General features: G+C 72.7%; 42 protein-coding genes and 1 pseudogene. 20 read left to right on the top strand and 23 right to left on the bottom strand.

The window, feature by feature from the left end; translation table 11 throughout:
• From E1284_RS41355 to E1284_RS10580, 4 genes and pseudogenes are all read left to right on the top strand, one after another.
• Positions 1-295, top strand: a pseudogene (locus E1284_RS41355) (hypothetical protein); the annotation flags it as partial.
• Positions 292-1,431, top strand: a complete 1,140-nt coding sequence (locus tag E1284_RS10590; RefSeq protein WP_243714390.1) for a sigma-E factor regulatory protein RseB domain-containing protein — start codon at positions 292-294, stop codon at positions 1,429-1,431. The pseudogene E1284_RS41355 and the gene E1284_RS10590, both read left to right, overlap by 4 nt.
• A gap of 103 nt (positions 1,432-1,534) precedes the next feature.
• Positions 1,535-3,322, top strand: coding sequence for a S1C family serine protease (locus E1284_RS10585; RefSeq protein WP_131938849.1), 1,788 nt, complete (start codon positions 1,535-1,537; stop codon positions 3,320-3,322).
• A gap of 98 nt (positions 3,323-3,420) precedes the next feature.
• Complete coding sequence (locus tag E1284_RS10580; RefSeq protein WP_131938848.1) at positions 3,421-3,783, top strand: sec-independent translocase; 363 nt, start codon at positions 3,421-3,423, stop codon at positions 3,781-3,783.
• A gap of 206 nt (positions 3,784-3,989) precedes the next feature.
• On the opposite strand, the gene E1284_RS10575 is transcribed toward E1284_RS10580, so the two are convergent.
• Positions 3,990-5,129, bottom strand: coding sequence for an Mrp/NBP35 family ATP-binding protein (locus E1284_RS10575; RefSeq protein ID WP_131938847.1), 1,140 nt, complete (start codon positions 5,127-5,129; stop codon positions 3,990-3,992).
• Positions 5,130-5,239: 110 nt separating this feature from the next.
• On the opposite strand from E1284_RS10575, the gene E1284_RS10570 reads away from it, so the two are divergent.
• On the top strand, positions 5,240-5,695 hold the full coding sequence (locus E1284_RS10570; RefSeq protein WP_131938846.1) for a MarR family winged helix-turn-helix transcriptional regulator: 456 nt from the start codon (positions 5,240-5,242) through the stop codon (positions 5,693-5,695).
• 11 nt (positions 5,696-5,706) lie between these two features.
• Here E1284_RS10570 and E1284_RS10565 read toward each other — a convergent pair whose 3' ends face one another.
• Positions 5,707-6,186, bottom strand: a complete 480-nt coding sequence (locus tag E1284_RS10565) for a DUF1003 domain-containing protein (protein ID WP_207923677.1) — start codon at positions 6,184-6,186, stop codon at positions 5,707-5,709.
• A gap of 14 nt (positions 6,187-6,200) precedes the next feature.
• Entirely contained in the window at positions 6,201-7,499 is a 1,299-nt protein-coding gene (locus tag E1284_RS10560) for a magnesium transporter MgtE N-terminal domain-containing protein (protein ID WP_131938844.1), read from the bottom strand.
• Positions 7,500-7,600: 101 nt separating this feature from the next.
• Here E1284_RS10560 and E1284_RS10555 point away from each other — a divergent pair, with 101 nt between their 5' ends.
• On the top strand, positions 7,601-8,506 hold the full coding sequence (locus E1284_RS10555) for an RNA polymerase sigma-70 factor (protein ID WP_207923676.1): 906 nt from the start codon (positions 7,601-7,603) through the stop codon (positions 8,504-8,506).
• Between the two features lie 37 nt (positions 8,507-8,543).
• On the opposite strand, the gene E1284_RS10550 is transcribed toward E1284_RS10555, so the two are convergent.
• Positions 8,544-9,044 (bottom strand): hypothetical protein, encoded by a 501-nt coding sequence (locus E1284_RS10550; RefSeq protein WP_131938843.1) that lies wholly within the window; start codon positions 9,042-9,044, stop codon positions 8,544-8,546.
• A 39-nt stretch (positions 9,045-9,083) separates the two neighbouring features.
• Between E1284_RS10550 and E1284_RS10545 the strand changes: the two genes are divergently transcribed.
• Entirely contained in the window at positions 9,084-10,022 is a 939-nt protein-coding gene (locus E1284_RS10545) for an HpcH/HpaI aldolase/citrate lyase family protein (protein ID WP_131938842.1), read from the top strand.
• Positions 10,023-10,073: 51 nt separating this feature from the next.
• Positions 10,074-11,453, top strand: a complete 1,380-nt coding sequence (locus E1284_RS10540; RefSeq protein WP_131938841.1) for a CPBP family intramembrane glutamic endopeptidase — start codon at positions 10,074-10,076, stop codon at positions 11,451-11,453.
• Here the strand turns inward: E1284_RS10540 and E1284_RS10535 are convergent.
• Positions 11,431-11,820 (bottom strand): NUDIX hydrolase, encoded by a 390-nt coding sequence (locus E1284_RS10535; protein ID WP_131938840.1) that lies wholly within the window; start codon positions 11,818-11,820, stop codon positions 11,431-11,433. The two genes, E1284_RS10540 and E1284_RS10535, sit on opposite strands and share 23 nt — an antisense overlap.
• Positions 11,821-11,917: 97 nt before the next feature.
• Between E1284_RS10535 and E1284_RS10530 the strand changes: the two genes are divergently transcribed.
• Genes E1284_RS10530 through E1284_RS10515 form a run of 4 tightly spaced genes read left to right on the top strand, consistent with a single transcriptional unit; the run spans position 11,918 to position 15,022 of the window.
• A complete protein-coding gene (locus E1284_RS10530; protein ID WP_131938839.1) occupies positions 11,918-12,565 on the top strand; it encodes a DUF6758 family protein in 648 nt (215 codons plus the stop codon).
• Positions 12,566-12,578: 13 nt separating this feature from the next.
• The gene (locus E1284_RS10525; RefSeq protein ID WP_207923675.1) at positions 12,579-13,457 is read left to right on the top strand and encodes a PHP domain-containing protein; all 879 of its coding nucleotides are present in this window, start codon (positions 12,579-12,581) and stop codon (positions 13,455-13,457) included.
• A 10-nt stretch (positions 13,458-13,467) separates the two neighbouring features.
• Positions 13,468-14,175: an MBL fold metallo-hydrolase gene (locus E1284_RS10520; protein WP_131938838.1), complete on the top strand. Its 708-nt coding sequence runs from the start codon at positions 13,468-13,470 to the stop codon at positions 14,173-14,175.
• 10 nt (positions 14,176-14,185) lie between these two features.
• Positions 14,186-15,022 carry a RecB family exonuclease gene (locus tag E1284_RS10515; RefSeq protein WP_131938837.1) on the top strand — a complete coding sequence of 279 codons (837 nt, stop codon included), beginning with the start codon at positions 14,186-14,188 and terminating at the stop codon, positions 15,020-15,022.
• Positions 15,023-15,054: 32 nt separating this feature from the next.
• Here E1284_RS10515 and E1284_RS10510 read toward each other — a convergent pair whose 3' ends face one another.
• From E1284_RS10510 to E1284_RS10500, 3 genes are all read right to left on the bottom strand, one after another.
• The gene (locus E1284_RS10510; protein WP_131938836.1) at positions 15,055-15,963 is read right to left on the bottom strand and encodes an oxygenase MpaB family protein; all 909 of its coding nucleotides are present in this window, start codon (positions 15,961-15,963) and stop codon (positions 15,055-15,057) included.
• Positions 15,964-16,107: 144 nt separating this feature from the next.
• Entirely contained in the window at positions 16,108-16,404 is a 297-nt protein-coding gene (locus E1284_RS10505; RefSeq protein ID WP_131938835.1) for a hypothetical protein, read from the bottom strand.
• Positions 16,405-16,409: 5 nt separating this feature from the next.
• Complete coding sequence (locus E1284_RS10500; protein WP_131938834.1) at positions 16,410-16,604, bottom strand: DUF1059 domain-containing protein; 195 nt, start codon at positions 16,602-16,604, stop codon at positions 16,410-16,412.
• 110 nt (positions 16,605-16,714) lie between these two features.
• On the opposite strand from E1284_RS10500, the gene E1284_RS10495 reads away from it, so the two are divergent.
• Positions 16,715-18,295, top strand: coding sequence for an FAD-binding oxidoreductase (locus E1284_RS10495; protein ID WP_131938833.1), 1,581 nt, complete (start codon positions 16,715-16,717; stop codon positions 18,293-18,295).
• A 373-nt stretch (positions 18,296-18,668) separates the two neighbouring features.
• Complete coding sequence (locus E1284_RS10490) at positions 18,669-19,994, top strand: metal-dependent hydrolase family protein (RefSeq protein WP_243714389.1); 1,326 nt, start codon at positions 18,669-18,671, stop codon at positions 19,992-19,994.
• Positions 19,995-20,002: 8 nt separating this feature from the next.
• Here E1284_RS10490 and E1284_RS10485 read toward each other — a convergent pair whose 3' ends face one another.
• Positions 20,003-21,211 (bottom strand): alpha/beta hydrolase family protein, encoded by a 1,209-nt coding sequence (locus tag E1284_RS10485; protein ID WP_207923674.1) that lies wholly within the window; start codon positions 21,209-21,211, stop codon positions 20,003-20,005.
• An 11-nt stretch (positions 21,212-21,222) separates the two neighbouring features.
• Here E1284_RS10485 and E1284_RS10480 point away from each other — a divergent pair, with 11 nt between their 5' ends.
• The gene (locus E1284_RS10480; RefSeq protein ID WP_207923673.1) at positions 21,223-21,840 is read left to right on the top strand and encodes a TetR/AcrR family transcriptional regulator; all 618 of its coding nucleotides are present in this window, start codon (positions 21,223-21,225) and stop codon (positions 21,838-21,840) included.
• Between the two features lie 122 nt (positions 21,841-21,962).
• Here the strand turns inward: E1284_RS10480 and E1284_RS10475 are convergent, their stop codons facing one another.
• Together E1284_RS10475 and E1284_RS10470 are read right to left on the bottom strand one after the other, a co-directional pair.
• Positions 21,963-22,790, bottom strand: coding sequence for a helix-turn-helix domain-containing protein (locus tag E1284_RS10475; protein WP_131938831.1), 828 nt, complete (start codon positions 22,788-22,790; stop codon positions 21,963-21,965).
• 55 nt (positions 22,791-22,845) lie between these two features.
• Positions 22,846-23,721, bottom strand: coding sequence for an alpha/beta fold hydrolase (locus E1284_RS10470; RefSeq protein ID WP_131938830.1), 876 nt, complete (start codon positions 23,719-23,721; stop codon positions 22,846-22,848).
• A 59-nt stretch (positions 23,722-23,780) separates the two neighbouring features.
• Between E1284_RS10470 and E1284_RS10465 the strand changes: the two genes are divergently transcribed.
• The gene (locus tag E1284_RS10465) at positions 23,781-24,512 is read left to right on the top strand and encodes a glycerophosphodiester phosphodiesterase (protein ID WP_131938829.1); all 732 of its coding nucleotides are present in this window, start codon (positions 23,781-23,783) and stop codon (positions 24,510-24,512) included.
• Between the two features lie 142 nt (positions 24,513-24,654).
• Here the strand turns inward: E1284_RS10465 and E1284_RS10460 are convergent, their stop codons facing one another.
• The 7 genes from E1284_RS10460 to ligD (E1284_RS10430) all read right to left on the bottom strand — a co-directional run bounded on the left by E1284_RS10460 (position 24,655) and on the right by ligD (E1284_RS10430) (position 30,970).
• On the bottom strand, positions 24,655-26,109 hold the full coding sequence (locus E1284_RS10460) for a DEAD/DEAH box helicase (protein WP_243714388.1): 1,455 nt from the start codon (positions 26,107-26,109) through the stop codon (positions 24,655-24,657).
• 561 nt (positions 26,110-26,670) lie between these two features.
• Complete coding sequence (locus E1284_RS10455) at positions 26,671-26,970, bottom strand: GlsB/YeaQ/YmgE family stress response membrane protein (protein WP_243714387.1); 300 nt, start codon at positions 26,968-26,970, stop codon at positions 26,671-26,673.
• A gap of 113 nt (positions 26,971-27,083) precedes the next feature.
• The gene (locus E1284_RS10450; protein WP_243714391.1) at positions 27,084-27,311 is read right to left on the bottom strand and encodes a DUF3107 domain-containing protein; all 228 of its coding nucleotides are present in this window, start codon (positions 27,309-27,311) and stop codon (positions 27,084-27,086) included.
• A gap of 159 nt (positions 27,312-27,470) precedes the next feature.
• Positions 27,471-28,100: a TetR/AcrR family transcriptional regulator gene (locus E1284_RS10445; protein WP_131938826.1), complete on the bottom strand. Its 630-nt coding sequence runs from the start codon at positions 28,098-28,100 to the stop codon at positions 27,471-27,473.
• A gap of 222 nt (positions 28,101-28,322) precedes the next feature.
• A complete protein-coding gene (locus tag E1284_RS10440; RefSeq protein WP_131938825.1) occupies positions 28,323-28,601 on the bottom strand; it encodes a hypothetical protein in 279 nt (92 codons plus the stop codon).
• Positions 28,598-29,953, bottom strand: a complete 1,356-nt coding sequence (locus E1284_RS10435; RefSeq protein WP_243714386.1) for a dihydrolipoyl dehydrogenase family protein — start codon at positions 29,951-29,953, stop codon at positions 28,598-28,600. Before E1284_RS10435 ends, E1284_RS10440 begins: the two co-directional genes overlap by 4 nt.
• 108 nt (positions 29,954-30,061) lie before the next feature.
• Positions 30,062-30,970, bottom strand: a complete 909-nt coding sequence (gene ligD, locus E1284_RS10430; RefSeq protein WP_165965208.1) for a non-homologous end-joining DNA ligase — start codon at positions 30,968-30,970, stop codon at positions 30,062-30,064.
• 125 nt (positions 30,971-31,095) lie between these two features.
• Between ligD (E1284_RS10430) and E1284_RS10425 the strand changes: the two genes are divergently transcribed.
• Positions 31,096-32,211, top strand: coding sequence for an RNA-guided endonuclease InsQ/TnpB family protein (locus E1284_RS10425; RefSeq protein ID WP_131938823.1), 1,116 nt, complete (start codon positions 31,096-31,098; stop codon positions 32,209-32,211).
• Positions 32,212-32,398: 187 nt separating this feature from the next.
• Here E1284_RS10425 and ligD (E1284_RS10420) read toward each other — a convergent pair whose 3' ends face one another.
• The gene (ligD, locus tag E1284_RS10420; protein WP_131938822.1) at positions 32,399-33,373 is read right to left on the bottom strand and encodes a non-homologous end-joining DNA ligase; all 975 of its coding nucleotides are present in this window, start codon (positions 33,371-33,373) and stop codon (positions 32,399-32,401) included.
• Between the two features lie 113 nt (positions 33,374-33,486).
• Between ligD (E1284_RS10420) and ku the strand changes: the two genes are divergently transcribed.
• The gene (gene ku / locus E1284_RS10415) at positions 33,487-34,374 is read left to right on the top strand and encodes a non-homologous end joining protein Ku (protein WP_131938821.1); all 888 of its coding nucleotides are present in this window, start codon (positions 33,487-33,489) and stop codon (positions 34,372-34,374) included.
• Between the two features lie 21 nt (positions 34,375-34,395).
• On the opposite strand, the gene E1284_RS10410 is transcribed toward ku, so the two are convergent.
• From E1284_RS10410 to E1284_RS10400, 3 genes are all read right to left on the bottom strand, one after another.
• A complete protein-coding gene (locus E1284_RS10410; protein ID WP_131938820.1) occupies positions 34,396-34,698 on the bottom strand; it encodes a hypothetical protein in 303 nt (100 codons plus the stop codon).
• A complete protein-coding gene (locus tag E1284_RS10405; RefSeq protein WP_131938819.1) occupies positions 34,683-36,965 on the bottom strand; it encodes an MMPL family transporter in 2,283 nt (760 codons plus the stop codon). Before E1284_RS10405 ends, E1284_RS10410 begins: the two co-directional genes overlap by 16 nt.
• A gap of 140 nt (positions 36,966-37,105) precedes the next feature.
• Complete coding sequence (locus tag E1284_RS10400) at positions 37,106-39,262, bottom strand: MMPL family transporter (protein ID WP_131938818.1); 2,157 nt, start codon at positions 39,260-39,262, stop codon at positions 37,106-37,108.
• Between the two features lie 166 nt (positions 39,263-39,428).
• Between E1284_RS10400 and E1284_RS10395 the strand changes: the two genes are divergently transcribed.
• Entirely contained in the window at positions 39,429-40,148 is a 720-nt protein-coding gene (locus E1284_RS10395; protein ID WP_131938817.1) for a TetR/AcrR family transcriptional regulator, read from the top strand.
• Between the two features lie 124 nt (positions 40,149-40,272).
• On the opposite strand, the gene moeZ is transcribed toward E1284_RS10395, so the two are convergent.
• Positions 40,273-41,454 carry an adenylyltransferase/sulfurtransferase MoeZ gene (moeZ, locus tag E1284_RS10390; RefSeq protein WP_131938816.1) on the bottom strand — a complete coding sequence of 394 codons (1,182 nt, stop codon included), beginning with the start codon at positions 41,452-41,454 and terminating at the stop codon, positions 40,273-40,275.
• A 161-nt stretch (positions 41,455-41,615) separates the two neighbouring features.
• Here moeZ and E1284_RS10385 point away from each other — a divergent pair, with 161 nt between their 5' ends.
• The gene (locus tag E1284_RS10385; RefSeq protein WP_131938815.1) at positions 41,616-41,816 is read left to right on the top strand and encodes a CsbD family protein; all 201 of its coding nucleotides are present in this window, start codon (positions 41,616-41,618) and stop codon (positions 41,814-41,816) included.
• The last annotated feature ends 122 nt before the right edge of the window (positions 41,817-41,938 follow it).

The following is a 41,938-nucleotide window of genomic DNA, read 5'->3' as shown; positions in this document are numbered from 1 at the left end:
GGCCCGCCCGGTGCGGACGGCTCCCGCCGCGCGCCCGCGCGACAACCGCCCGGCCGGGCACGCCGCCGCCGTCCAGGTCGGCCCCCGGCGCCGCGTGCTGGCCGTCGGCGCCGCCACGCTCGTCCTCGGCCTGGGCACCGCCTCCTACATCGCCGGCGGGCGCCAGGACGCGCCGACCGTCACGCCGGCCTTCGACCGGTTCGCCGTCGAGCACGCGCTGACCTCCGGGGACGCGCCGATGACCGACCCGCTCACCGACCCGGTCTACCAGGTCCAGGTCTCCCCGGGCCCGTGAGCGTGCCCGCGCCGGCCCGGACCGGCGTGCTCGGGAGGTGGCGGAACCGGCGGGGCGCCCTGCTGGTCGGCGGCATCGCGGGCGCGCTCGCCATCGCCGGGCTGCTGGCCGGAGATCCGGCCGCGGCGCGCCGCGTGAGCAGCGACCCGGGCGCCGTGGGGCTGCTGCGCGCCGCCGCCGACGCCGCCCAGCGCGTCCCGTACCAGGGCCGGCGGTTCCTCACCACGTGGAACCGGAGCCGGTCCGCCACGTCCCGGGTGACCGTGTCCCACCGGCCCGGCGAGGGCATCCGCTACCGGTCGGGGACCGGCGGGACCGGGTACCGGGCCGAGTCCGCCGCCGGCGACACCACCGGCTTCACCTCCGAGACCCTCGCGCTGCTGACCCGCAACTACTCGGTGGTCCGCGCGGCGGACGCGGCGGTCTGCGGCCGCCCGGCCCGCGTCGTCGAGGCCCGCCGCCCGGACGGCAGCCCCGCCGGGCGCTTCTGGATCGACCGCGAGACGGGGCTGATGCTGCACCGCGAGCTGATCGACGCCACCGGCCGGCCCGTGGTCGTCACCGGGTTCAGCGAGATCAGCTTCACCGCGCCGCCGGCGGAGCCGGTCGTGCTCGGCCAGCCCCGGGGCGGGCTGCTGCGCTTCCCCGGGTCCAGCGCGGGCGGAGCCGTCGACGGGGCCGCCCCCGGGTCCGCTTCGGGCGCGTGGGGCGAGCGGCTGGACGGTGCCGGGATCGCCGGGCTGCGCGACCGCGGCTGGCCCGTCCCGGCGGACCTGCCCGGCCGCCTCACGCTCTACGACGTGCGCCGCGAGGGGGACGGCGGTGCCGTCCACCTCAGCTACTCCGACGGCCTCGCCGCCGTCTCGGTGTTCGTGCAGCGCGGCGGCCTCGACGAGCGCGGGCTGGCCGGCTGGCAGAAGACCGTCCGCCGGGGCCGGACGGTGTACCGCCGGGAGGCGCTGCGGCGCTGGGCCGTCTCCGCCGGGCGGGGCTACGTCTACACGGTCCTGACGGACGCCCCGCAGAGCACGGCGGACGCGGTCGCCGTGAACATGCCGCGCGGCTCCGACACGTTCTGGAGCAGGCTGGCGCGGGGCGCCCGCCGCCTGGCCTCGGCGGCGAACCCGTCCGACTGACCGAAGGTGAGCGCGCGGTGCGGGAGGTCTTATGCTCGCCACATGCCTTGAGGGGCAGCATGAGCACGGATGACGAGGACCATGCTCGGTAGGAGAGATGGGGATGACGGAAGACAACCGCGGGCCGGTGGGGGCACCGGCGGAGGACGACGAGGTCGCCTCCGGCCGGGAGCCTGAACGGCAGGAGGCGGCTCCTCCCGAGACGGTGACCGACCGGGAGATCCCGGCGGCGCAGCCCGCGGACGACCCCGAGCCGGGGGCGGCGCCGGAGGCCGGCGACGACCCGCGCCCGGCGGACGGCCCGCGGGACGCCCGGGAGCCGAACGAGGGCGACCGCCTGGTGGCCGGCGGGTTCGCCCCGCCGGACTCGCTCGGCAGCCCGCCCGACACCAGTGAGGACGTGCCGTTCCAGGGGGCCGCGGCCGGGATGGGGCCGCAGGAGGTGCCGCTGCAGGACGTCCCGCCGCGCGACATGCCGCAGCCCCCGCCGCCCGTCCCGCTCGACAAGCCCGCCGTGGACGACGACCGTCCGCGCCCCGGCTTCGTCCCGCACAACCAGGACCCGCGCCTCGCGCAGGGCGGACCGGCCGGCGGCTGGCCGCACCAGTCCCACCAGGGCCCGCCGCCGCCTCCGGGCGCCCGGCCGGCGATGGCGCCGCCGCCCGCGCCGCCGGGCCCGCCGCCCGGCGGCCCCGGCCCCCGCCCGATGGCCGGCTACGGCATGCCGCCCGGCGGCACCGGCCCGAACTGGGCGCCGGTGCCCGCGATGCCGCCGTCCTCGCGCGGCGGGCCCGGCCTCGGGCTGCTCGCCGTCGTCGCACTGATCGTCGCGCTGGTGGCGGGCGCGCTCGGCGCCGGGATCGGCGTCATCGCGACCAACAACGACGACAACGGCGGCTCGGTGAGCCTCGGCGGCAGCAACAGCAGCGACAGCAAGGTGCAGAGCCGCCCGCCGGACTCCGTCGCGGGCGTCGCGCAGCGCGTGCTGCCGAGCGTCGTGATGATCCGCGTGCAGTCCGCGCAGGGAGAGGTCGGCGGTACCGGCTTCATCGTCAACGGCGGCTACGTCATCACCAACAACCACGTCGTCGCGGGCGGCGGCGGGAACGGCCAGATACAGATCGTCTTCAACGACAAGAAGACGCTGCCCGCGACCGTCAAGGGCGCCGACCCGAGCTCGGACGTCGCCGTCCTCAAGCCGTCCGGCCAGCACTCGCTGCCGCCGCTGCCGATCGGCGACTCCAGCAAGATCGCCGTGGGCGACCCGGTGATCGCGATCGGCTCGCCGCTCGGCCTGCAGGGCTCGGTCACCACCGGCATCGTCAGCTCGCTGAACCGGGCCGTGCCGACGCAGGGCGAGGGCGGCGGCGACGCGTCCTACCTCAACGCGATCCAGACCGACGCGGCGATCAACCCCGGCAACTCCGGCGGCCCGCTGGTGGACGCGAAGGGCCGCGTCATCGGCATCAACACCGCCATCGCGACGCTCGGCGGCCAGTCGCTCGGCGGCGAGCAGCGCAGCGGCAGCATCGGCCTCGGCTTCGCGATCCCGATCAACCAGGGCAAGCGGGTCGCCGAGGAGATCATCCGCACCGGCAGCGTCCGGCAGGCCAAGCTCGGCGTCTTCCCGGACCCGCGCTACCAGGACGGCGGCGCCAAGATCATGACGCAGCAGGTCAACGGGCAGGACCCGGTGATCAAGGGCGGCCCGGCCGACAAGGCGGGGCTGAAGCCCGGCGACGTGATCACCAAGATCGACGACAAGCCGATCGAGGACGCCACCGACCTGATCGCGCAGATCCGCAGCCGCGCCCCGGGCGACCGCATCACGGTCACCTACGAGCGCGACGGCAGGGAGGGCACCGTCCAGCTGACGCTGGGCGCCGACTAGCACGCGGAGAGATCCGCAGGTCCGGTTCGTCCGGGCTCGGGATACGCTGAGGGGGCCGGTCCGCGCGGACCGGCCCCTGACGGCTTGTGGAGGACGGGTTGTTCGACGTCGGACTCGGTGAGATGGTGGTGCTCGTCGTCCTCGCCCTGGTCATCTTCGGGGACAAACTGCCGCAGGTCGCCGGGCAGGCGGGCCGCATGCTGCGGCAGTTCCGCCAGATGGCCGACAGCGCCAAGGCGGACCTCCAGGAGGGCCTCGGGCCGGAGTTCAAGGACTTCGACCTGAACGACCTCAACCCCAAGACGTTCGTCCGCAAGCACCTGTTGGAGGACGACGACACCCACCCGGCCGCCGCGAACACGAACGGCGCCGGCCTGTTCGACGACGAGCCCTCCTACGCCACCACGGCCGGCCGCCTCGAATCGGACGAGCCCCCGCCCTTCGACAGCGAAGCAACCTGACGAAGCGACCCAGCCCTGCTGGGGAGAACATCAGCCGGAACACGGGCAGGCACGCGGAGCGAGCTCTGCGAGCGCAGCGGGCATGCCCGGCGACGCAGGCGACCGCAGCGACGCCGCGCGTCCGTCGCGGGCGCGACAGACCGCAACGGCGGCGTGAGGATCGCCTGCGTCGTGACGGGGGTTCCAGGGGGTCGCCCCCCTGGGAGTCAGCGCCCCTTGGGGCTGATGCCGAGGGACATGCCGGCGAGGCCGCGGCTGCGGCCGCCGAGCTTGTCGGCGATGGTGCGCAGCTCCTTGGCGGCGCCCGCGTCGGGGTCGGACAGCACCAGCGGGACGCCGTTGTCGCCGCCCTCGCGCAGGCGCGGGTCGATCTGCACCTGGCCGAGCACGGGGACGCGGGTGCCGAGCGTCTTCGTCAGCGCGTCCGCGACCGTCTGGCCGCCGCCCTCGCCGAACAGGAACTGCTGCTCGCCGCAGTGCGGGCAGGACAGGTAGGACATGTTCTCGATCACGCCGACGACCTGCTGGTGCGTCTGCGCGGCGATCGCGCCGGCCCGCTCGGCCACCTCGGCGGCGGCCTGCTGCGGCGTGGTGACGACGAGGATCTCCGCGGACGGCAGCAGCTGCGCGACGGAGATCGCGATGTCGCCGGTGCCGGGCGGCAGGTCCATCAGCAGGATGTCGAGGTCGCCCCAGTACACGTCCGAGAGGAACTGCTGGAGCGCGCGGTGCAGCATCGGCCCGCGCCACACGACCGGCTGGTTCCCGGCGGTGAACATGCCGACCGAGATCACCTTCACGTCGTGCGCGGTCGGCGGGAGGATCATGTCCTCCACCTTGGTGGGCGAATGCTCCACGCCGAGCATCCGCGGCACCGAGTGGCCGTAGATGTCGGCGTCGACGACCCCGACCTTGCGGCCCTGCGCGGCCAGCGCGGCGGCGAGGTTCACCGTCACCGACGACTTGCCGACGCCGCCCTTGCCGCTCGCCACCGCGTACACCTTGGTCAGCGAGTTCGGCTTGGCGAACGGGATCTCCTTGGCGGGCTGCCCGCCGCGGAGCTTGGTCTGCAGGTCCTTGCGCTGCTCCTCGCTCATCACGTCCAGGTCGACCTGGACGGAGGCGACCCCGTCGAGTTTGGAGACGGCCTCCGTGACGCGTTTGGTGATGGTGTCCTTCATCGGACATCCGGCCACGGTCAGGTAGACGCCGACACGGACGGAGCCGTCCGAGGCGATGTCGACGCTCTTGACCATGTCGAGCTCGGTGATGGGCTTGTGGATCTCAGGATCGTTCACCGTGGCGAGAGCCTCGGTCACCCGCTCGGTCGTCAACTGGGAGGCCATGCGTCCATGGTATGAACCCCGAGGGCGTACCCGTTAATCAGGGTGTCGGTCCTCACATGTCGCGTGCGTCTCCATCGCGCCGGCGGCCCGCCCGCCGTACCATCGGTCCGGTGACCACCGGTATCCTCCCGGCCGCCGAGCCGGCCGTCCGGCGGACGATGCTGCGCGCCCAGGCGCAGCTCTCCCGCCGCCTGCAGGCGGACCTGGCGGCCCGGCACGACCTCGCGCTCGGCTCCTACGAGGTGCTCATGCACCTCGGCGAGGCGGCGGGCGGGCGGCTGCGGATGAACGACCTCGCCGACCGGGTCCTGCTGTCGCGCAGCGGGCTGACCCGGCTCGTCGACCGGCTGCAGCGCGACGGGCTGGTGGTCCGGCAGTCCTGCGCGGACGACGCCCGCGGCCTGTACGCGGCGCTGACCGCCGCCGGGCGGGAGCGGCTCGCCGAGGCCGCCCCGACCTACCGGCAGGGCGTCCAGGACCACCTGCTCAGCCGGCTGGACGAGGCCGACCTGCGCGCCCTCGGGCGGATCCTCGACAAGCTCGCCGACGAGAACGCCCCCGCCTGAGGGCCCTACCGCTACGGGGCGGGCTCCTTCGCGTCCAGGTCCTTGATGATCTGCTGGAGCTCCGAGCGCAGGAAGTCGCGGGTGACGACCTCGCTCAGCGCCACCCGCAGCCCGGCGATCTCCCGGGTCAGGTACTCGGTGTCGGCGATGCTGCGGTCGCCGCGGGCCCGGTCCTGCTCGTACTGGACGCGGTCCCGGTCGTCCTGCCGGTTCTGCGCGAGCAGGATCAGCGGCGCCGCGTAGGACGCCTGCAGCGACAGCATCAGCGTCAGGAAGATGAACGGGTACGGGTCGAACCGCAGCGCGGCGGGCGCCGCCAGGTTCCACACGATCCACACCGCCACGAACACGGTCATGTAGACGATGAACCTGGCGGTGCCGAGGAACCGCGCGATGCGCTCCGACAGCCGCCCGAACGACTCCGGGTCGTAGTGGATCCGCGGCAGCAGCGTCCGGCGGACCTCCCTCGGCTGGTCCAGGCGCGCGGTCATCGGCCGTGTCGTCATCATGTCGTCCCCCGCAGAGCCTCTTCCTCGGGATCGGCGGACTCCTCGGCGGCGGCGTCCATCACCGCCTCCCGCCAGTCCTCGGGCAGCAGATGGTCGAGGACGTCGTCGATCGTCACCGAGCCGAGCAGGTGCCCGTTCTCGTCCACGACCGCGCCCGCGACGAGGTTGTAGGTGGCCAGGAACATCGCGACGGCCTCCAGCGACATGGTCGGCCGCAGCGGGTCCAGTTCGGTGTCCACGATGCCGCTGACCAGCGTCGGCGGCGGCTCGCGCAGCAGCTTCTGGAAGTGCACCGTGCCGAGGTACTGGCCGGTCGGCGTCGCGGTCGGCGGCCGGCACACGTACACCTGCGCGGCGAGCGCCGGGTTCAGGTCGGGGCGGCGGATCAGCGCGAGCGCCTCGGCGACCGTCGCGTCCGGCGCGACGATCACCGGGTCGGTGGTCATCAGCCCGCCCGCCGAGTGGTCGGGGTAGGTGAGCAGCCGCCGCACCGGCGCCGCGTCCTGCGGCTCCATCAGCGTCAGCAGCCGCTCGCGCTGCTCGGTCGGCAGCTCCCCGAGCAGGTCGGCGGCGTCGTCGGGGCCCATCACCTCCAGGACGTCGGCGGCCCGCTCCACGCTCAGCTTGCCGAGGATCTCGATCTGGTCGTCCTCGGGCAGCTCCTCCAGGACGTCGGCGAGCCGCTCGTCGTCCAGCGCCGCCGCGACCTCGGTGCGCCGCTTCTCCGGCAGCTCGTGGACGATGTTGGCGAGGTCGGCGGCCTTCATCCGCTCGAACGCGGCGATCAGCCCGGCCGCGCCCTGCCCGAGCTCGACGGCGGAGAAGCCCTCCACGTCGTCCCAGTCGACGACGAGGCTCTCCCCGCGCTTGCGCAGCGCGCGTCCCGTCCGGCGGCGGACGGCGACCTTGCCGACCAGCCAGTCGCGGGTGCGGGTCGGCTCCATCGCGACGTCCACGACGGAGACGGGCTCGCCGGAGTCGCGGAACCGGATCGTCCGGTCCAGCATCTCCGCGATGACGAGCGTCTCGGACTCGCGCTTCTGGAAGCGCCGCACGTTGAGCCGCCCGTCGAAGATGATCGCGTCCGCCTCGATCACCGTCACCCGGGTGATCGGCAGGAACACCGCCCGCCGCGACGCGACCTCCACCACCAGCCCGAGCACCCGCGGCGGGCGCGGCGCCAGCCGCAGCGCGACCACGACGTCGCGGACCCTGCCGACCTGGTCACCGGCGGGGTCGAACACCGCGATGCCCGCCAGCCGGGCGATGAACACCCGTGTCGGTGCCGCACTCATGGTCCGGACACTACCCATGATCGACCGGCTGATCCGGGGTCACATCGGACTCTTCGGGCGGAGCATGTCACATTCCCCGCGGGTGCCCCGTCCTAGCGGGCATGAAAGGGTTGACGACGATGACCGACGCCTTCGAGGAACACCGGAACCTGCTGTTCGCGGTGGCCTACCGGATGCTGGGCACGGCCGCCGACGCGGAGGACGCCGTGCAGGACGCGTGGCTGCGCTGGTCCTCCGGCGACCGGTCGGGGGTGGCCGACCCGAAGGCCTACCTCGTCCGGATCACCACCAACGTCGCGCTCGACCGGCTGCGCTCGGCGCAGGCCCGGCGCGAGACCTATGTCGGGCCGTGGCTGCCGGAGCCGATGCTGACCAGCCCGGACGTCGCCGAGGACGCCGAGCTGTCGGAGTCGGTGTCGATCGCGATGATGGTCGTCCTGGAGACGCTGAGCCCGCTGGAGCGCGCCGTCTTCGTCCTCAAGGAGGTCTTCGGCTACCCGTACGCGGAGATCGCGTCGGCGCTGGACCGGTCGGAGGCGTCCGTGCGGCAGCTCGGCACCCGCGCCCGCAAGCACGTGGAGGCGCGCCGCCCCCGCTTCGAGGCGGACGGCGCCGAGCGGCGCGCCGCGACCGAGCGGTTCCTGGACGCGGTCCTCGGCGGCGACATCAACCGGCTCATGGAGGTCCTCGCCCCCGACGTCGCACTGTGGTCGGACGGCGGCGGCAAGGTCCGCGCCCCGCGCCGGGCGATCTTCGGCGCCGGCAAGGTGGGCCGCTTCCTCGCCGGCATCAGCGGCGTGACCTACCAGGGCGTCGAGCCGTCCGCGATGCGGTTCGAGCGCGTCGAGATCAACGGCGAGCCGGCGATCGTGGTGGCCGGCCCGGACGGCCCGATCAGCGCCGTCACCGTCGACATCGACCCGTCCGGCCAGGTCCAGACGATCCACCTGGTCGCCAATCCGGACAAGCTGCGCGCTCTCGCGGAGGGCCGCCGGCTCCCGATGTAGCCGGCGCCCCGGCGTTCGGGCTAGCGGTCGGCTCGGGCTAGCGGTCGGCTCGGCGGCGCTTGCCGCCGAGCATCCGCGGCGGCGGGCCGGCGGTGGTCGCCGGGGTCGGCACCGGGCGGACGGCCGCGTACTCCTCGTCCGCCGCCACGACCTCTTCCAGCGGGGTCAGCCGGACGATCCACGACTCGGTCGCCCACGTCTCCACCTGGCCCTCGTGGGTGCGGGCGTTGAGGCGCTCCTTGGCGAGGACGGGCGTCACGGCGTCCCACAGCCCGGTGCCCGGCTCGACCACCTGCACGCCGGCGGTGAACGAGAGGAGCCGTCCGCCCTTGTCCTTGCTGCGGAGGATCACCGTCACCCGCGCGGACTCGGCCAGCCCCGGCAGCGGCTGCTCGCCCTCGCCTCCGGTCAGCACGTAGGCGGAGCCGTCGTGCCACACGTGCCAGGCGGCCCGCGGCTGCGGGAGGCCGGGCAGGTCCAGCCACAGCAGCCCCGACTTCTTGGCCGCCTCCTCCACCAGCGCCCCGTTCAGACCCATGTCCGAAGGGTCTCACATCGGCTGGATAGCATCCGGGCCATGCGCTCTCGACGTACCACCCTCGCCGTCCCGGGCAGCAACCCGCGCTTCATCGAGAAGGCGCAGGGCCTGCCCGCCGATGAGATCTTCCTCGATCTGGAGGACGCCGTCGCGCCGTCCGCCAAACAGGACGCCCGCAAAACCGTCGCCGCGGCGCTGAACGAGGGCGACTGGTCCGGCAAGACCAGGGTGGTGCGCGTCAACGACCTCGACACGCAGTGGGCGTACCGGGACGTGATCGAGGTCGCCGAGGCCGCCGGTGCGAACCTGGACGCGATCATGCTGCCGAAGGTGTCGGACGCCGCGCACGTCCAGTGGCTCGACCGGCTCCTCACCCAGATCGAGCGGGCGACGGGCCTGCCGGTGGGCCGCATCGGCATCGAGGCCCAGATCGAGAACGCCCAGGGGCTGACCAACATCGACGCGATCGCCGCGTCGTCGCCCCGGCTGGAGGCCCTCGTGCTCGGGCCGGGCGACCTCATGGCGTCGCTCAACATGAAGACCCTGGTCGTCGGCGAGCAGCCGCCCGGCTACACCGAGGGCGACGCCTACCACCACATCCTCATGCGGATCCTGATCGCCGCCCGCGCCCACGACCTGCAGGCCGTCGACGGGCCCTACTTCAACGTCCGGGACGTGGACGCGTTCACGCGGGTCGCGCGGCGCTCGGCCGCCCTCGGCTTCGACGGCAAGTGGGTGCTGCACCCGTCGCAGATCGACGCGGGGAACGCGGTGTTCTCCCCGTCCCAGGAGGACTACGACCACGCCGAGCTGATCCTGGACGCCTACGAGCGGTCCGTGCGCGAGGGACGCGGCGCCGCCACCCTCGGCGACGAGATGATCGACGAGGCGTCCCGCAAGATGGCGCTCGTCATCGCCGCCAAGGGCCGCGCCGCCGGGCTGGCCCGCACCGGGCGCCCCGACCCCCGCGGGCACTGACTGGCCGTACGATTCGTCCCACGGACGAAGGGTCCACGGGAGGGGTCGCACGTGTCAGAACCAGGGGAGAGCAGCGGCGGCTGGGCGCCGCCGGACGCCGCCGTCCCCGTCCCGGAACCCGGCCGCCCCGAGCAGCCGCAGCCCTACCCGCAGCCCTGGTATGCAGAGCCGCAGTACGCAGAGCCGCAGTACGCGCAGCCCCAGTATGAGCAGCCGGCGCAGCAGGCGCAGCCCTACGGCGGGGCCGGCCCGGAGCCGGAGTACGTGCCCGGGATGCCCTACTGGCCGGGGGCCCCCGCGCAGCCCGGCCCCTACTCGCAGGCCCCCTACGGGCCGGGACCGTACGGCCCCGGGTACGGGTACGGCATGCCGCCGGCCAAGCGGCCGTGGACGGTGCCCCCGCCGGAGGGGCGGCCCTACCACCAGGCGGCGCGGGACGAGGCGCACCGGTGGTGGCGCCCGCTGCTCGGCAGCCTGGTGCTCCTCGTCGGCGGGTTCGGGCTCGCGATCCCGCTGATGGCCGTGGGCATGATCGTCAACGCGCTGGTCACCGGGGACGCGCCGGACCCCACCGCGACCGACACCGACTCGCTCTTCGGCAACGACACGGCCGACCTCGCCTTCAACCTCGGGTCGCTCGCCCTGTTCCTGCCGGTCGCGCTGGGCGTGGCCTGGCTCGTCCAGCGGCGGCGGCCGGGCACGCTGTCCTCGGTCGCCGGACGGCTGCGGTGGCGCTGGATGCTGGTGTGCTGCGGCCTGGCGATCGCGTTCTGCGTCGTGTCCTACGGGACGTCGGTCGTGGCGGCCATCGCGATGGACGACCGCTCCGGCGCCGACGAGCACTGGGTCGGCTGGGGCCGGTTCCTGGCCCCCGCGATCGTGATCATCCTGCTGGTGCCGTTCCAGTCGGCGGCCGAGGAGTACGTCTTCCGCGGCTGGCTGCTCCAGGCCGTGGGCGCCTGCACGCTGGAGAACGCGCGGAGCCGGGTCGGGCGGGCCTTCAGCGCGGTGCTCCGCACCCCGTGGCCCGGGATCGTGCTCGGGTCGGCGCTGTTCACGGCCGGGCACGGCTACACGAGCTGGGGCATCCTCGACATCTTCCTGTTCGGTGCGATCGCGGCATGGCTGGCGGTCCGGACGGGCGGCCTGGAGTCGAGCATCGCGCTGCACGTGTTCAACAACCTGATGGCGTTCCTCCTCCCGGCGGCGGTCGGCAAGCTCGACATCGAGCAGGGCGGCGTGCCGTGGCAGGTCGTGGCGGCGGACGTCGTCCCGATGGCGCTCTACGCGGCCGTCGTCGTCCTGCTGGCGCGGCGCATGCGCGTTCAGCGCATCACCGCGGGCGGCGGCGTGCCGGTCGTCCCGGAACCGGAGCCGGAGCCGGTGCAGATGCCGGAGGACGCCGCCGTCACAGGACGCCCCACAGCCTGAGCGCGTCGACGAGGCCCGGCGTGAGCGGGAGGTCGCCGAGGGCGTCCGGCCGCACCCAGCGCGCGTCGGCGGCGTCGTCGCCCGCGCGGAGCGTCCCGCCGGTCACGGTGGCCGCGTAGTCGTGGATCTCGTAGGTGACGCCGCCCGGCCCGGCGCGCTCGACCGTCCCGGCGAGCGCGCCGACGGCGACGTCCAGGCCGGTCTCCTCCTTCAGTTCCCGCGCGACGGCGGCCGCGTCGTCCTCGCCGGGCTCGACCCGGCCGCCCGGTATCGACCACTGCCCCTCGCCCGGCGGGCGCCCGCGCCGGACGAGGAGCAGCCGCCCGTCGCCGTCGCGCACGATCCCGCCGACGCACCGCTTCCTCATGACCGCTTCTCCATGACCCCATTTTGTGCCCCCTTTCCCCGCGGGCCACCTGCCCGAACTTGACGATCCGGGACGTCGCCGCGCAGGGTGGGTAGTCATGAGGGCGGAGCCGATGTGCCCGCGCTGCGCGGGTCCGCTCAGCGCACCGGGACTCTGGTCCAGCGACTGGACGTGCGGCGTGCACGGCGCCGTGCTGCCGAGGCAGCCCTCCAAGCGTCCCGGCCCGGACGGGCTGGCCGCCGTGCTGCGCGACGCGAAGGTCCCCGTCTGGACGCCCTGGCCCCTTCCGCCGGCCTGGCTCGTCACGGGATTCGCCACGGTCGGGGACGACCGCACGGGCGCGCGGGCGACGGCCGTCGCCGTGTCCGGGCCGGGGCTCCTGCGCGGCCCCGCCGACATGGTGCTGATCGCCGAGGAGCCCGGCATCGGGCTCGGCGCCCACTACGCCGGGCTGGAGGGCTCCGACCCCGGCGACGCGTTCAACGGCGGCCCGCCGCACGTGAAGCTCGACGTGAGCGGCCCGGCGGCGACCTGCGGGCGCTCGGTCCCCATGTGGGCGGTCGGCGCCCGGCCCGACCGGGCCGTCTACGTGGGCGAGGCGATGGGCAACTGGCTGTGGGCGGTGCTGTGGCCCGCCGACGCCGGCGTCCTCATGCTGGAGAGCCAGAACCTCCTCGACCTGCGCGAACCCGGCATGGACCTCGATCTGCCCTACGGCGCCCACAGTCCGCGGCTCGACGACTGATACGGATCGGGCCATGCGAACCGACCTGCGAATCGACCTCCACTGCCACAGCGACGCCTCCGACGGGACCCGGCCGCCCGCCGAGCTCGTCGAGCGGGCGCGGGCGCGCGGCCTGGACGTGGTCGCGCTCACCGACCACGACACCGTCGCCGGCTGGGACGAGGCCGCGGGCGCCCTGCCGGAGGGCCTCACGCTCGTCCCCGGCATCGAGCTGTCCTGCCAGGAGGACGGCCGGAGCCTGCACATGCTCGGCTACCTGTTCGACCCGGAGCACCCGGCGCTCGCCGCCGAGCTGGCCCGGATCTGCGACGACCGGGTGATCAGGGCCCAGGGCATGGTGGACCTTCTCCGCGACCTCGGCGTGGACGTCACCTGGGGCATGGTCCGGGCGCTCGCTCGCGGCGAGGCGGTCGGCCGCCCGCACATCGCGGGCGCCATGGTGGAGGCCGGCGTGATCGGGACGGCGGACGAGGCGTTCACGTCCCAGTGGATCGCGCAGGGCGGCCGCGCCTACGTCGAGCGGTACGCGCCGGACCCCGAGCGCGCGATCGGGCTGGTCCGCGAGGCCGGGGGAGTGTGCGTGCTGGCGCATCCGCGGGCGCGCCGCCGCGGCTACGTGTTCGAGGACGAGGTGATCGAGCGGCTCGCCGCCGCCGGGCTCGCCGGGATCGAGGCCGACCATCCCGACCACGTCCCCGAGGACCGCGCCCGCCTGCACGGTCTCGCCGCCGCGCTCGGGCTCGCCGCGACCGGGTCCAGCGACGACCACGGCGAGCTGACCGGCGACCGGCTCGGTGCGGAGACCACCGCGCCGGAGGCGTTCGAGCGGCTCGCGGAGGCCGCGTCCGGCGGTGATCTCGGTGTGCCGGAACGGGAGCGCGAAGCACGGTAGGGTGCGTTGCGTGGACGCGCGCATCGAACAGGTGGTGACGTCGGGGACGCTCACCCTGGACGACACCGAGTACGACGTCGAGAACAACGCCTACATCGTCGGCGACGACGACGAGGTCATCGTGATCGACCCGGCCTACGACGCCGAGGCCATCCTCAAGGAGGTCGGCGACCGCGAGGTCATGGCCGTCATCCTGACCGACGGCAACGAGCACCACCTCAGCGTGGTGCTGGAGGTCGCCGCGGCCGGCGAGGAGGACGAGGACGACTGGGCCCCGATCGCGATGCACCGCGCCGACCGGCTGCTGTGGCGCGACTACTTCGGCCGCCTCGCCAAGGACGAGGAGGACGAGGACGACGCCAAGGCGCTCCGCTCCCTCGAACCCGACATCTGGCTGGAGGACGGCGGCGTCTTCGAGATCGGCGACGCGCAGCTGGAGATCGTGCACACCCCGGGCCACACGCCCGGCAGCGTCTGCGTGATCAGCGAGCAGCTCGGCACGCTGTTCTCCGGCGACACCCTGCACCGCGGCCGTCCCGGCTCGATCGGCGGCGTCTACGAGGACCTGCGCAAGCAGCTCAACTCGATCGGCGCGCTGCTGACCCCGCTGCCGAAGGAGCTGAAGGTGCTGCCCGCGCAGGGCGAGGAGACCACGGTCGGCGACGAGGACGCCCGCTGGGAGACCTGGGGTTCGCTCGCGAACGAGTCCGACGACTGAGCGGCCGGGCATGGAGCAGCTGGGCTTCGACGGGATGCCCCAGCGGCTGTACACGTGCACGCCGTCGCGGCTGAACACCTGGCTTGACTGCCCGCGCCGCTACCGGATGACCTACCTCGATCGTCCGATGCCGCCGAAGGGCCCGCCGTGGGCGCACAACAGCGTCGGCGCGAGCGTGCACAACGCGCTGGCGGGCTGGTGGCGGCTGCCCCTGGCGGAGCGCACGCCGGAGGCCGCCGGGCGGCTGCTCGTCCGGGGCTGGCTGACCGACGGCTTCCGGGACGAGGCGCAGTCGGCGCAGTGGCGCGAGCGGGCCCGGGAGATGACCGAGCGCTACGCCGCGGGCCTCGACCCGTCCGATGAGCCGCTCGGCGTCGAGCGGACGGTCGCGACGCGCACCGACCGGATCGCCGTGTCCGGCCGCATCGACCGCCTCGACGCGCGCGGCCCCGAACTCGTCGTCGTCGACTACAAGACGGGCCGGCACGTCCTGACCTCCGACGACGCCCGCGGCTCCCTCGCCCTGGCGATCTACGCGGTGGCGGCGTCCCGCGTCCTGCGCCGCCCGTGCCGCCGCGTCGAGCTGCACCATCTGCCGTCCGGCGAGGTCGCGGTGTGGGAGCACACCGAGGAGTCCCTCGCCCGGCACATGCGCCGCGCCGAGCAGATCGCCGCGGAGGCCGCCGCGGCCGACGAGGCGTACCGCTCGCACGGCCGGGCGGACGACGAGCTGTTCCCGCCGCGTCCCGGCACCCTCTGCGGATGGTGCGACTTCGCCCGCCACTGCCCCGAAGGGCAGGAGGCCGCCCCGCGCAAGGAGCCGTGGGCGGCCCTCCGCACCGACTAGACCGACTAGTCCGACTGGACCGACTGGATCGGCTAGGCCGAGGCGAGCGCCCGGCGGCCGGGCCAGCGGCGCGGGTCGCGGAGCCCGTACAGGCCCCTGCTGACGTCGTAGCCCTCGGCGGCGAGCCGCTGCCGGCTCCGTTCGAGCATGTCGCGGGTGTTCTTGGCGAAGGCGTAGTCGTGGACGCGCTCGGGCACCGAGTTCATCGCGAGCCGGAACGACTTCAGCGCGGCCGTCACCGCCGGCTGCGGCACCTCCGGCAGCGCCCCGTACATCGCGCGCGCCCAGTCCGGCAGCGAGTAGTAGCAGAGCGCCCCGAACGGGAAGTAGCCCGGCTTCCCGGGGGAGAGGAACTTGAGGTTGTCCGGCAGCGTCGGCCACATGAGGAACCGGACGGTCTCGGCCGCCTCCTCGGTGACCCGCAGCCGGGGCCGCATCTCGGCGAAGAACGCCTCCATCTCCGCGACGCTGCCGGGGACGTCCTCGGCGTGCAGCCCGACGAGCGTGGCCGACTTCCGCTGCTCGTCCAGGTACCGGTCGGCCATGGCGTCGGTCAGCGGCTGCCCGGCCCGCCGCGCCACCTCCAGGTAGGAGTAGACCTCCGCGCAGTGCACCCACAGCAGCAGTTCGGGCTGGTCGAGCCGCTCCCTCTTGCCGGTGTCGTGGTTGAGGATGCGCAGGCTCCGGTGGATCTCGCGCACCCGGAAGGCGGCCTTCTCGACCTCCTCCGGGCTGCCGAAGGTGCCGAGCCCGACGAAGTCGGACGTCCGCTGCAGCCGCCCGAACGGGTCCTCGCGGAAGTTCGAGTTCTGCCACACGCCCCACATCGCCATGGGGTGCAGTGCCTGCAGCATCAGGCTCCGCACCCCGCCGACCCACATGGACCGGTCGAGGTGGACGCGCCAGGTGACGCTCTCGGGCGGCTGGACGGTCGCGGACATGAACACCTCCATGAGACAAACTCATGTAAGTGTGTCATTACCTGCTCCCGCCCGCGACACCGCCCCCGCCCGGCCGCAGGGGGAGCCCGTGGTCAAGCCGCCGTGCCAGCGGACGCGTCGGCGTCCGCTGGCACGGCAGAGGTCTCACAGCACGTCGTCCCGCACGACCTCGAGGTTCATGAACTTCGGTCCGGTGCGGCACATCTCGTTGATCTGCTCGGCGATCTGCCGGGTCTCGGGCAGGTCGCTGTTGCGCATCGCCTCCTCATAGGAGGGGAACTCGACGATGTCCACGAAGTGGGACGGGTTCTCGCGGTCCCGGGTGTGGAACTCGTGCGTCGCGGTGCGCTTGCCCTCCGTCGCGGTCGCCCACTCGTCGAACAGCCCGTTCAGTTCGTCCTGGCGGTCGGTCTCATATTCGATGATCTGTAGGAAGGTCATATGCCTCAACCCCTGGCCATCGCCGGCTCGTCCTTGAGGTGGTCGCGGATCTCGTCCCGCAACTCCGGGGTGTCGTCGTGCCCGTGCACCGAGGCGGCGTGCTCCGCGGCGGCGCGGACGACCTCGTCCTCCTCACCGCTGATGGTGAGCGTGCACCCCATCTCGCTCGGCATGTCCCTGCAGTCGGCCACCTTGCGCATGGTTCCTCCTGACTGCCCGCCGCACCGCCATACCACTTTCCAGCCTAACCGGCTTCGCCGTGCTGAGGGGGCTCGACCGGGGAGGTGGGGAGAGGCATGATCGGGGCGTGATGGGAACGCGATCTTGGTGGGGTTGGGGCGATCTGGAGAGCGCGGTCGCGGGTGCCGAGCGGGCGGCGCTGGTCGGCCGGGTGGCCGCGCTGCTGCCCGGCGCAGGCCTGGTCGACCACGAACCTCCGCCGGTCGATGAGCTGGGGGTCCGGGCGCCGCGGATCGCGGCGCCGCCGTCCCTCGCCGTCCTCTGCTCCGGCGATGTGGCCGACCGGCTCGGCCACGCGCGCGGGAAGGCGTTCCGGGACGTGGTCCGCAACCTGCTCGGCGACGTGGGCGACGTCCCGGACCTGGTGGTCCGGCCGCGGGACGAGCGCGACGTGGTGGACGTCCTGGACTGGTGCACCGGCGCCGGGATCGCCGTCGTCCCCTACGGCGGCGGCAGTTCCGTCGTGGGCGGCGTCGAGCCCCGCGGCCTCGGGCCCGCGATCAGCCTCGACCTGGCCGGGCTCGCCGACGTGGTCGAGATCGACGCCGCCGCCAGGGCCGCCCGGATCCAGGCGGGCGTCTACGGCCCCGCCCTGGAGGACCGCCTGCGGCCGCACGGGCTCACACTGCGGCACTTCCCGCAGTCGTTCGAGTTCTCCACCCTCGGCGGATGGCTGGCGACGCGCTCGGGCGGCCACTATGCGACCGTGCTCACCCACATCGACGAGCTGGTCGAGTCCCTGCGGGTGGTGACACCGGCGGGGGTGAGCGAGTCGCTGCGGCTGCCGGGCTCGGGTGCGGGCCCGTCCCCCGACCGCCTGTTCCTGGGCTCGGAAGGCGCCCTCGGCATCATCACCGAGGCGTGGATGCGCCTGCAGGAGCGGCCCGAGTGGCGTGCGGGGGCGTCCGTCCTGTTCGCCCGCTACGACGACGCGGTCGCCGCGACCCGGGCGCTGGCGCAATCTGGGCTGAATCCGGCCAACTGTCGCCTGCTCGACCCGATGGAGGCGCTGCTGAACGCCGGTACCGACTCACCGGGTGGTGTTCTCGTGCTCGGCTTCGAATCCGCCGATCATCCGGTCGAGGCGGCCTTGGAACGGGCGCTGGAGCTGTGCCGCGACCATGGCGGACGGCCGCAGCCGCGTTCGGGTGCCCGCGACGCGTCCGACACCTGGCGTTCCGCGTTCCTGCGCATGCCCTACCAGCGTGACGCCCTGGCCGCCCACGGCATGATCGTGGAGACGTTCGAGACCGCCTGCACGTGGGGCGGCTTCCCCGCCCTGCGCGAGGCCGTCGTGTCGGCGGCGCAGGACGCGATGCGCGCGGTCGGCGCCGAAGGCGTGGTGACGTGCCGCTTCACCCACGTCTATCCCGACGGCCCCGCGCCCTATTTCGGTGTTTACGCCAGTGGCCGGTGGGGCTCCACCGTGACGCAATGGGACGAGATCAAAACGGCCGTGTCCGACGTGCTCTCGGCCCACGGAGCCACGATCACCCACCACCATGCCGTCGGCCGCGACCACCGCCCCTGGTACGACCGCCAACGCCCCGCCCCGTTCGCCGCCGCACTGCAAGCCGTGAAATCCGTACTGGACCCGGCCGCCATCCTCAACCCCGGAGTTCTCGTGGACGTCCCGGACCGCCGAACGTGATCCACACATCGAGCGGCAGATCAGGCCGCGTCAGCACGGCCCTGCGCTCCTCCGTCCAGGCGCCCGGAGCGATCGCCTCGGCAGCATGCCGCCAGAACCGTGCGGCGGCGGCGTTCTCGTCCTAAGAGGCGACTTGTTCGCGGTCGTGCTGGAACATCAGCCACAGCCGCTCAAGCACCGGACGGTCAGCGGCACCGGCGCGATGGATGGACGGTTCGGCCACAGGACTCCTCGCAAACTTTCCTGAAACGACGAAGAGCCTGGATATGGGGATCTGCAGTCGCGGCGGCACACCCGGTCACGCGTGGGGTAAGCCTTGGCAAATCCTCGGCGGTCGCCTGCTCGCGGTTGGTGCAGCGGGCACGAGGCGGGCGTGAGTGAACAGCGGCGCGCCGGGACGATCATGATCCGCGGTGTGCGGGTCTTCGACGGGGTGAGCGACCGGGTCCGGGCCGGGCACGTGGTGATCGACGGCACCAAGATCAAGGCCGTGGGGGACGGTGACCCGCCCGCCGGCGTCGCGGCGGCCATGGTCATCGACGGGCGCGGGGCGACGCTCATCCCCGGGCTCAGCGACGCCCACGTCCATCTCATCCTGGCCGGTGCCACGCAGGCCGAGCTGATGCTCGGCGGTGCGGGCCTCGGGTACCTCAAGGGCGCGGCCGAGGCCGAGGCGATGCTGATGCGCGGGTTCACGACCGTCCGCGACATGGCCGGCGACACCGGCGACCTGAAGCGCATGATCGACGCGGGCGCGCTGCCCGGCCCCCGGATCTACCCGAGCCAGGCCGGCCTGTCGCAGACCGGAGGGCACGGCGACTTCGGCATGGTCTACGACGTGCCGACCGCTCTCGGCGGGACCGCCACGCGCGCCGAGGAGCTCGGGCTCATGCGGATCGCCGACGGCCCGGCGCAGGTGCTCGCCGGCGTCCGCGAGCAGCTGAAGAAGGGCGCCTCCCAGATCAAGATGATGGCCGGGGGCGGTGTCGCCTCGGCCTACGACCATCTGGACGTCCTGCAGTACACGCCGGACGAGCTGCGCGCCGGGGTGCGGGCGGCGGCCGACTGGGGCACGTACGTGGCGGTCCACGTCTACACCGGCGCCGGCATCCGGCGGGCGGTCGAGGCGGGTGTCCAGGTGATCGAGCACGGGCAGCTGGCCGAGGAGGACGACGTCAGGTACATGGCCGACCACGACGTCCGGCTGTGCATCCAGCCGTTCGCCGAAGACGACCATGCCTACGCGGATCCGGCGTCGGCCGAGAAGAACCGGCAGGTGTGCGAGGGAGTGGAGCGCGTCTTCGGGTGGGCGGTGAAGTACGGCGTGCCGCTCGCGTTCGGCACCGACCTGATGCTCAACCCGGCAGTGAGCACCAGGCAGAGCGAAATGCTGACCCGCATGGCCGGACTGGCCGGTGGACCCGTCGCGGCGCTGAAAATCGCCACGTCCGGCAATGCCGAACTGTTCCGCATGTCCGGCCCGCGCGACCCGTACCAGATCCCGACCGCCGCCGACGCTGCCGCCTACGGCACCGGGCCGCATGTCGCCCACCTGGGCGTCATCGCCGAAGGCGCATGGGCCGACCTCCTCGTGGTCGACGGCGACCCCACCGCGGACCTGGAACTGCTCGCAGATCCGGCCAACCTGAAAGTCATCATCAAGGACGGCCGCATCTACAAGAACACCCTGGTCGGCTGATCGGGTTCCTACGCGGTGGTGAGGCCGACATGGTCGTCCAGGAAGTCGAAGAACCGCTGGGCGGCGAGGGCGCGGGCCATCGGCTGGCAGTGCCCGGCGGCCCCTTCGGCCTCGGTGAAGCGGACGAGTTCCTTCTTGCCCGGAAGCATGTCGTACAGGCGCTCGGGCTGGCCGGTGAAGTACCGCTCGTCGTCCGGATCGGCGATCAGCACCGGCGTGGTGATCTGCGCGGCGAGCTCCGGTGTGATCCGGTACTGCCGGACGTCCGGGAAGGTGTCGAAGAGGCTCGGCCGGCCGTACGGCTTGGCCCGCCAGGCGAAGACCCGCCTGGCGTTCGCCGGGGCGCGGTCGACGGTCGCGTTGAACCGGTCGCGCTCGCCGCCGTCGAGCATCGCCTTCAACTCGGGCGTCAGCGCGGCCTGCCATGCCGCTGTCACGTCGACCACCCCGCCGTCGATCACCGCGGCGGCGAAGCGGTGCTCGAACGCCAGCGCGCGCGGCCCCCAGTAGCCGCCCTGGCTGACGGCATAGAGCGCGAGCCTCCGCGGGTCGACGTCCGCGCGGAGCAGCACCGCGTCGACGACCGGCCCGAGGACGTTCTCCCAGTCGGGACGGAACGGGACGCCCCGCTCGAACAGCATCCGCTGCTGGCCGGGCCCGTCGAAGAGCACCACGTTGTAACCGCGCGCCGCGGCCTCGGAACCGTAGCCCGGCCACAGGTAGCTCAGCGCACCGTCCGCACCGTTGACCGCCACCAGTGTCGGCTTCGGGCCCTCGCCGCGGGCGGGGAAGAACCAGCCGGGCATCGTCGTGCCCTCGTAAGGGATGTCGAGCCGTTCGGGCGGCTCGTCCAGCAGGCCGAGGTACTGCTCCCAGCACCTGCGGTACGCGGCGAACGTCCGGTCGATCACGGCCTTCGGATCGTCGCAGCCGTCGGCCACCAGGACGCATGCCGCGTAGTACGTCGCGGCGCGCAACAGGGCGCTGCGCCCGCTCACCCGGTGGCCCCGCTGCAGGCAGTCGTCGCCGATGCCGGCGATGCGATCCGCCGTCGCCTCCCATTCGCGCGCCCACGAGGCGTAGTCGCCATCGGCGATCCGATCGATCGTGGTCAGAGTCTCGCCGGCGTCCGCCGCGCCGGTGTAGACCCGGCCGAGCATCGCCCGGGTCATGGAGTTCATCCCCGGGTCGGTGAAGAAGGTGGAACGCGTGGTCATTGATGGGAGCCGTGACCACCTCCGACGCCGCACCCGCCCGCCGGCGCCGCCGCGGGGCCGAGCCCGAGGCCGCACTGCTGGACGCCGCCTGGGACGAACTGGTCGAGGCCGGTTTCGCGAAGCTGACCATGGAGTCCGTCGCCGCCCGCGCCGGCACCGGCATCGCCGTCCTGTACCGCCGCTGGGCCAACAAGGACGAACTCGTCCTCGCCGCGCTGGAGCACCACCGCGACAGCCACCCGGTCGGCATCCCCGACACCGGCACCCTGCGCGGTGACCTCGTCGCCGCGCTCACGGGCATGGGCGAGGCCCGCGCCGCCTTCTTCGTCACGCTCGCCGCCACCGCATTCTCCGGGCTCCTGGCCGACACCGGGCTCACCCCCGCCCAGGTGCGCGACCGGATCATGGGCGACCAGCGGCTCACCCGCGTCCAGACCATCTACCAGCGCGCCCGCGACCGCGGCGAGCTGGACCTGGACCGGATCCCCGCCGCGGTACTGGCCCTCCCATTCGACTTGGTACGCCACGACCTGCTGATGGACCTGGAGCCCCTGAAGCCGGCCCGCATCCAGTCGATCGTCGACGACCTCTTCCTGCCCCACGTCCACGCCCACCAGGACCGCCCCTAGATGATCGGGCATGGGCTCGGGCTGCTCGGATGACGACCGGCCCAGCCGCCGGGGCTCCTCGATGACCTCGACAAGGCCACTACTTCGCCTGAGGGGCGGGCGCCCGGGGGACGCCCCGGGCGCTAGTGCTCGTCCAGGGCGGCGAGGCAGTCGGTGAGGAAGGTGCGGGAGTCGGCGTGGGAGAGGGCGAGTGCGTCGATCTCCTGCCAGGCGTCCCAGAGATCGGCCTGCGCGGCGTCGATGCCGAGGGCCGTGTGGACGAGGGAGATCCGGCCGGGGAGCCCCGGGAACTCCAGGACGTCGAAGGCGCCGTGGAGGCCCGGGTGGACGCCCGCGCTCGGCTGGACGACCCGCACGGTCGACGTGCCGTCGGCGGGGAGTTCGAGCAGGTGGGTGAACTGCGCGCGCATGATGTCCGGCGGGCCGCCGTGGCGTTCCAGGGTGAGGCCGTCGAGGATCACGTCGAGGGTGCGGGGGCGGTGCCGCTGCCGGCTGCGGAGGAGGTCCCACTCCTCGTCCACGTCGACCTCGGGGTACTGGTGCTCGAAGACCAGGCGCGCGTACTCCTCGCAGCGGACGAGATCCGGTATCCGCCCGATCCCGAAGATGTGGACGAGCGCCGACTCCGACTCGACCGTGTAGATGTCGCGGACCAGGGCTTTGAGGCGCCCCACATGGCGGGCCAGCCACGGCGGGCCGTCGGGACGGGACGACAGGTCGACCACGGCGTCCCGGATGTGGCGCGGAGTGCCGTAGGAGTCCAGGAGCTCGGCGACCTGAGCGGGCGTGATCGGCCCGAAGCCCGTCTCGACGCGGGCCAGCCAGTCGGCGTTGACGCCGAGATGCGCCGCCGCCTCGCCGTAGGACAGTTCCAGGATCTCCCGGATCTGGCGCAGATGCTGCCCCACGCTCCGCGCGTTGATGTTCGGGGCTCGGTAATCCACCGGCATGCGCACAGCATAGGACGGGCCGATCGACGATGTGTGAAGTTCTCGTCGCCGACCGTTACTTCAGGGTGTGTTCTGTTTCGTTCCAGAAGGCCCTGAGAGCGGCTGCGGTGGTCTCCGGGGCCTCCCAGGCGGGGGAGTGGGCGGCGCCCGGGATGACGACCTTGGCGGCGTTCAGGTGCTCCGCCATCGCGGCCTGGGTGGCGGGGGACCACACGTCGTCGTCCTCGCCGTAGAGGACGAGCGTGCGCAGGCCCGAGTCGGTGCAGTTCTTGGCGAGTTCGTCGACGCGGTCGGGTGCGGAGAGGATCTCGCCGGCCATGCGGGCGAGGCCCATCTCGGAGTTGCCGAGCGTGCGGGCCCTGAGGAAGGCGACGATCTCCCGGTGGACGCCGCGCCCCAGGTAGTCCGGTTCGAGGCTGAGCGCCCAGATCTGCTCCATGCCGAGTTCGGGGATGGCGTCGCGGAGGGCGCGGGCCTTGGCGGCGGCCTGGCCGCCGACCGCGGCGGGGCCCGAGCTCATCAGGGTCAGCGACGCCGGCAGCGCCCCGGACAGGACGGTCTCCCGGCACACGAGCCCGCCGAACGAATGGCCGACCAGGTGCACCGGGTCGGGGCCCAGGACGTCCAGGACGGCCGCGATGTCCTCGCCGAGGGCGGCGCGGGTGTAGGCGGCCGCGTCGTCGGGGCCGATCGACTCGTACTGGCCGCGCATGTCGACGGCGATGACGCGGCGGCCGGACGCGGCGAGCGTCTGCAGGACGGCGAGGAAGTCCTCCTTGCTGCCGGTCAGCCCGGGGACGAGCAGCGCGGGGAGGCGTTCGGGCACGCCCGAGCCCGGCAGCGCCTCCAGCGCGGCGAGCGGGCCGCGCGACGTCTCGACGGTCGTACGGCTCACGCCGGGGGGCAGGGTCAGGAACCGGGGCGTACTCACGGGGTACCAGCCTAGTCAATGCAGGCCGGTGAAAAAGTTTCGGTGGTAGCGTCACGAGCGTGCCATCCAAGCCGGCCATCTCCGCGCACCGCCGTGACGAGGCGGGGCTCGCGGGGCTCCGCGAGGCCGCCGAATCCGGCGCCGAGTACGTGGAGATCGACATCAGGCGGACGGGGGACGGGCGGCTCGTCGTCCACCACGACCCCGAGGTCGGGGGGCTCCGCATCGGCAGGCTGAGCTACGCGCGGGTCCAGGACCTCGCGACCCGGCCCGTCCCGCTGGCCGGCGAGGCCATGGACGTCATCGCCGGCCGCGCCAAGGGCCATCTCGACCTCAAGGAGCGCGGCTGCGAGCACGAGACCGTCGCCCTCGCCGTGGAGGCGTTCGGGCGGGACGGCTTCGTCGTCACCACCCGCGAGGTCACCTCGCTGTTCGAGATCAAGAAGAGCTTCCCCGGCGTGCGGACGGCCCTGTCGGTCGGGCGCAACCTGTGGGAGCGCGGCGCCGCGCACGATTTCGCGCCGCTGCGCCTCATCCGCCGGGCGGGCGCCGACATGGTCGCGCTCAACCACCGGCTGGCCCGCGTCGGCGTGCTGCGGCAGTGCGGCCGCGCCGGGATCCCCGCCATGATCTGGACGGTCAACGCCGAGCCCGTGATGCGGCGCTTCCTCGGCGACCCGCGCGTCGCGGTCCTGGTGACCGACCACCCCGGCACCGCCCTGAAGCTGCGCGACGAGGACGGCGCCGGCCCGGCCCGCCCGAACCGCCGAAACGGCCGCACCCGTACGTGAGCACCCGCCAGGACGTGGCTCCGGGGCCGCACGTGGCACCGCGCGCCCGCCCGTGGCACCCCGCCCCCGCGCATGGTTCGGGCCCGGAAACAGCACAACCGCGAGACCGAGCGGTGGTCTCGCGGTCGTAACCAGGTGCGGATCAGGCCGTCTGCGGCGCCTCCGCGCTCTCGGACACCGTCGCGGCGGCCGCCGACTTGCCGGCGCGGGTGCGGCGGCGGGTCCGGCTGCGCTTGCGCTCGGTCGCGACCGCGTCCACCACCGTGTCGGCGACGGTGCTCTCCGCGGCGGTCTCGGCCTCCGCCGCGGTCGCCTCGACCGGCCGGCCGGCGCGGGTGCGGGTCCGGTTGCGCTTGCGGCGGCGCGGCCGGGGCCGCTCCTCCTCGGCGCGGCCGCCCCGCGGGTGGCTGCGGACCTTGCCGGTCTCGCCGATGTCCTCCAGCTCCTCGGCGTCCAGCCCGGCGCGCCCGTGCTGCTGCTCCTTCGGCAGCCTCCCCTTCGTGCCCGCGGGGATGCCGAGGGTCTCGAAGAAGTGCGGGGACGTCGAGTAGGTCTCCTGCGGCTCGGCGAACGGCAGGTCGAGCTGCCCGTTGATCAGCTTCCACCGGGTGAGGTCGGACCAGTCGATCAGCGTGACCGCGACGCCCTCCTTGCCCGCGCGGCCGGTCCGGCCGATGCGGTGCACGTAGGTGTCGGCGCTGTCGGGGCACTCGTAGTTGACGACGTGGGTGACGTCGTCGACGTCGAGGCCGCGGGCCGCCACGTCGGTGGCCACCAGCACGCCGATCTTGCCGTTGCGGAACGCGCGCAGCGCCCGCTCGCGCTGGCTCTGCCCGAGGTCGCCGTGCACGGCCGCGGCGTCGAAGCCGCGCTGCGCGAGGTCGGCGGCCACCCGGTCGCAGGCCCGCTTGGTCTGACAGAAGATCATCGTCAGCCCGCGGCCCTCGGCCTGCAGCAGCCGGGCCAGCATCTCCGGCTTGTCCATCTGGTGGGCCTGGAAGACGTGCTGGACGACCTGCGGCGTCGCGTCCGACTCGCTGTGCGACTCGGCCCGGACGTTGGTGGGCCGGGTCAGGTACTGCCGCGACAGCGCGACGATCTCGCCCGGCATGGTCGCCGAGAACATCATCGTCTGGCGCTGCGCCGGGATCCGCTTGATGATCCGCTCGATGTCGGGCAGGAACCCGAGGTCGAGCATGCGGTCGGCCTCGTCCAGCACGAGGATCTCGACCTTGGACAGGTCGAGGTGCTTCTGCTTCACGAGGTCGAGCAGCCGTCCGGGAGTGCCGACGACCACGTCGACGCCGTCGCGGAGGGCGTTGATCTGCGGCTCGTACGCGCGCCCGCCGTAGACGGACAGGACGCGGGTGCCGAGCTTGCCGCCGGCGACCAGCAGGTCGTCGGTCACCTGGAGGGCCAGTTCGCGGGTCGGCGCGACGACGAGCGCGCGCGGCTCCTTGCGGCCGTGCTCGATGCGCTGCAGCAGCGCGGCGCCGAACGCGAGGGTCTTGCCGGTGCCCGTGCGGGCCTGGCCGATGATGTCGTGCCCGCCCAGCGCGATCGGCAGGGCGAGCTCCTGGATGGGGAACGCTTCCACGATGCCCTCTGCTTCAAGGGCGTCTGCTATCTCGGGTACGACCCCGAGTTCACGAAAGGTAGTCAGGGCTTTCAGCCTCCAATATGCGGGGTCTCCACTCCCGGGTGCGGCGCGGCTCGCCGGCGGGGCGCCGTCCTCGCGGACGTGCCCGTCGAACGTTTGGCCGCGCGCTCGCGCGGGAGGGACCAGCCGTTGCTCAAAATCTCTCGGCGACCGCAGTCAGGGGTTGAAAGCAGTCACTCACGGTGGCTGCGTGCGGTCACACTCCGCGACGCAGTGTACCGACCGGCCGTTGTATACACCAATAGCCGATCACTCCACCCAACGTTTCCATGGTTTCGTCTATTCCATGCCCGTTCCTCCAGGCATTATCCGGCGGGGGCCGCCGCGCCCGGACGCCCCCGGCCCGGCCCCGCCGGAAGGCCACATCCGGACAGTCCGCGCCCCGGCGACAGGGACGGGTGGTGCCGGCGCGGCCGTCACCTCGCCCTGAGGGCACCCGGACAGGGGAAGGCCCCCGCCTGGGGGGCGGGGGCCTTCGCCCGGGGGTCGAGCGGTGCGTCAGTACGTGCCGCGGCGCGTGCGCCAGCCGCTCTTGCGGCCGCCGCGTCCGCGCGCGTTCAGGCCGGTGAGCGCGGCGACGCCGAGCGCGGCGATCACGATCGCGAACACGAAGGCGATGACGGTGCCCGCGCCGAGCGCGTCCGCCACCACGCCTCCGAGGATGGCGCCGGCGATCCCGATGAGGAGCGTCAGCAGAATGCCGATCGGGTTGCGGCCCGGGACGAGCAGCCGCGCGAGGGCTCCGATGACGGCACCGACGACGATGAACCAGAGGATCGTCGTGAGCATGTCGATCATCCATTCCTTTTCCGTGGGCCGGACCGGGTGGCCCGTGCACGGAGATCGGTATGCCCGTATCGCCGGGATCAAACAAAGTGCAGGTCAACGGCGGGTCGACCCGCGGCAAGCCGTCACGCGTACTGCGTGCCGAAGCCCACGCTGCGCTGCTCCTCCTCGGAGATCTCCAGGTAGCCGACGCGGCCGGCCGGGATCACGATCCGCCCGGCGCGCCTGTCCTTGAGGACCAGCACCCCGTTCGGCTCGCCGAGGGCCTGCGACAGCGCGTCCGTCACCTCGTCGGCCGACTGCGCCGTGTCCACCACCAGTTCCTTGGGAACGTTCTGCACCCCGATGCGCACCTGCAACGTGCTGCTCCCGTCGTCCGTCGCGTCCCGCCGACCGCCGGCGGGTCCGTCACCCGATCGTCGCACGGAGATCACCCGATGCGTCGTCACACGGTTGAGCCGAGGGTGAACGCCCGGCGGGCGGGGTGCCCGCGAACGCCCGGCCGCCGGGGCTCAGGGCTGGTCGGCCGTGCGGGGGAAGCCGGAGATGCCGCGCCAGGCCAGCCGGGCGATGATCTTCTCGGCGGTGTCCTTGGGGATGGTGCGGTGCTGGGAGAGCCAGAACCGGGCGCTGACCTCCGCCATGCCGACCAGGCCCATGCCGAGCAGGTGCGCCTCCTCGGCGGCGGCGCCCGTGTCCTCGGCGATCACCTGGGCGATCATCTCGGCGCACTGCTGGTTCGCGCGGTCGACGCGGGCCCGGACGGGCGCCACGTTGCGCAGGTCCGACTCGAACACGAGCCGGTAGGCCTCGCCGTCGCCCGCCACGAAGTCGTAGAACGCCTGCATGCTCGCCTGGACGCGCAGCTTGTTGTCCGTGGTGGACTCCAGCGCCTCCCGGACGATCTTCACCAGGTTCTCGGCGTGCTCGTCCAGCAGGGCCAGGTACAGCTCCAGCTTGCCCGGGAAGTGCTGGTAGAGCACGGGTTTGCTGACGCCTGCGCGCTCGGCGATCTCGTCCATCGCCGCAGCGTGGTACCCCTGCGCGACGAACACCTCCTGGGCCGCGCCGAGCAGCTGCCTGCGGCGCGCCAGCCGCGGCAGTCTCGTGCCGCGGGGGCGGGCGTCCGGGGTCGCGGTCACCACACTCTCCGATCACCGAATCGTCGCGACGGGAGGGGGTTTCCGTCGCGTGTTGACAATCACATCATCCTACGCGCCAGTAACTCCGCTGATCGCATACGAGCACCGGCGGCGTTCCTTCGCGCAGGTCAGTGTATTCCCGCCGGGACGGGCGCCACCCCGCGCCGATCCTTTCCGACAACCTTGTTGCCTGTGGCGGGGCCCAGCCGGGGACCGGCCGGCTCAGCGGTACTCGTCCTCGTCCAGCCGGACCTCGCGCCGCTGCTCGGCCACGTCGGCGTCGTTCGCCTCGTCCGGCATGGGCGCCGCGCCGACGCGCTGGTCCTCCTCGTCGAGCGCGGCGCGCTGCTCGGCGGCGTCGGCGTCGTTGGCGTCCTCCGGCAGGGGTGCGCCTTCGGCCGCGCCGTACTCGTCCAGGGCGGCGCGCTGCTCGGCGGCGTCGGCCTCGTTCGCCTCGTCCGGCACGGGTGCCGCACGGCCGGTGTCCTCGGTCTCGCTCATCTCGGATCCTCCTCCGCGGTGCCGCCGGCCGGCGCGCCCGCCAGCTCGCGCAGCGGCGCCTCGACGGCCTCGCCATAGGTCGGGAACGCGTGGACGACGTCGGCGAGCAGGCTCAGCGGCGTCTCCGCGCGTATGGCCAAGGCGATCTCGCTCATCCACTCCTCGGCGTACAGTCCGGCCGCGGCGGCGCCGACCAGGACTCCGCGGGAGCGGTCGGCGTACAGTTCCACCCGGCCGCGCTCGTCGGCCTCCACGGCGGCCCGCGCCGTCGCGGCGAGGTCGTACCCGGCGGTGTGGAGGTCTATGCGAAGTTCCTCCGCCTGCATGGGCGAGATCCCCACCGAGTAGACGGTGGGGGAGGTGTGGACGACGCGCGGGATGGCCCGGTAGTCGGCCTCGCGGCGCCGCCCGAGGAGATTCGACAGCGCGATGCGGGCCTGGTAGCGGGCCGCGTGCGCCGTGCGCGCGATGCCGGTGACGTCGCCGGCCGCCCACACGCCCCCGGTGGCGGACGGCACCGCGCACCTCTCGTCCACGGGGACCCCCTGGCCCGGTGTCACGGTGACGCCCAGGGTCTCCAGCCCGAGGCCCTCCACGCGGGGACGGCGCCCTGCCGCGACGAGGATGCGGTCGGCGTCGAGCGTCCCGCCGTCCGACAGCCAGAGCCGCACGCCGACGTCCTTGCGCTCGACGTTGCCGACGGCGGCGCCGAGCCGCAGGTCGACGCCCATCCGGCGCAGCGCGTCCGCGAGGACCTCGCCGGCGAACGGCGCCTCCGCGGTCAGCAGCCGCCCGGACGCCTCGACGACCGCGACCTGCGACCCGAACGCCGCGTACACCTGCGCCAGCTCGCAGCCGACCGGGCCGCCGCCGAGGATCACCAGCCGGCGGGGCAGGTCGGGCACCGACAGCGCCTCCGCGCTCGTCCACAGCGGGACGTCCGCGAGCCCCTCGACGGGCGGGATCACCGGCTCGCTGCCGGTGCAGACGACGAGGTCGCCGTAGCCGTGCACGGCCCCGCCGACCTCGACGCGCCCGGGTTCGAGGACCCGGCCCCGGCCGCGCAGCACGGTGACGCCGTCCTCGGCCATCCGCGCGACGGCCGGGTCGTCGCCCCGGTGCCCGGCCAGCGCGTCGCGCCGGGCGAGGGCCATCTCCCAGGTCTCGCCGCGCCGCGCCGACAGCAGCAGCGACTTGGACGGCACGCACGCGAAGTACGGCGACTCCCCGCCGACCAGGCGGTCCTCGACGAGGGCGACGTCCCGCCCGGCGCGGGCGAGGCCGGTCGCGACCCGTTCCCCCGCCGTCCCCCCGCCCAGGACCACGGCGTCGTAGTGGTGGTTCTGCGACACTGCTCTTCCTTCCGCCCCGCATCGGTGTCCCCGCGTCCATGGTGGCGGACGCCGATGCCGGAGAGTGCCTGTTCGAACACATAGGGCACTCGAATTTCGGCGGGATTGTCAGGGAAGGGGGCGGTGGTCCTCCAGGAGCGGCGCGAGGAGGTCGCCGTGCCCGTCCACCCGGGTCAGCACGTCGTCGGGGCCGAACACCAGGTCGGCGCCGTCCTCGCACGACTCGAGCTCGTCCCAGGTGACCGGGGTCGAGACCGACGGGCGGCTCGCCGCGCGCAGCGAGTAGGGCGCGACCGTCGTCTTCGCCGGGTTGTTCTGGCTCCAGTCGACGAAGACCTTGCCCTTGCGCAGCCGCTTCTCCATCTTCGCGACGACCAGCCGGGGGTGCGCCTCGGCGAGCCGCTGCGCGATGGACTTGGCGTACTCCGACGTCCGCTCGGCCTCCGTGGGCTCCTTGATCGGGACGTACAGGTGCAGGCCCTTCTTGCCGCTCGTCTTCGGGTAGGACTCCAGGCCGTCCTCGGCGAGCAGGCCGCGGAGCAGCCACGCCACCTCGCATGCCTCCACGACCGTGGCGGGCGGACCCGGGTCGAGGTCGAAGACGAGGAGGTCGGGGGCGTGGACCTTGCCGCGCGGCCCGACCTTCCACTGCGGGACGTGCAGCTCCAGCGCCGCGAGGTTCGCGCACCACACGAGCGTGGGCAGGTCGTCGACCACGACGTAGTCGAGCGTCTCGCGGTTCCGCGTGCTGCCGGGGCTCGGCACGGTCGCGGTGCGGACCCAGCCGGGCGTGTGGGACGGGGCGTTCTTCTCGAAGAACTTGCCGCCGTCGACGCCGTCCGGCCAGCGGATGCGGGTGGCGGCCCTGTCCTTCAGGTGCGGCAGCATCACGGGGGCGATGCGCGCGTAGTAGTCGATGACCTCGCCCTTGGTGAACTCCGGGTAGAGGTCCTTGTCGAGGTTGGACAGCGTGAGCTGCCGCCCGTCCACCTCGACGATCGTCTTTGTGCAGCTCACTGGACACTCCCGCTGCCTCTCGTCGACCGCCGCCTCGAACCGGGCGCGCATGCGGGATGAGGCGCCGTACCCTTCGGTTCTCGCTCCTCCCGCGGATCAACACAGGGTAATGATAAGATTACCCAGTGCAGCTTAGGTATGCGTTCCGGCTCTACCCCACCGCCTGCCAACGACAGGCGCTGTCGCGGGCATTCGGGTGTGCGCGGGTGGTGTACAACGACGCGCTCCGGGCGCGCCGGGCCGCTCGCGAGGCCGGGTTGCCGCTGGTGTCGGCCGCCGAGTTGTCGGCGGCACTCACGCGGGCGAAGAAGGCGCCGGAGCGGACTTGGCTGGGGGAGGTCTCGGCGGTGGTGCTGCAGCAGTCGCTGCGGGACCTGGATGCGGCCTACCGGGCGTTCTTCGACGGCCTGGCCGGCAGACGCCCTCGGGTGGGGGCGCCCCGGTTCAAGTCCCGCAAGGACGGCCGGCAGTCGGTCCGGTTCACTTCCAACGCCCGTTGGTTCATAACCCAGGGCGGGAAACTGTCCCTGCCCAAGATCGGCCCTGTGGCGGTGAAGTGGTCGCGGGCGCTGCCGTCGGTCCCCTCGACGGTGACGGTGATCAAGGACGCCGCCGGACGGTACTTCGCGTCGTTCATCGTCGAGGCGGGCCGCGTGGACGGGGCACCCGCCGCCACAGGCGAGGTGGGCATCGACCTGGGCCTCCACCACTTCGCGGTCCTGGCGGACGGCCGCAAGATCACCTCGCCGAAGTTCCTGCGCCGAGCCGAGAAGAAACTGAAGAAGGCTCAACAGGCGCTGTCCCGTAAACAGAGGGGCAGCAAGAATAGGGACAAGGCCCGCACGAGGGTTGCCCGCCGCCACGCCAAGGTCGCCGACGCGCGCAGGGAATTCCATCACCAGTTGTCCACGAGGCTGATCCGTGAGAACCAAACGGTCTGTGTCGAGGACCTGTGCGTGAAGGGGCTCGCCCGCACTCGCCTGGCCAAATCGGTGCACGACGCGGGCTGGTCGGCGTTCGTGAACATGCTGGAGTACAAGGCGGCCCGGCACGGCCGGACCCTCGCCCGGGTGGGTCGCACTTTCCCGTCCTCGCAGATCTGCTCGAGGTGCGGGTACCAGGACGGCCCCAAACCTCTGCACGTCCGGCGATGGACGTGCGAGCACTGCGGGACGGTGCATGACCGGGACGTCAACGCGGCCCGCAACATCCTGGACGAGGGACGCAGACTCACCGAATGACCGCGTGGTCGCCGCTGGACGGAAACCCCCGCCGCGCGGGGGAGGCGGAGACACTAAACGCCTGTGGAGGGCAGGTAGGACCCCGATCCGTCGGGGCGCAGCCCGGCGAAGCAGGAAGCCACGGAAGTGCCGCACCGACAACAGTGCGGCACAGGCCGAATCCCCGGCTTTCGAGCCGGAGAGCGCGTCAATGCTCACTCGTGACCTCCAGGGGGTCCTTGTCGTCACGCAGGCCCCGCCAGGACGGGAAGCGCAGGCGGCCGTCCCTGGTGCGGGAGCTGTAGGCGACCTCCCCGACGAGGTGCGGCTCAACCCATTGGGCGTCCCTGGCGAACTCGCGCGGGACGGCCTCGTCGTAGGGGCTCGTCGGGCGGCGCAGCGGCCACAGCGTCTCGTAGAGCTCGTCCAGGGCGCGGTCGGTGAAGCCCGTGCCGACGTGGCCGACGAACCCGAGCATGCCCTTCACGTCGTACTCGCCCAGGAGGAGGGAGCCGACGCCGCCCTCGCGCCGCCCCTTGCCCGGTTTCCAGCCGCAGACGACGACCTCGCGCGTCATGAAGTTCTTCACCTTGCGCCAGAAGTCGACGCGGCGGCCCGGACGGTACGGCGAGTCGAGCCGCTTGGCGAGCACGCCCTCCAGACGCTGCTCGCGGGTGAAGTCGAGCAGCTCCTGCACCTGCGTGTCGTCACCGCCGTGCAGGTACGGAGGGACCTCCACGGGGCCGGATCCGGCCAGGTCGAGCTCGGCCAGCAGCGAGCGGCGGTCGGCGTACGGCATGTCGTAGAGCAGGTGCCCGTCCAGGAACAGGACGTCGAACACCACGTACCTGACCGGGACGAGCCGGATCAGCCGCGGGTCCGGGTGCTCGACGTGCATCCGGCGCTGGAGGCGCTCGAAGCTGGGCCGCCCCTCGTCGAAGGCGACGACCTCGCCGTCCAGGACGACGTCGTTGTCGGGCAGCAGGTCCGCCAGCGCGGACAGCTCCGGGTAGCGGCCCGCCACGTCGCCGCCGCGCCGCCCCACGGCCCGGACGCCGTCCGCGGAGACGTGCGCCAGCACGCGGACGCCGTCCCACTTCAGCTCCAGGCCCCACTGCGCGCCGTCGGAGGGGAGGTCCCCGGTGGCGGCCATCATCGGCTCAACGGGCCACGGCATGGTCATACCGCCGTCTTACCCGGCCCCCGCCCCGCAGAAAAGGATCAAGGCGCCGTTCTGGCGCAAATCACGCGGGGTTGCGACGCTAGGAGCCGGAACGTGCGGGGTAAGGACGGATCATGCGGAGTATCTGGAAGGGCGCGATCTCGTTCGGGCTGGTGACGATACCGGTGAAGCTCTATTCGGCGACCGAGCAGAGGGACGTCAGCTTCCACCAGGTGCACCGGGAGGACGGCGGGCGCATCAAGTACAAGCGGGTCTGCACGGTCGACGGCGAGGAGGTGCCGTACTCCGACATCGCCAAGGGGTACGAGCTGCCGTCCGGCGAGATGGTCATCCTCACCGACGAGGACTTCGCCGAGCTGCCGCTGTCGTCCAGCCGCCGGATCGACGTCCTGCAGTTCGTGGAGCAGGAGGAGGTCGACCCGATCTACTTCGCGAAGTCCTACTACCTGGAGCCGGACGCGCAGGGCGCCAAACCCTACGTGCTGCTCCGCGACGCGCTGGAGAACTCCGGGCAGGTCGCCATCGTGAAGGTCGCGCTGCGGCAGCGCGAGTCGCTCGCCACGCTGCGCGTCCGCGAGGGCATCTTCGTGCTGGAGACGATGCTGTGGCCGGACGAGGTCCGCACCCCCGACTTCCCGTTCCTGGACGAGGACATCGAGATCCGCAAGCAGGAGCTGTCGATGGCGACGTCGCTGATCGAGTCGATGGAGGGCGAGTTCGACCCGACGGAGTACAAGGACGCCTACCGGGAGGCGCTCCAGGCGGTGATCGACGCCAAGATCGAGGGCCGCGAGGTGACCCGGCCGGAGGAGGCCGAGGAGGAGCCCGCCGCCGACCTGCTCAGCGCGCTGCGCGCCAGCGTCGAGGCCGCCAAGAAGAGCCGCGGCGAGCGCGACGGCAAGGCCGCGTCCTCGTCGGGGAAGAAGCCGGCGCGCAAGCCGTCCGCGAAGCCGGCCGCCAAGAAGGAACCGGCGAAGAGCCGCGGCCGCAAGTCGGCCTGAGCCGCCGCCCGGCCGGGCGGGTCAGTTGTCGCGGCGGGCGGTGAGGACGCGGCCGAGCGCGGTGGCGGCGCCGGACGGGTCGGTGCAGGGCGCGATCCGCTCGCCCCAGCCGTAGCAGTAGGACCAGGCGCCGCCGGACCCCTCCGGCGCGGCGATGACGCTCTCGTTGATCCGCCGCACGTGCGGGTCGGCGACGAGCGCGGACGGGCGGCGGTCGCCGGGCGCGGCCACCTCGACGGCCCAGCCGGCGGCGCGCAGCGTGTCGGTGAGCCGCTCCAGGTGCGCGAGCGCCGTCTCGTCGTCGATGATCACCCGCGTGGCCATGGTGCCTCCAAAGGGACGTCCCGTGATGTGGTGTGGGTGTCCGCCGGACGCGGTCCGTCGCGGTAGGCGTCACGCGAGGCGGTGCCGGTGGAATGACGTTCAGTCTCGCGCCGGGTGAGGGAGACCACAAGCGGTTTCCGCGGATTGGTGGCCGTGGTTTCACGAATTCCGTACCGGCCGTAGAGGCGGGCGAGGGGCCCGGGCGCCCACCAGTTCACCCGGCCCATCAGCCGCATCATCGCGGGCACGAGCAGCGCGCGGACGACCGTGGCGTCCATCAGGATCGCCACCGCCATCCCGACGCCGACCATCTTGATGAACGTGATGCCGGACGTCGCGAACGCGCCGATCACGACGATGAACAGCACCGCCGCGCTGGTGATGATGGAGCCGGTGCGCTCGACGCCCGCCGCGACGGCGGTGACGTTGGAGCCGGTGCGGTCGTACTCCTCGCGGACCCGCGAGAGCAGGAACACCTCGTAGTCCATCGAGATGCCGAACAGCAGGACCAGCATCAGGATCGGCATCGCCGGGGCGATCGCCCCGAGGGCCGTGAAGTTCAGCAGGCCCGACAGGTGGCCTTCCTGGAAGATCAGCACGACGAGGCCGAACGTCGCCGACAGCGACAGCAGGTTCATCACGATCGCCTTCAGCGGCAGCACGACCGAGCCGAACGCCAGGAACAGCAGCACGAACGTCGCGCCCCCGACGAGCAGCGCGAGCCACGGCAGCGTGTCGCCGAGGCCGGCGAGTTCGTCCACGACGTCGGCCGTCGAGCCGCCGACGTGCACCTGCGCCCCGGCGGGCGCCGGGGCGTCCCTGACCTCCTGGACGAGGTCGCGCGTGGCGGGGGAGTACGGGTCGGCGTCGTAGCGCACCGAGATCTGCGTGGTCGTCCCGCTGGAGCCGGTGACGGTCGCGTCGGCGGCGCCGGGCAGCGCGGCGAGGCGCTCGCTGAAGGCGTCGATCGCGGCCCGGTCGGACGTTCCCGTCACCACCGCGTTGATCGGGCTGGTGGCGTTGCGCGGGAACCGCGTCTCCAGCGCCTCGGCGACGGCGCGGGCATCGGTGCCCTCCGGCAGTGCGCCGGCGTCGATCCCGCCCCAGTTGATGCGCAGGAACGGGCCGCCCAGCGCGAGGAGCAGCGCCACGGTCGCCACCACGTAGACCACCGGGCGGCGCATCACGCTGTAGGCGATCCGCCCCCACCAGCCGCGGGACGCCCGGTGCCGGCGCCGCCGCCGGATCGGCAGCGCGTCGACCTTCGGGCCGAGGACGGACAGCAGCGCGGGCAGCACGGTCAGCGCCCCGAGCATGCACACGAACACCGTGGCGATGCCGCCGTAGCCCATCGAGACCAGGAAGTTCTGGTCGAACAGCAGCAGGCCGGACAGGGCCACCGCGACCGTGACGCCGGAGACCGCGACCGTGCGTCCGGCCGTGTCCATGGTCGTGGCCAGGGCGTCCTCGACGGACGTCCCGTCCCGCCGGAGCTCCTCGCGGAAGCGGCTGACCATGAACAGGCCGTAGTCGATCGCGAGGCCGAGGCCGAGGAACGTGCTGATGTTCACCGCGAAGATCGACACGTCGGTGAGCTGCGCGACCGCGTGCAGGGCGGTGAACGAGCCGAGGATCGCGATGCCGCCGACCAGCAGCGGCAGGCTCGCCGCGACCAGCCCGCCGAAGATCAGCACGAGCAGCAGGAGCAGGATCGGCATGGCGATGGCCTCGGCGCGCGGGATGTCCGAGGCGACGCGGTCGTTGATGGCGGCGGAGGTGGCGACCGACCCGCCGACCGCGGCGGTGAGCCCGCCGCCCACGTCGTCCAGCTCGCCCTCGACCGCCTGGTAGGCGGCGTCCCGGGCGGTCTCGTCGGCGCCGGCGAGTTCGAGGACGGCGTAGGTGGACGTCCGGTCCGCGCTGACGAACTGCGGCGCGCCGGTCGTCCAGTACGTGGCGGTGCCGACGACCTTGTCCTGCGGCAGCGCGGCGAGGGCCCGTTCGACGGACGACCGGTAGGACGGGTCGTCGACCGTGGTCCGGCCCTCGTAGAGGATCACGACGTCGGCGGCGTCCCGGCCGAGGGCCTGCTCGCTGATCTGCCGGGCCTTCGTGCTCTCGCTCCCGGGCGTCTCGAAGCCGCCGGACGAGCTCAGCGCGCCGAAGACGCCCGTCCCCCAGACGCCGGCGAAGACGAGCAGCGCCCCGGCGGCGGCGAGGACCCACCGGCGCCTCCGGTGCACCCAGCGGCCCCATCGATCGAACATCCGTCGCCCCCCGCCCGCCCGCGACCTGCGGTGTTCCCGACAAGCAGGGTAAGCAGGGCTTTGTACTGGTTTGACCTGATTCGGTGGCCGGCGGCGCGGGCCGCCGGCCACCGGATGCCCCCGCTCTCGGGGAGGCCCGCTCAGCCGACGGGCTCCAGCCGGGACGCCGGCGGTGCGGGGGAGTCGCCCTCGCGGATCCCGTACCTGCCGTAGATCTTCGCCAGCGGCCCCGGCGCCCACCAGTTGGCGTGTCCCATCAGCCGCATCGCCGCCGGCACGAGCAGCGCCCGGACGACCGTCGCGTCCATGACGATCGCGATCGCCATCCCGACGCCCGTCATCTTGATGAACGTGATCCCCGACGTCGCGAACGCGCCGATCACGATGATGAACAGCAGCGCGGCGCTGGTGATGATCGAGCCGGTGCGCTGCACGCCGGCGGCGACGGCCGCCGTGTTGGAGCCGGTCAGGTCGTACTGCTCGCGGACCCGCGACAGCAGGAACACCTCGTAGTCCATCGAGATGCCGAACAGCATCGCCAGCATCAGGATCGGCATCGCCGGGTCGATCGCGCCGGTCGCGGTGAAGTCCAGCAGGCCGGACAGGTGCCCGTCCTGGAAGATCAGCACGACCGCGCCGAAGGTGGCCGACAGCGACAGCATGTTCATCACGATCGCCTTCAGCGGCAGCACCACCGAGCCGAACGCCAGGAACAGCAGGACGAACGTCGCCCCGCCCACGAGCACCGCCAGCCAGGGCAGCGTCGCGCCGATGCTGTCGAGCTGGTCGACGACTTCGGCGGTCGCGCCCCCGACGTGGACCTGCGCGCCGGGCGGAGCCGGGACGTCCCGGACCTCCCGGACGAGGTCGCGCGCCGCGTCGGAGTTGGGCTCGGCCCGGTAGGTCAGCGCGATCCGCGTCGTCGCGCCCTGCGCACCGGTCACCTCCGCGCCCGTCACCCCCGGCACCGCTGCCAGGCGGTCCCCGTACGCCTGGACCGCGGCCCGGTCGGACGTCCCGGTCACCACCGCCTCGATCGGGCTGGTGGCGTTGCGCGGGAACTGCGTCTCCAGCGCCTCCGCGACGACCCGCGCCTCGGCGCCCTCCGGCATGGCCCTGGCGTCGACGCCGCCCCAGTTGATGCGCAGGAACGGGCCGCCGAGCGCGAGGAGCAGCGCCACCGTCGCCACCACGTAGACCACCGGGCGGCGCATGACGCTGTGCGCGAGCCGTCCCCACCAGCCGTCGGTCCGGCTCTCCGAACGCCGGCGCCGCCGCACCGGCAGCGCGTTGACCTTGGGTCCGAGGACGGCGAGCAGCGCCGGCAGCACGGTCAGCGCGGCGACCATGCACACGAACACGGTCGCGATGCCGCCGTAGCCCATCGAGACCAGGAAGTTCTGGTCGAACAGCAGCAGCCCGGACAGCGACACCGCGACCGTGACGCCCGAGACCGCGACCGTGCGTCCGGCCGTCGCCATCGTCGCGGCCAGGGCGTCCTCGACCGAGGAGCCTCGCCCGACCTCCTCGCGGAACCGGCTGACCATGAACAGCCCGTAGTCGATCGCCAGGCCCAGCCCCAGGAACGTGGTGATGTTCACCGCGAAGATCGACACATCGGTCGCGTAGGTCAGCGCGTGCAGCGCGGTGAACGAGCCGAGGATCGCGATGCCGCCGATCAGCATCGGCAGGCTCGCCGACACCAGCCCGCCGAAGATCAGCACCAGCAGGACCAGCAGGACCGGCATGGCCATGGCCTCGGCACGCCCGATGTCGGACGAGACCCGCTCGTTGATCGCGGTCTCGGTGCCGACCTCCCCGCCGACCGAGGCGGTGAGCCCGCCGCCGACCTCGGTCAGCGCGTCCTGCATCGTCGTGTAGTTGTCGCTCCGCGCGCCCCCGTCGGCGCCCGCGAGCCGCAGCACCGCGTACGTGGACCTGCGGTCCGCGCTGACGAACTGCGGCGCGCCGGTCGTCCAGTACGTCGCGGTCGAGGCGATCTTGTCCTGCGGCAGCGCGGCGAGCGCCCGCTCGACCGACGCCCGGTAGGACGGGTCGTCGATCGTGACCGGCCCCCGGTAGAGGACGACGACGTCCGCCTCGTCCCGCCCGAGGTCCCGCTCCGCGATCTGCGCCGCCTTCGCGCTCTCGCTGCCCGGCGTGTCGAACCCGCCGGACGAGGTCAGCGCGCCGAAGACGCCCGTCCCCCAGACGCCGGCGAAGACCAGTGCGGCGCCGGCCGCCGCGAGGACCCACCGCCTGCGGCGGTGGACCCATCGTCCCCATCGATCGAACATGACCGGTTCCCCCTGTCTGATAACGGCAGTAAGGTTGGTGAACGCCGTAAACTGCGAATGGCGTTAACTTCGCATACGGCGTTAGCTTCCGTCAAGGGTGTTTCTGGGGAATCATGCGAAGGCGGCCGGACGCGGCCGCCGGTGCAGGGGAGAAGAGGGCGGCGAAGTGGAGACACGGCGCGATCGGCTGCGCGCGGCGACGGTCCGGGAGATCACCGAGACCGCCCGGCGGATCCTCGTCGAGGAGGGCCCCGAGGCGGTGACCCTGCGGGCGATCGCCCGCGAGATGGGCATGACCGCCCCCGCGCTCTACCGCTACTTCGGCAGCCACGGCGAACTGCTGCGGCACCTGGTCGGCGAGCTGTTCAACGAGCTGACCGGCGAGCTGACAGCGGCCCTGGCGCGGGTGCCGGAGGGCGACCTGAGCGGCAAGTTCCTGACCGCGTCCCGCCGGTTCCGGACCTGGGCGCTCGCGCATCCCCGCGAGTACGCGCTGCTGTTCGGCGCGCCGGTGCGAGGCATCGACGACCAGGGGCAGGCCGACTTCGCCGAGGAGTGCGCCCGCCAGTTCGGCTGGACGTTCATGGCCCTGTTCCTGGAGCTGTGGAACAGGAGCCCGTTCCCGGTTCCCTCCGACGACGAGATCGATCCCGTCCTGCTGCCGCAGCTGCGCCGCTACCGCGACGACGTCGTCGGCGTCGACCTGCCGCTCGGTGTCGTCCAGCAGTTCCTGAAGTGCTGGATCCGCCTCCAGGGCGGCGTCAGCCTGGAGGTCTTCGGGCATCTGGAGTTCGCCCTGGCGGACGCCGCCCCCATGTTCGAGCTGATGCTGGCCGAGACCAGCCCCGAGATCGGCCTCGCCTACCGCCCCCCGGCGGACGGCTGAGGCCGGTCAGCCCTTGTGCCAGATGGCGCCGAGCCGGTCGTCAGGGCCCGGAGGGGCGCGCCGGCGGCCGGACGCGCGAAGGCCCCCGGACCGCGGGCGGGTCCGGGGGCCTCCGGGTGGAGCGTCAGTAGGACGGCTGGCTGGGGTCGATCTGGTTGACCCAGGCCAGGACGCCGCCGCCGACGTGCACGGCGTCGCTGAAGCCGGCGTTCTTGACGACCGCCAGGGCCTCGGCCGAGCGGACGCCCGACTTGCAGTGCAGGACGATCTTCTTGTCCTGCGGGAGGCGCTCCAGCGCGGACCCGTTCAGGAACTCGCCCTTCGGGATCAGCGTCGCGCCCGGGATCGAGACGATCTCGTACTCGTTGGGCTCGCGGACGTCCACGAGGAAGATGTCCTCGCCGCCGTCCTGCATGGCCTTGAGGTCGTGGACGGTGATCGTCGAGTCCTTGGCGGCCTCGGTGGCCTCCTCGGAGACGGCGCCGCAGAAGGCCTCGTAGTCCTCCAGGAGCTCGGTCTGCGTCGGGTTCTTGCCGCAGAGCGGGCACTCCGGGTCCTTGCGGACCTTGACCGTGCGGTAGGTCATCTCCAGGGCGTCGTAGATCATCAGCCGGCCGACGAGCGGCTCGCCGATGCCGGTGAGGAGCTTGATCCCCTCGTTCACCTGGATGGAGCCGATCGAGGAGCACAGCACGCCGAGGACGCCGCCCTCGGCGCAGGACGGCACCATGCCGGGCGGCGGCGGCTCGGGGTAGAGGCAGCGGTAGCACGGGCCGTACTCGGCCCAGAAGACCGACGCCTGGCCGTCGAAGCGGTAGATCGAGCCCCACACGTACGGCTTGCCGAGCAGGACGGCCGCGTCGTTCACCATGTAGCGGGTGGCGAAGTTGTCGGTGCCGTCCAGGATGAGGTCGTACTGGGAGAAGATGTCCATGATGTTGTCGCGGTCGAGCGCCATGTTGTGCACGACGACGTCGATCAGCGGGTTGATCTCACGGACAGTCTCGGCCGCCGACTCGACCTTCGGCTTGCCGAGGGACGACTGGCGGTGGATGATCTGCCGCTGCAGGTTGGACTCGTCCACGACGTCGAAGTCGATGACGCCGAGGGTGCCCACGCCGGCGGCGGCGAGGTAGAGGAGGGCGGGGGAGCCGAGCCCGCCGGCGCCCACGATCAGAACCTTGGAGTTCTTGAGGCGCTTCTGCCCGGACATGCCCACGTCGGGGATGATCAGGTGCCGCGAGTAGCGGTTGACCTCGTCGCGGGTGAGCTCCGCTGCGGGCTCGACCAGAGGTGGCAACGACACGGTGGGTGCTCCTGTGCTGACGCTCGGCTGTGAGTGAGGGCGGACGTCACTGTCCTCTTCCCGCACAACCTTGCCACGTCCCGCCGCATTCCCCTGCATAGGCCGGGATCCAGCGGGCACGGACGGAGGGCGTACGACTTTCCGTACCTGAAGGAGGAGCAGTGGGCATCCTCGACAAGCTGAAGAACAAGGCGCAGCAGGCCAAGGGCCAGGGCAAGGAGGAGGCCGGGCGGCGGTCCGGCGACTCCCGGCTGGAGGCCGAGGGGCGCAAGGACCAGGCGGCCGGCGGCACCAAGCAGGTCGGCGAGAAGGCCAAGGACGCCGCCCAGGAGGCGCGCAAGACCTTCGGCACCGGGTCCTAGTCACCGGCTCGTAGCTTCTGCCGGTGGAAGGCCCCTTCGCGGAGGGGCCTTCCACCGTTCCGGTCCCGGGGGGACGGCGCCCTCCCCGCAAGGGCAGGGCGGAATGTCGCGAAGCACAGTTA

Origin of the sequence: Actinomadura bangladeshensis (assembly GCF_004348335.1) — a bacterium.
Classification (GTDB): Bacteria; Actinomycetota; Actinomycetes; order Streptosporangiales; family Streptosporangiaceae; genus Spirillospora; species Spirillospora bangladeshensis.
This window is presented reverse-complemented; position numbering and strand designations above follow the sequence as displayed.

Excerpts from the sequence above, each read along its gene's own strand:
- E1284_RS10405 (WP_131938819.1), bottom strand. The coding sequence starts at position 36,965 with ATGTTCGATCGATGGGGCCGCTGGGTGCACCGGAGGCGCCGGTGGGTC.
- E1284_RS10545 (WP_131938842.1), top strand. The coding sequence starts at position 9,084 with ATGCGCTCTCGACGTACCACCCTCGCCGTCCCGGGCAGCAACCCGCGC.
- E1284_RS10495 (WP_131938833.1), top strand. The coding sequence starts at position 16,715 with ATGGGAACGCGATCTTGGTGGGGTTGGGGCGATCTGGAGAGCGCGGTC.
- E1284_RS10400 (WP_131938818.1), bottom strand. The coding sequence starts at position 39,262 with ATGTTCGATCGATGGGGACGATGGGTCCACCGCCGCAGGCGGTGGGTC.
- ligD (WP_131938822.1), bottom strand. The coding sequence starts at position 33,373 with ATGACCATGCCGTGGCCCGTTGAGCCGATGATGGCCGCCACCGGGGAC.
- E1284_RS10455 (WP_243714387.1), bottom strand. The coding sequence starts at position 26,970 with ATGATCGACATGCTCACGACGATCCTCTGGTTCATCGTCGTCGGTGCC.
- E1284_RS10550 (WP_131938843.1), bottom strand. The coding sequence starts at position 9,044 with ATGGGTCTGAACGGGGCGCTGGTGGAGGAGGCGGCCAAGAAGTCGGGG.
- E1284_RS10500 (WP_131938834.1), bottom strand. The coding sequence starts at position 16,604 with ATGCGCAAGGTGGCCGACTGCAGGGACATGCCGAGCGAGATGGGGTGC.
- E1284_RS10515 (WP_131938837.1), top strand. The coding sequence starts at position 14,186 with ATGGAGCAGCTGGGCTTCGACGGGATGCCCCAGCGGCTGTACACGTGC.
- E1284_RS10555 (WP_207923676.1), top strand. The coding sequence starts at position 7,601 with ATGAAAGGGTTGACGACGATGACCGACGCCTTCGAGGAACACCGGAAC.
- ku (WP_131938821.1), top strand. The coding sequence starts at position 33,487 with ATGCGGAGTATCTGGAAGGGCGCGATCTCGTTCGGGCTGGTGACGATA.
- E1284_RS10530 (WP_131938839.1), top strand. The coding sequence starts at position 11,918 with ATGAGGGCGGAGCCGATGTGCCCGCGCTGCGCGGGTCCGCTCAGCGCA.
- E1284_RS10525 (WP_207923675.1), top strand. The coding sequence starts at position 12,579 with ATGCGAACCGACCTGCGAATCGACCTCCACTGCCACAGCGACGCCTCC.
- E1284_RS10510 (WP_131938836.1), bottom strand. The coding sequence starts at position 15,963 with ATGTCCGCGACCGTCCAGCCGCCCGAGAGCGTCACCTGGCGCGTCCAC.
- E1284_RS10440 (WP_131938825.1), bottom strand. The coding sequence starts at position 28,601 with ATGAGCGAGACCGAGGACACCGGCCGTGCGGCACCCGTGCCGGACGAG.
- E1284_RS10565 (WP_207923677.1), bottom strand. The coding sequence starts at position 6,186 with ATGACCGCGCGCCTGGACCAGCCGAGGGAGGTCCGCCGGACGCTGCTG.
- E1284_RS10585 (WP_131938849.1), top strand. The coding sequence starts at position 1,535 with ATGACGGAAGACAACCGCGGGCCGGTGGGGGCACCGGCGGAGGACGAC.
- E1284_RS10575 (WP_131938847.1), bottom strand. The coding sequence starts at position 5,129 with ATGGCCTCCCAGTTGACGACCGAGCGGGTGACCGAGGCTCTCGCCACG.
- E1284_RS10505 (WP_131938835.1), bottom strand. The coding sequence starts at position 16,404 with ATGACCTTCCTACAGATCATCGAATATGAGACCGACCGCCAGGACGAA.
- E1284_RS10410 (WP_131938820.1), bottom strand. The coding sequence starts at position 34,698 with ATGGCCACGCGGGTGATCATCGACGACGAGACGGCGCTCGCGCACCTG.
- E1284_RS10475 (WP_131938831.1), bottom strand. The coding sequence starts at position 22,790 with ATGCCGGTGGATTACCGAGCCCCGAACATCAACGCGCGGAGCGTGGGG.
- E1284_RS10485 (WP_207923674.1), bottom strand. The coding sequence starts at position 21,211 with ATGACCACGCGTTCCACCTTCTTCACCGACCCGGGGATGAACTCCATG.
- E1284_RS10560 (WP_131938844.1), bottom strand. The coding sequence starts at position 7,499 with ATGAGTGCGGCACCGACACGGGTGTTCATCGCCCGGCTGGCGGGCATC.
- E1284_RS10535 (WP_131938840.1), bottom strand. The coding sequence starts at position 11,820 with ATGAGGAAGCGGTGCGTCGGCGGGATCGTGCGCGACGGCGACGGGCGG.